A 57,039-nucleotide genomic window follows, 5' to 3' on the forward strand; every position below is an offset into this window, starting at 1 on the left:
AAAACCTATTTAGAGCAAGGCCCCTACGGCAGCATCAACCCCCTGTCGCTGCGGCGTATCCAGCAGGGAATTCAAATTGCCATTGGCATCTATCCTGTCGGCGCTATCATGGCCCCATGATCACCCTTCTCCACCTCTCCGACATCCACATGGGTAGCGGGTTTGCCCACGGTCGCCTCAACCCCGAAACCGGCCTCAACACCCGCCTAGAAGACTTCATTGCCGCTCTTACCCGCTGCATCGATCGCGCCTTAGCCGAGCCGGTCGATTTGGTGCTGTTTGGCGGCGATGCCTTTCCCGATGCCACGCCGCCGCCGCTAGTGCAGCAGGCCCTGGCCCGCCAGTTTTGTCGGCTGTCGGCGGCAGGCATCCCCACCGTGCTGCTGGTGGGCAACCATGACCAGCATGCCCAGGGCCTAGGCGGAGCCAGCCTGTCGATCTACAGAACCCTGGGTGTGCCGGATGTGGTGGTGGGCGATCGCCTCGAAACCCACCGCATCGACACTCGCAACGGCCCGGTGCAGGTGGTCACTCTGCCTTGGCTGACCAAATCGACCCTGCTGACCCGCCCCGAAACCGAGGGCTTCTCTATGGCCCAGGTCAACGAGCTACTGCTCGATCGCCTGCGGGTAGCCCTAGAGGGCGAAATTCGCCGCCTCGACCCCGATATTCCCGCTGTTTTGCTGGCCCACGCCATGGTCGATACCGCCACCTACGGGGCCGAGCGATTTTTGGCCACCGGGCGGGGCTTTAATATTCCCATGGCAATGCTGGCCCGCCCCTGCTTTGACTATGTGGCCCTGGGCCATGTGCATCGCTACCAGGTGCTTTGCGAACAGCCGCTAATGATTTACCCCGGCAGCATTGAGCGGGTTGACTTCAGCGAAGAAGCCGAAGAAAAAGGCTATTTATTGGTTCAGGTGAGTAAGGAAAACACCCAGGCCAAGTTTTGTCCCCTGCCCGTGCGCCCCTTCAAAACCATTCAGGTCAACCTCACCGAGGCCGAGCATCCCCAGGCTCGGCTGGAGCGGGCGATCGCCAAAGCGGACATCACCAATGCCGTCGTGCGCTGCCTCTACACCCTGCGAACCGACCAGGTTGACCAAGTCGACCAGTCTGCCCTAGAGACTATTCTGGCCAACGCCCACACCTACACCCTACAACCCGAGCTGAAGGCCCAAACCAACCGCAGCCGCCTGCCCGAACTAGGCACCGACAGCGCCCTTGACCCGTTATCAGCCCTAGGTACCTACCTGGCCAACCGCGACGACCTCAGCGACCTAGCCGAGGCCATGATGTCTGCCGCCGCTGCCTTAATAGCCGACGAAACTGAGGTTGACCTGCCCCCTGAGCCCGCCGACATAGACCTAGATGATTTGGATAGCCTAGTGCTTGAAGAAACCGCCCAGCAGCTGCGACTGCTCTAGCTATCGTCTTAACCGGCTGTAGAACCGCCCCTTGCAGTACCATTGAGCCCAGACCTTGAGCCTAGTGGAATTCTGTCTGCCCATGAACGAGGGCGAGTACCAACGCCGCATTAGCTACCGCTTGTTGCTGACGACCCTGTGGGCAACCCTGCTGCTGCTGGCGGTGCAAGCCATTGGTGGGTGGGCCAGCCAGTCGTTGACCCTGTTGGCCGAGTCGCTGCACACCCTGGTAGATGGGTTCAGCACCGTGCTCAGCCTGGTGGCAGTGACTTCGCCCCAGCGGCAGATGGGCCGTGAGGTGTGGGGTCATGGGCGCGCTGAGGTGGCAGGCACCCTAATCTTGTGCGCTTTTTTGGGGTTTACCGGGGTTAGTTTGCTGCTGATTGCCCTACGTCAGTTGCTTAGCGGCCTCACTGGAGGGGCAACCCCATTTCCCGTAGCGATTGACTCAGCTGTGCTGCGGTTTACGGCGGCGATGGTGATTCTCAATGTGGCCCTGGGCATCTACGCCAGCTATCAGGCCCGCAGCCTCAGTAGCCAAGCCCTCAAGCTCAACACGCGCCACTTTTTAGCCGATGCCTGGCTGAGCATTGTCATGGTCGGGGTGCTGTTGGCGATCTGGCAGGGCCAGCGATGGCTTGACCCGCTCTTTGCCCTGGTGCTGCTGCCCCTAGTGGGCCGCAGCCTGTGGCGAGTGCTGAATGAACAGCTGCCGATGCTGCTGCGCCCGACGGCGATCGCCCCCGAGGCCATCTCCCACATTGCCACCCAGGTAGAGGGTGTAACTCGCTGTACCCGCATTCGCTCGCGGGGCATGGTGGGTCGCCAGGTATGGATTGAGATTCATCTGGTGCTGCACCCCGAATTTGTGGAATCGGCAGAAATTATCGGCGAACAGATCGATGCCCAGCTTCGCCACCGCTATGGCCCCCTCCGTACCCAAGTCTGGGTCGAATCTGCCCGTCCCTACCAGGACGCATTTATGGAGCCAGGCATGCCAAATTACTTACCGCCCTCGTCAAACGGTGGCGGTAGTGACTGGGGTTAGAAGGTTTTAGATTAGCGATTTTTAGTTTTTGGTCAGATCGGCCCGACTTAATCAATGAACTAACCGGCTAACCCATCGCAAATCGATCACCTAAAGCCAAAATTCTCTTGCGCCTACAGGCCCGGATTTGGCCCACTCTGCATTGGCCCCAGGTAACGGGTCAGGTAGGGCGAAAACACCTCATAAATCAGCGTCAACGGCTTGCCCCGATGCCAAAACAGGTAGTGTCGGCCCCAGAACGGCCCAGCCTGACCAAAGGCTTCTTCCAGCGCTGGCGAATCGCCGTAGTAGAGGCCCTGAATGTCGCGGTAAAGCTCGGTGCGCAAGCGGGCTAGGCTAGCCCAGATGGGCAATGATTTGTTTTGCAGGTACTCATCGACATGGCTGGCCTCCCACCAAGAGGCGGCGTAGGCTAGCCGCTGGCCCGAGGCGGTGCGCAGCCACACCTGGCGACGCAGACGGGGGCCAGGCACCACGCGAATGATGTCTGGGGCACCGTCGAGATCCATGCCCACCGGGGTCATATCGATGACATCGACCTCGGTGCGATCGCGCGTCAACAGCTGCAAATGGCGAGTGGGCGAACCATCTCCCAAGAGTAAAATTTGCCAAGCGGGAGCAAGCTGGTCGTGGGGCAGACCTTTTTGCACAGTGGGCTGCCCGGCCTGCCAGCGGGGGGCAAGGGCGTGCCAGTCGCTGGGCACCGCCGGGTCAATGATGGGCTGTAGGGCAGAGGCCAAGGGTGTTACAAAAATTCATGTGTTAGTTCTATGCTATCGCGACAGCCCAACCCTTTCCAGCCGAATCTGAAGAATCGGCGCAAGCTACAGTGGGTCAGTTCAACACGATGTTCACTATTGGGGGAGTGCGCCACCATGGCGGAGGGAATCAAACTAGCGGTCAACGGTACTTTAATGCGGGGTTTGGCGCTGAACCCCAACCTGCTCAATGCCGGGGCCGAGTTTCTCTACGAAGCGGCCACTACTCCCTACTACCGCCTGTGGTCCATCGACGATGTTCACCCGGCTATGGTGCGGGTCAGTCAGGGGGGGATCGCCGTAGCGCTAGAGGTGTGGCAGGTGCCCCCCGATGGGTTGGTGCAGGTGCTGCTGCAAGAGCCGCCGGGGCTGAGCATTGGCAAAGTGCCTCTATCTACCGGCGAAACGGTGCTGGGCGTGCTGGGTGAACCCGTGCTGTGTGAAGGCCAGCGCGAGATTTCGACCTACGGCGGCTGGCGATCGTACTGTGCCGCACTAGAGCGAGAGGCAGTGCCCCATTCAAAGCTGTCTCAGTAGAGTGAACGGCTTTATTCTGAAAATACACGCCAAGTCAGGGAAAAATTTTGCTGATCTAACGTGCAACTGCAAGTTAATAGGCTAGCAGGATTCAACGTTGAATCCTGCTAGCCTATTAACTCAATGCTCACATTCAGCTTAGTCCCCGAGCTTGGGATTCGATTTGAACCCTACTCCACCGTCAGCAGAAAACGGCCGCGATCGCCTGCCTCGAAGCTGTTGACTATCACAGAGTAGGTGCCGTCGCTAGGTAGTGTAACCGCAAGTTCAGAATTGGTATTGTCGGGGCTGGCGTCGTCGTTTTCGGCGAGGCGGTTGCGACCTTCGTCGAGCAAAATCAGGTAGGTGTCGAAGTCAGGGCTCTCTAGCCGCAAGCGCACTCTCTGCCCCGCCCGACCTCTAAAGCTGAATTCTTGGTAGTAGGAGCCATCTTGCAGGGTGTCATCATCAGGCCCTAGATTGCCCTGCTGCCGCAGTAGCGCACCGCTTGGAGCAGTCTGGGTAGGGCCACCCTGACCACCGCCCGACTGACTGAGTTGAAGCTGGTAGCGGCCCGCCTCTCCCTGACCGTAGCTGTTGGCGAGAATAATGTAAGACCCGGTGTAGGGCAGCTGCACTGAGATCCGGGCGCTGAGATCGCCACCGCTGTCATCGTCTTGAACGGAAAAATCGTCGCGATCGGAGGCCAGCAAAATCAGGTAGGGGTCAACCTCCTGGCTGTTCATGGCGATAGTGACGGTTTGCCCCGCCTGCCCCTCAAACCGGTAGGGGTTGTAGAAGCTGCCGTCGGGCAGCACATTGCTGGTGTCGTTGAGCTGACCTTGCACCGTCGCGCCCAGGGCGATAGGGGCAGGTTCGCGGCTAGTGCGATCGGCGGGAGCTGAGGCCGTGGCCGTGCCCGATCGCACCGAGGCCAAAAACGTCTGCACCGCGTCGGTGGGGATGGCAAAGCCAATGCCCACGCTGCCGCCGTTGTCGCCAGTGGTAAAGATAGAGGTGTTGACGCCGATCACCTGCCCGGCGCTGTTGAGCAACGGGCCGCCTGAGTTACCAGGGTTGATGGCGGCATCGGTTTGAATCACGTTGCGATCGCGGTCAATGCGGCTGACAATGCCCACGGTGAGGGTGCCCTGCAAGCCAAAGGGGCTGCCGATAGCAAAGGCGCTCTGCCCCACCCGCACTGAGTTGGGGGGCGCTAGGGTTACCGTCGGCAGGTTTGTAGGGTTGCCCCGCAGACGCACTGCCGCTAGGTCTAGCCGGTCTTGGCCGTAGCCCACTACATCGCCTTGGAAGCTGCGGCCGTCAGACAAGCGCACCGTCACCACACGCTCAGTACCAACCACGTGGGCGTTGGTAAGAATTAGTCCACTGGCGTCGACAATGCTGCCGCTGCCGCCGCCGTCGCGGGTATCAATGGCCACCACAGCCGGGCTGACCTGATCGTATACCCGAATGGTGGTGGCTTCATCGACAGGTGACTGAGCCAGCGCTGGGGTAGCCCCTAACGGGGTCAAGCGGACAGGGGCGATCGCCGTGATCCCCGCCAGTAGTGCCCCTAGGGCTAACGAACCCGATGCCAATCGCTTCACTGCTGCCTGTGCCATATAGTCCCTAAATATCCTGTAAAAACGCACTACCGAGTCGGCATGAGGTAGTACCTGATACCTACTATTTACCTAGCCTTCCCCTACTTTCAGGATATATCTCTGGGTAGAGGCGCACCTGTCTCCTCAGCCACTTTCGCGGCAGGCACCGTCGCTCCCACTACCTGGTTGCGTCCTTGGGACTTGGCTTGATAGAGGGCGTCGTCAGCAGCCTTCAAGACATCCACAGCTTGCCAGCCGTGGCCAGGAAAGCTGGCTACCCCCAGCGAAGCTGACAGCGGATTGAGGATCAGGCCACTGTAGCTGATCTGGATCAGGCCTAGAGCCTGGCGAATTTCTTCAGCCCTTGCCATCGTGGCCTCGGGGGGTGACTCTGGCAGGATTAGAAGCATCTCTTCGCCCCCGTAGCGGCAGGCCACATCAGAACCGCGCACGCTATCGCGGAGGAGTTGCCCGACGGTTTCTAGGACGCGATCGCCCGCATCATGGCCGTAGGTATCGTTAAACTGCTTGAAATGGTCAATATCGAGCATAATTACGCCAATTGTGTGGCACTGACGCTGGGCTCGCTGTACTTCTCGGGTCAGGGTTTCTTCTAGGTAGCGGCGATTAAACAGTCCGGTCAGTGGGTCACGAATGCTCTGCTGCTGAAGAGTTTCGCGCAGGTGCAGGTTGGCCAGCGCCAGAGCGATCTGCTCAGCCACGGTGCGAGCCAACTGCTGCACTGGCTGAGATAGCTCGGAGGCACTGAGGTAAAACAGCCCTAGGGTTTGGCTCTGGGCTAGCAGCGGAATGCAGAGGGTAGTCAAGGCATGGGTGCTTTCGGCCTGGCCGCACCCCAGACTCAGGCAGTCGTGGTCAATCTGGTGCAGACGCTCCCTGCCCAAGATACAGCAGTCTGGAGGAATAAACTCGGTAGCTGATGCCCGCTGTGCCCCCCAGGTGGCAACCTGCTCAACGCAATAGTCGACGGCATTGGTCAACATGAAAATGCTGCCACTGCTGCCGGGAAACAGGGGTGCCACCAGGACACCTAAGGACTGGTAAGCGTCTTTGGCTGTCAGACAGGCCTGCAAAAAGTCGCTCATTTCACTCAACAGCCGCATTTGCTGGGTGTGCTGGTTGAGTTCGTCAACGCGGGTAGCCAGCTGCTGATTTACCTGCTGTAGGTCATGCTCTGACCGCTTGAGAGGAGTAATGTCGCTAAAGGTTACGGCAAAGCCATCGCCCAGCTGGACGGCCATGTTCTCAAACCAGCTGTGGATGCCGTCATGGTTGTAGTGAAACTGACGCCGCACCGGGTCACCCGACTCGGTAACTTGTACGTAGAGGTCAAACAACCCATCGGTTTTGTTGCCAGGCATTTCATCTAGCAGGCGCTTACCAATTAGGTATGCGGCGTTGCGTTTCGCCATTTTGCAGGCGGCAGGGTTGCTCAGTAACCACTCAAAATCCACAATGATGCCCGATTCATCGCGCACCGCTTTAAAGGCCATGATGCCGTCGAGAGAGCTATTAAGCACGCTGGATAGCTGCATTTTTGAGGTTTGCAGAGCGGCCTGAATAGTCACCATAGCAGTAACATCTAGATGACTGCCTACCACACGAATCACCTGCCCGGCAGTATTCTTTTGGCGAATGGCGCGGGAGAGAATGTGGACTGTAGAGCCATCTTTGTGATGAAACCGCTGGGTAATGGAGAACTGATCGCTGCGGCCACTGGTGTAGTCATCTACGAGCTGACGGACTGCCGCTCGGTCTTCAGCAAAAATTACTGATTCCCAGGCGGCAAAGCTGTTGGCTAGCTCGTGATCGGCGTAGCCCAACATCGCCTTCCACTGGGGCGAAAAGTAAATCTCTCCAGTGACCAGATTCCAATCCCAATAGCCTTCGGCAGAGGCTTGGAGCACTAGATCGAGCTGGTCTTTGGTGTTTTGCAGCTCTGTCTCAGCCTGTATGCGATCGCTGATGTCTCGGGCTGCACCATAAACAAGATGGCCTACAGGCACCGATCGCCACTCGATCCAGCGGTAAGAACCATTGCGGCAGCGATAGCGGTTGACAAAGTTAAGAATCTCCTGCTGCTGGGTCAGCGACGAGAGCGCTGCCAGGGTGGCGTCTATATCCTCGGGGTGCACATAGTCGATGTATCGGGTGCCCTGCATTTCCTGGGCTGAGTAGCCTAGGGTCCTTTGCCACTGGCCACTAAGGCGGTGGAAGTAACCGCTGGTATCGCCAATACAGAGCAGGTCAAGGGAAACTGAGAAGAATCGATCGAGCTCTTCGGCGGTGGTCTGGAGCTTCAGCTCGATCTGCTTGCGATCGCTAACATCGCGCACAATCACTAGGCACTGGTCTGTACCGCAGGGGGCTAAGCGCACTTCTTCGTGGCAAAGCTGGCCATGCTTTTCAAACTGGTGTTCCCAAGTTTGAAGCTCACCGGTGCTCAGCGCGCACTCGATCCGCTGGAGCTGATGATCGAATAACTTGGGGGGCAAGACCTCTGACAGATTGTTTTGCACTGGCAAAAAAGTACCCGCCGCCACATCGGCAGGGGGCAAAAAGCTAAAGCAGGTGCCATCGCGCCCTACGCGCAACAGCAGGTCGGGAATCGCTTCAACAATGGCCCGGTTGGTAGCCTCACTCTCGCGCAGAATGATCGTTAGCTGCTGCTGGTGGATTTCGGCCTGCTTGCGCTCGCTGATGTCTTTGTGGGTGCCGATTACCCGCAGGGGCTTGCCATCGGCATCCCGCTCCATCACCTTGCCGCGATCTAGGATCCACTTATAGCTGCCATCCTTGCAGCGGAGCCGGTACTCCTTTTGGTAGACGGGAGTCTCACCGTCAAAATGCTTTTCCAAGTCTGCATAGCACTGACCTTTGTCAGCAGGGTGCAAGCGGCTATTCCGTTCGTCCATGCTGCTGCCAATTTCATCGTCGGCATAGCCCAGCATTGCCTTCCATTGGTGGGAGAAAAATACTTCATTGGTCTGAGTGTTCCAGTCCCATAGCCCATCGCCAGAGCCTTCGATGGCAAACTGCCAGCGGGCTTCGCTATCTCGCAGGGCCGCTTCGGTTTGTTTTAGCTCGGTGATATCGACCCCAATGCCTCCTACCAAAGTGCTTGTGGCCCCAATCGCCTGCATGGGAAACTTCCGCACCAGGTAGGTGTGGATGGTGCCATCGGGTAGGGGGGCTTGTTCTATCGTTTCTAGAACTGTCTGGTGCTCCAGCACCCACTTGTTGTTTTGGAGGTAGTTTTGGGCCAAAGCGGCAGGAAATAGGGCTTCGACAGACTGGCCCACGGCCTCCTGCTCGGTTAGATCTACCATCGCCAGCCAATCTGGGTTGGCGTAGGTCATCATGCCCTGGGCATCGGTAATCCAGGCTAGAATCGGCGCATAGGTCACAAAATCCTGAAACGGATCAGATATTTGGGGCTGCAAACAATTGGAGATCGGCTGCGATTTGCCGTTGCCGTTATCCTGTGGCAAAACCTGGCATTGGTTGTGGCCTGCCTTCCGCAGAGTTGCTACCTGCCGTTGCAGGTCAGCGTTCTCTGTCTGTAGCTGCTGCACTAAGCGCCTTAGATCATCCACCTCAGCCATGGCGCATCCAGACCTCCACACCCTACTGCCTATAGGTTTGTATTCCCTACTTTGAAAGCCAAGATCGCCTTGACCAGTAAATTTCAGAAAAATCTTTGGCGACAATAACTGTCTCAACTTAGTAGCTAAGCTTCTCAATCGTAGTCTTTAGCAATACTGAAGTCTGTCTACCTCTGATTGGGCAGGGCAACCCTTGTTTACAACTAAGACGCTACATTCGTTGCATTAGAAATATTGAAATCAAACTTTGTATAAGCCTCGCTCCACTCTGCACGGCTATCTACGGCGAGGGTTCGAGCCTAGAATGCCTAAGGTTTTGTGTGGTAGGTTTGCGAGCAAATATTTGGTGAGGTTTTGATGGTTATGAATAGGCTAATAGCTAGCTTTTTGAGCGCAGTGCGCCAATCGTTGGGCAAACGTTTAGGCATCAGTATCTGTCTAGGCATCGCCCTAGTAACTGCTATAACCGTTTTGGGCTCAAGTCGGTTAGCTCCAGTACTCGCCACCGTGGCCGAAGCGCCCCGCCTGGTGCCCGCGATCTTAAACGGCAGCCCAGTCAGTGTGCTGTATGTGACTCGCAGCAGCGACACGGTGCTAGCGCGCTGCTACCCAGGGTTTGAGCCATCCCTGACTCTGCGGGCTATGGGTAGTAATGCTGAGCAGATGGAGGGGGTGCTGACCTGCGTCAGCCGTCAGTAGGGTCTGGCATGAAGAACGAAGAGTGAAGAATCGAACTAAAAACACCCTCTGAAGCTAGGCCTCGGAGGGTGTCTGTATCAGCTGGGTCAGGTAGAAGGGTGGTTCTACTGGCTTAAAGAAGGAGCCTTGAGTACCGGGAGGGCAGCGACGGGGGCCAGCCCTTCGGCACTGGCTTCGGTTGCCACAAATACTTGGCTAAGTCGAGCGGTGAGCTTTTGGGTGGTGGCGTCGTAGATTTGGGTCAGCATTTTAGGGTAAAACCCAAAGCCAATGATTGGCACCAACAGGCAGGCGATGATAAACACCTCGCGAGGCTCGGCATCAGCTAGCACCTCGTGCTCGACCAGTTCTTTGTTCTCAGGGCCGTAGAAAATCTCCCTCAGCATCGATAGCAGGTAGATGGGGGTGAGAATAACCCCGATCGCCATGAAGATGACCGTAATCAGCCTAAAGGTAAAGCTGTAGGCATCGCTGGTGGCAAAGCCCACAAACACCATCAGCTCAGCCACAAAACCGCTCATCCCTGGCAGGGCCAGCGAGGCCAGCGAGCAGGTAGTGAACATGGCGAAGATCTTGGGCATCTTTTTGCCCACGCCGCCCATCTCATCCAGGATGAGGGTGTGGGTGCGATCGTAGGTGGCTCCCACCAAGAAGAACAGGCTAGCCCCAATTAACCCATGGGAGACCATCTGAAGCACCGCGCCGCTCAGCCCCAGGTTGGTAAACGAAGCTATGCCAATCAGCACAAATCCCATGTGCGAGATCGACGAGTAGGCAATCTTGCGCTTGAGGTTGCGCTGGGCGAAGGAGGTCAGCGCCGCGTAAACGATGTTGACACAGCCCAGAATCACCAGAACTGGCGCGAAATAGGTGTGGGCGTCGGGCAGCATACCCAGATTCATGCGAATCAGCGCGTAGCCGCCCATCTTCAACAGAATGCCCGCCAGCAGCATGTGTACCGGTGCTGTGGCCTCACCATGGGCATCGGGCAGCCAGGTGTGCAATGGAATGATTGGCAGCTTGACCGCGTAGGCGATCAAAAACGCCCCGTAGAGCAAGAGCTGCATCCGTAAGGGATAGACTTTCTCGGCTAGGGCGGTCATATCGAAGGTGATGGTATCACCGTAGAAGGCCATGGCCAGCGCCGCCACCAAGATGAACAGCGACCCGCCAGCGGTATAGAGAATAAACTTGGTCGCGGCGTAGAGCCGCTTCTTGCCGCCCCAGATCGACAGCAGCAGGTATACCGGAATCAGCTCTAGCTCCCAGAAGAGAAAGAACAGCAGCATATCCTGCACGGCAAACACGCCGATCTGACCGCTATACATGGCCAGCAGCAGAAAGTAAAAGAACTTGGGCTTGAGTGTCACCGGCCAGGCCGCCAGAGCCGCCAGGGTGGTGATGAACCCGGTCAGCAGCACCAGAGGCATTGACAGACCGTCTACCCCTAAGGACCACTTCAGGTCGAGCTGGGGCACCCAGGTGTAGCTCTCCACCAGTTGTAGACCGGGCTGACTAAAGTCGTAGTTGAGGTAGAAGGCAGCCACAATCAACACAAAGTCGATCAGGCCCACCGACAGGGCATACCAGCGCACCGTCTTACCGTTGTCGTCGGGCAAAAACGGTATCGCTATACAAGCCACTAGCGGCAGCAGCGTAACGGTGGTCAACCAGGGAAAAGTCGCGAGGTCCATATCGTCGTTCTCGTCGCGTTCTGCTTAGGAGTGGATGAGTGGATGAGAAGGGGGATGGATGGGAAGGGGCATAGAGGCATGGGGTGGATAGGTAGAGCAGTTTAGAGAGTGTCGCGGTATCAAAACTCATCTACTCATCCACTCTCACACCCATCCATCCTCACATCCTTACGTCACGCCCGACAGCAGCACTAGCCCTAGCACTGCGCCAAATACGATTAGTGCGTAGAACTGAGCCCGTCCATTCTCCAGATACTTCAACCCTTCGCCCGTCACCAGGGTAACGAGGCCAGCCAGGTTGACGAGGCCATCAACAATGCGGATATCGACTTCGAGCACCTGCTTGGCCAGCTTGCGGCTGCCCTGGACAAAGACAACCTCGTAGATATCGTCGATGTACCACTTGTTGAGGGAGAGGTTGTAGAGGAAGGGGATTCTGGCGGCGATCGCCCTCGGATCAATCGCCTTCGTGCGATACATCAGCACGGAGATGATGATGCCGACCGTGGCGATCGCCACGGAACTCCCCGCCATCAAGGCAAACTCGTTCCAGTCAAAGGCCTCTGCCGTCTCTACAGCTTCGATCACTTCCCCGGGGGGATGGATGAATGCCTCAAAGTAGTTGGCAAAGGGAGTACCGACTAGACCCACCAATACTGAGGGCACGGCTAGCGCCACCAGCGGAAAGACCATCGACAGCGGCGACTCGTGGGGTTCGTGGGCGTGGTGCCCATGGTTATCGTGGTCGTCGTGGGCGGTATCTAGGGTCAGCTCCTGGGGGTTCATTGCGCCCGGCCCAAGGGACATGCCCATCTTCTGAAACTGGGCCCGCTTGAGGTCGCGGCGAATGCCTTCATCGTTGCCCCGAAAGCTGCCTTCAAAGGTGGAGAAGTACATGCGGAACATGTAGAAGGCGGTGATGCCTGCTGTCAGCCAGCCTACTGCCCAGAGGGCAGGGTTGACCGCAAAGGTGGCCCCAAGAATTTCATCCTTCGACCAGAAGCCGGCGAAGGGGGGAATGCCGGAGATAGCCAGCGTGCCGATTAAAAAGGTAATGGCCGTGACGGGCATGTACTTGCGCAGGCCGCCCATCAAGCGCATATCCTGGGCCAGCGCTGGGTCGTGGCCCACCACCGCTTCCATGCCGTGGATAACGGAGCCGGAGCCAAGAAACAGCATGGCCTTGAAGTAGGCGTGGGTCATCAGGTGAAATAGACCGGCGCTGTAGGCGCCAACGCCCATAGCCATGACCATGTAGCCCAGCTGCGACATGGTCGAAAAGGCCAGCCCTTTCTTGATGTCGTTTTGGGTGATGGCGATCGTGGCTCCCATGAAGGCGGTAAACGCTCCGGTGTAGGCAATTACCGTCATCACCGTGGGGATGTGCTCGAACACGGGGTACATGCGGGCTACCAGGAACACCCCGGCTGCCACCATGGTCGCCGCGTGAATCAGCGCTGAGATGGGGGTGGGGCCTTCCATGGCGTCGGGCAGCCACACGTGGAGGGGGAACTGGGCCGATTTGGCCACCGGACCCAGGAATACCAGAATGGCGAAGATAGCAGCGACGCTAGCGGGCAAACTGCCCACATTCACCATGTCGGTGAGTCGTTCGCCCATGATTTCGAAGTCGAAGCTGCCGGTGGCCCAAAACAGACCCAAGATGCCCAGCAGCAGGCCAAAGTCGCCCACTCGATTGGTGACAAAGGCCTTTTGACAGGCGTCGGCAGCGGGCTTGCGATCGTACCAAAAGCCAATCAGCAGGTACGAGCACATGCCCACCAGCTCCCAGAACACATAGACCTGGAGCAGGTTGGGGCTAATTACCAGGCCCAGCATTGAGGAACTAAACAGGCTCAGGTAGGCGTAGAACCGCACATAGCCCGCGTCGTGAGCCATGTAGCCATCGGTGTAGACCATCACCAGGAAGGCGACGGTGGTGACCACCACCAGCATCAACGCCACCAAGTGGTCGATGGTGTAGCCCATCTCGATGCGGAAGTCACCCGCCGCGGCCCATTCAAACATGGCCTGGTAGGGAGCGTGGCCCTGCCACTGACTCCAAAAAATTGCAAAGGAAAGCACCATCGCCGCCCCAATCAGGGAGACGATGAAGATTGCCACCGGCCGCCGCAGCTTGCTGGTGGCCTCGCCGTAGGAGATGAGCCCGGTGCCAACTATGGCAGCCCCGATGAGCGGCAGCACCGGGATCAGCCAGGCGTATTGATAAAGCGTGTCTACAGAATCCATCTTGACTGCCTACTCCAAGAGCTTGCGTGAGTTGGCAAAAAACCGCTTACATTCTGACATACCCTTTCCCAAGGAAAAGTCGGTTTCGCAGCAAAGTTGGAGGAGTTGGGGCGCGATCGCCGCCAGCTTGACCAACCTTAGAGCTTGCCTAAGCCGTAGCCAAAGGCTGCCAAACCCTTGCCCCAGAACCATTCTGGAGACCCATTGGCTTTAGGGCGGGTTTCTTAAGAAAGATATCTAATTCTGTGAGTGATTGCTGGCTGAGAGCAAAATCTCAGCCTTAAGCCATAATCAGGGCAACCGCTGTTCTCTATAAATAGTTCAATGGCTAGCCAACCAACGATTTACTTGAGTCAGCCTCTAAAGAAATAGATTTTTTGGAATGCTATGAAGCTCTGGCTGATCTGCTTTTTGATCTTGTTTTTTGGAGCCGAAGCGGTCCAGTGGTTTGTCCAACTGCCTTGGGTGAGTAGTGTTGAGCTATCGCTGCCGCTGACGGTTTTGGGAGGCATTGGACTGGCGATCGCATCCAACTATCGCAGCTGGCCCACCTTCGCTCCCCTGCCGACAAAGTCAGCGGAGCCCCCTTTGCCCAACCCTACCCCGCCCCCTACCTCCACTGTCACAGCCCCCGTCAATCCCAAGCTGAGCCGCAAGCCGGATACGATTTCCTTTGAAATCAAGAGATCCCCGACGAAAGGGTGATGGCGACAGGAAGGGAATGTTGAGGGCTGAATTCAAAACTCAACACTTAAAACTTTCTCCCCTACTCCATCACTCCCTACCTTCCCATATTCCGCTTCAGCTCCTCCAGCTCCTGCTCCGTCTCCCATCGCTGAAACGATTCCTCTACTGGATCCATTGTGTTACGGCCAAAGTCTTCAAAGGGGGGCTTGGCCCAGCCTGTATCCCAACTGGTGGTGGTGCGCTGAGCGGATCGTTGAGCTTGAGTTTCAGCGATTTTGGCTTTGAGTTCGCGGCGGCGATCGTGAATTTCTTTTTGCAGGTTGCGGGTTTGCTCAATCTGTTCCTTAACGCCTTTCATTTGGCCCCAGAGCTGGTTGCCCTGGCGCAGCAGGGCCGCCTCACGCTCTTGGGCGGCCTTAACCAGGTCAAGGCGGTTCGCGACCTGGGCGTTTTGAATGCGGCTATGCCAGCGCTGAATGTCCTGGGCTGTCGAGAGAATGCTGTCTTCGAGCTGCTTTTCGCGGCGCTTGAGGTCGCCCAGCAGGTGAATGGCGTCTTGCTCTTGGCCTCGCAATTGGTCTTCTAAGCCCCATAGCTCTAGGTGGGGGTTAGCTTTGAGAAACTCATCAAGTCGGGTTTCAAGAAACTTGCTCAGGTCTTCAAAGATGCCCATGGTGTAACTCCTGCCGCAACGCCTTGCCTTTCAGAATAGCGGGTTAGCGGTGCGGACGCTTCTCTAGGTAGGCATAGCAACCCGGCAAACATCCGAGTAGGGCCGTAGTCAATACGGTTAGCTAGGGTTACATTTCAAAAGACTTGTAAGTGCTCAGAAGGCTTGAATTGAAAAAACAACTATCTAAGTATTCTGGTAAAACGCTTTCAAAGTAAATATGAGTACGAAAAAGCTAAATATAACTAGTCGTTAGCAGTCTGTAGCTGAACTTTAACTGTCTTCAAATTCACCAAGGCACGTGAGCCTGATAATCATGCTGCCAGCAAGGTAAGATGCTCTGTGAACTCTAGGAAAGGTGACCATTTCACTTTCTTGTATTTGATGAAAGTATTTTCAGAGGCAAGATTTAAGATGGAATTGACTATGGCGCAGCAACTTCGATAGATATCAATTCTGCTGCTGAAGCTTCAGATGTAGTGACCATTCCCGAGCTTGTCATTATCCTAATTATTCTGCTTCTGATCGGAACTGTTGTTGTCCTCGTCAGCCGGCGATCGCGTATCTAGAGCTAAATTCTAAGATTTTGATTGTTGCAAAACCAAATAACATACATGCGCTAATCAACTTTATTCGACCGTTTTCAGAACCACTTAAGTTTTTTTGGCCGAACTAGATGAACAGTGAGCTCAGGATTAATAAAATCTATCAAATCAGCGTTAGCCTGGGAGATGTCGTAGCTATCCATGACGTCAACGCAAATCCTTCTTGAAAGAGTCGTCATAGTTTTTGGACTGCAAGAGAAGGCTTCTAGCAAAGGGGCGCGATCGCGGCTATTCACCTTTGCTTTATAGATTTTTGGGAGTTCGGCTCACAAACTTGGTAATTGGGCCAAAGTTCGCTGCCTTAGGCGGGCAAACTTGCTGTAGGTGAGACATACAGACGTGCAACCCCCATCGTCGTCTCAGGTTAAGGCTTCTCTGCTATCACGCGATCGCACAGCCACATCAGCGCCCCAGAGCTGCGATTGCGAGCGGCTAGAGTATGCCTATGGGCTAAACATCTACCCATCAGCGAGCATCTACTGGCTATGAACAAAACTGATCTCTCTCGCCGGCTTCCCATCAAAACCATCAATGCCGACATCGACTCCTTCTATAGCCTCGGCAGCGTGAGCGGCCCCATGCCTAACCGCACCGTCGCCGCTCCTGAAAGCATTGACGCGAATAGTGCAGCCATGGGCGCTAAGCAGCAGCGCGAAACCGAGATCGCTGCTCTGGTCGAAGTCGCCGCCGATGTTGCCCGTCAGACCAAGGTTGAGTTGTGTAATGCCGTCATGGCTATACAAGAGTCGTTGCGGGAGCAAACTGGCCACAACCCCCGCCAGCATAGGCCATAGGTATCCGGAAAAGTGGGATGCGCTAGCCTACTTAGGCCCAAGCAGTTGCTAGAAGCGCTGGCCAATGAAGATCGATCGCACCTCACCGTTGCGGCGAATTACCACTTCTTCGTTGGAGACCGACACCAGGCTCCAGCCGCTGCTGCCAATGCGCTCACCGATGTAGACCCGCTGGGAGACGCCGCTAATTTCAAACAGGGCGGCCGAGCGATCGCCCAGTTCTAAAATACCCACCAGGGCGTGAATTGGATTTGCCGCCACTGGAGCCTGAGAGGGCGCAGCGGGAGATACCGGAGACACCGGAGACGGCGCTCGCACCCCTGGCTGAGGTACCAGAACTGGCGCGCCTGGTGCGGGTCGCTGTTGAGCCGTTTGGTAGGGAATGTAAACCCGCTCGATGACGTTGACTGGGCCAGAGCCCAGGCTGCCTGCGGTGCCACCGGCCCCTAGGGGCGGCAGCATGGGTGGTGTGGGAACTGCGACCCCGCCAGGAGCTTGACCGACAACAATATTGGTGCCCACTTCGCCCCGCTCAACCTTGCCCGAAATCACTTCTAGCGATCGCTGCAAGTAGGCCAAAAATTCTTCGTCAGACTGCTGTGCCGCCGTTTCGACAGACGATCGGCCTAGGGAAAAGCGATTGCCCTGCTGACTAAACCACAGCAGCCCCCCTATGCCCAGCAGCGACAGGGCTGTGATGCTCAGCAACATGCGGTCAAACAGCTTGCCAAAACGAGTTTTGGTCGGGACTGCCGGGGAGGCAGCGTTCGCATTGTCGGCGCGGAAGACGTCAAGATCGGTGCCCAAGGGAGCCAGGGGCGCGTCTGCCGCTGGAGGATCTACGGGCTCGGCAGTAGTTTCGACAAATGGGGCGATCGCCGTTGAGGCTGGCTCTGGTGCCGCCTCTACCGATGCTAAGGCGTCTTCATCGCCGTCTAAAATTTTGTCAACGTCGTCAAACAGTTCGGTGATGAGGCTGTCAGCGTAGGTAGTCACCAGGGTGTCTGGATCGACTGGGGTCGGTTCCTCGGGCGGCAATGTGGCGGTGCTGCGAGATTCTTCCTGGCTCATAGGTCGATTTATCCTGGCGGTGGCAAAGGGAGAAACGGGCTGCCTGATGGTTATGTGGGAAGCTCAAACAGGCGTAGCTTAACGGCTTAAAGACGCTTCAGCTGACACTCCCCCGACGGTCTGATGAAGTTTACCCTAACTTGCCAAATCTTTCATCCACTTGAGAAGAAAGTTGGCGGGTGAGGAGTAAGGGGTAGGGGGTGAGAAGTGATAGGCTACTTCCGATTCCTCACGTTGCCTAGAACGGTTTTGCTGTGTGATTTTCTAGGTCAAACTCGTAGCGATCGCTAGAATTTATTGCCCCGTAGAGGTTAAACGACACAGTGGGCTCGTCGCCTAGGGGTTCCACACTATGAATGGCGTTGGCGGTGAGGGCCACAACATCGCCGGGGTTAAGAACTATTTCATCGACTAGCTCTAGCTGGTCGGGAGAATTGGATTGAGGGGCACGTCGCCAGAAGCGGTTGCGCTCTTGACCGCCCAGTAGCGCGACAATTCCCCAGGCTCCGTGGTTGTGAATGGTGGAGGCGTGCCCCGGCAGCCAGGCTACCATCTGCACCGTAATCGGGAACTGGTGCTCGCGGTAGAGAAAGTTGACGCTCCAGCCGGTTATGGGATCGGGGGTGTTGTACTCCATTTGCAGCCAGTAAGAGCTGACTAAGAGCTTGCGCACCAGGGGCGTAATCGCCTCTAGCCGACTGACGTCGTCGTGAAAGATGTCGAGAATGTCTTCTAGCTCGGTGAGAAACCGGTAGAGGCGATAGTAACGCCCTGGCTCTATCGTTTCGGGGTTGCCGAAGGATTTATAGGTGCCGTCATCGGCAACTAGCCAGTTGTGGTTGGCCATAGCTACTCAACGCGTAGGCGGCGAGTTTCAACGACCATGCCGTCTTCACGAATAACCACCGTCGATGCCCAGCGACTGTCGGGCTCGGCAGCGGCGGTGCCGACTTTGTAAAGCCCGCCAGAGCTAAGAATGTCAAAAACTACCGGGCGCGGCGCAAAAAAGTCTTCAGCGGTCACGCCTTCTTCGACGGCAACACCCATCAGCGATCGCCCTTCCAGCGGCTCCATCACAATCGTGTCAAAGCTGTAGGACTGGCTTGGGGTAAGGGTGGTGGGTAGCTGCACTTGCAGGGTAGGCGGGTTGTCGCCTGACACCAGGCGATTGGTCTCGCTCAGGATTTCTTGGTAAGCGATCTTTCCGTTTTCTAAGCGCTGGCGCGAAGTGGTATCGGCGGCGAGAGTGAGGGTGCGATCGGGGCGCGTTTGGGTGCCGGTGGCGGTGGTGCGGGTTTCGAGAGTGTAGCTACCGGGGCCATTGGCCTGCCAGCTTAGCAGCTCAATGTCGTAGGAGAGGTCGGGATATTGCTGCCAAAGGGTTTCGAGGGTTTGGCGCAGTTGGGCATAGTCAAAGCCGGTGTCGCTGTCAAAGCCCTCGCTGTAAAAGGCCATGACGGCATCGAGGTTGCGACTGCTTGCCGCCGCCTCCAGCTCGGTCAACAGTTGCTGCACCTCAGCAGGAGCCACCTGGGCTAAGACCGGCGTGTTCGCCTGGGTACCCGGAGCAAATGCCCCAGCGCCCCATAGCACCGCTGCCATCGACACGATTCCTAGACTCCATCGCCGCACTGCCGAGTTAGCCACGCTGAACCGCCTCATTAACCAAAAATACTCCGTCTACCTTATATCAGTTTCTTTACGACCGGCTACGGTAGCCCAGCCGTCCCCTCTAGTACCAGCCTGTTTCATCTAAAACTGGATCCGTTTCTGGCCAAAGAAAAGAAAACTCAGGGCATAGATTCTGGACAGGAGTTGGTATAGTCTAGAGGCGTTTTTAGCGTCGAGGGTGTTCCCTTGTCTACATCTACCCAAGCGGCATCTCCCCGGCTGCTGGTGGCCGCCAGCGGCACGGGTGGGCACCTGTTCCCGGCGATCGCCACCGCAGAAGCCTTGCGCCAAGAGGGCTACACCATCGAGTGGCTGGGGGTGCCCGATCGCCTCGAAACCACCTTAGTGCCCAAAAACTTTCCGCTCCATACAGTGCATATGGCGGGGTTTCAGGGCCGACCCGGTCTAGGCACGGTGAAGACAATAGGGCAGTTTGGCCAAGCAACAGTACAGGTGCGGCGACTGCTCAAACAGGGCAATTTTGACGGAGTGTTTACTACTGGGGGCTACATTGCTGCCCCGGCGATTATTGCGGCGCGATCGCTCGATCTACCTGCGGTTCTGCACGAATCTAACGCCCTACCGGGCAAAGTTACTCGCTGGTTGAGCCCTTGGTGCACTACTGTGGCTTTGGGGTTTGAGGCCGCCCGTACCTATTTGCCCAAAGCTAAAACCGTGGTGGTGGGCACTCCCGTGCGGGACGAGTTTCTCACCCCAGAGTCACCCGTTCTCACCGATCCTGCTATTCCCGATGGGGTGCCGCTGGTTGTGGTGGTAGGCGGTAGTCAAGGGGCTGTTGCCGTCAACCAACTCGTGCGAGCCGCCGCCCCAGCCTGGATAGAAGCGGGTGCGTGGATTGTGCACCAAACCGGCAGCAATGACCCCGAAGCCGACAGCTACAGCCACCCTCACTACATTCGCCGCCCCTTCTTTAGCGCCATGGCCGCCCTCATGCATCGGGCAACTCTGGCGATCGGGCGCTCTGGGGCGGGCACCCTTACGGAACTGGCTATTTCCCGCACTCCCTCGATTCTGATTCCCTACCCGTTTGCGGCAGAAGACCATCAGACGGTCAATGCCAAAGCTTTTGTCGATGCCCAGGCCGCTTTGATGTTGAACCAAGGCCAAATCGTCGCCTCAGAATTTCAGGCCCTGGTGCTTGATCTGCTGGCAGAGCCGCAACGGCTAGACTCGATGGCAGCAGCAGCAGGGAGATTGGCAGCTGCCGATAGCGCCACAAAGTTAGCCGATTTAATTCAGCAGGTTGTGCTGAACCGCTAGATCATTCATGCAGCCGCAGCAATTTATCTTGCCTGTTTCTAAACGTGTGCATGCTTGGGAGGGCGATCGCTCCCCCAAATTATGTGTAGATCTCACCATCCTGGACGCTGTTTAAGTTGAGGCTGTCTGCCTCTTCTAGCGCTGTTGATTGGCCTTGCAGGTGAGCTTCCAACAGCTTTAGGTTCCGCACGTTTGACTTATAGAAAGCGTCAAACAAATCCCCCACCAGCGGCACGGTCCCGACTACGGCTTCTAGGCCGATATTCAAGACCATCTGCGCCAAAATGCTTCTAGGCAAGCGAAAGCGGGCCGCCAGAACAATGACATAGGCCGACACTGCGGTAGCAATCAAATCACCTAGCCCAGGTACCAACCCAAGTACCGGATCCCAGCCTACTTTTATCCCCAAAACGGGGATTTTGAAGGCCGTGTCCATCAGTCGGCTGATGCGACGGATGCGGTTTAAGTTTCTGAGTTGGGCAGCGGTATCAACAATATTCATAGGCTAATACTGCCAGCTACGGCTGGTGGTTGTCTTACGTCGAAGGAAGGAAAAAAGCCCAGTAGATGCTTGGACCACATTTAGCTCTGGGAGCACACCTCAGATGATTTGCTTTTTAAGCAAACCTTCAAGCAAGAGATTCTTGATCTTTTTTGCTAGGCCAAGTCGAACCCTACGCCTTGGCCAGCTGAGGTCAGACTTTGCATCGAGCTATTTGCATCAAGCTACTTGGCTAGCTGGGTGGCCTCTGAATGAGCGGCGGTCCGAGCCGTTAGTGGCTGGAGGCTAAAGCCAACGACCTGATGCCCACGGCAGTAGAAACCTAGCTTGGGGCGTAGCTCAAAGGCAGGGGTAGTGTCCTTCTGCGCTTCGACTTCGGTGTAGAGCCAGTAGCCCTGAGCTCCGGCAACAAGCTGCACCGGAGTCTCTTTTGTGCGCGAAATCAGCACGTGAGTAGGAGTAAACGTCATTGCAGTCTCCTTGGGTGCAATCGACCCTGAGTGAGTAGTAACTCTATGTAACGCCCTCTCAGAAAAAGCTGCGAGTCGGAGAGCCGAATCTCGTCGGGGAGGATCTCCCCATCCGCCGCAAGGCAAAGCTTCTTAAGGTGCCCAACGGTGCCTGGTGAACACCACGAATCCTGAAAGGCGTACTAAATTGTTAAACAGGGGTTACAAAACTTCATCTGCCCCTGGTCGTACCCCTTTTCAGGTAGCTTTCATTTATGAAAGAATTCCACGCCAACCAAACCCTGCGCCTGCGGGTGCCCAACGAGGCGATTCCCATTGAGCACTACCTGCGGCAGCCCCAGCGCCTGGTGCAGGCGATTACCGACCCGCGCCGCATTGAGGTGCTGGGCGACGGCTTGTATCGGCTGAGCCTGCGACCCTTACAGTTCTTTGGCATCAGCATTGAGCCCACTGCCGACCTGCGGGTTTGGAGCCTGACCGACGGCACCCTGCGGCTAGAATCGGTGGCCTGCCGAGTCAAAGGCCCTGAGTATCTCAGCTTTGTGAATGACTCCTTTGGCATGGCCTTGCAGGGCACCCTCACGCCCTATCGCCAATCCAACTACACCGAACTCCAGGGCCAGGCCGACCTGCAAATTCATCTAGAACTGCCGCCCCCGATTCGCTTTTTGCCGGCCTCGGTGCTCGATCGCACCGGCAAGACCTTTTTGAGCGGCATTCTCGGTACCATCAAGCACCGCATTGAGCGACAGCTGGTGGAAGACTACCGTGCCTGGGTAGCCACAACCCACCGCCAGCCCCAGGGCAACGCTCAGGGAGCTATGCAGGGTCGCACGGTGCAGGGCTAGGGTGCAGGGTCAACTCAACGCGATCGCCCACTGCTAGCCCAAACTGCTGTTGGGCGCTGCCCCGGTTCACCGCCAGTTCCACAAAACCATGGCTGCCCACTAGCGCCAGCCCTTGCCCCGTAAGAACGTCCTCGTAGGTCTGGCTGCCTGGAAGCGTCCGCTCCCCTATCGTTACGCTCCAGTCGCTAACGGTGACTGTGCTGGCTAGGAGAGTTGTAGCGGCATTGCCGAAGTGATCGATGTACTGAACTGCGCCTGTCCATCCCTTGGCTGTGGCTATCGGAGCCTGCAAAGGGAGGTTGATAAGGGATTGAGGATCGATCCTGGCGCCCAGGTTATCTAGCGGCACGCCGTTGGCTAAATGAGCCGCTGCTGGGGCAAAGATGTCGCGCCCATGGAAGGTGGTGCTGGGGTGGGGCGATCGCCAGTAGTCCACATTCGTCAGCTCTACCGCCTTCACAATGCCTTGATTTCTCTGACAATTGCTCTGCCAAATGCCGCTGAGCACCCCATTGTCTGGTCCCACAAAAATACCTTGGGAAGTCCGCACCGCCACCGCCCGCCGCTGGGTGCCTACCCCCGGATCGACCACCACTAGGTAAACCGTGCCAGGCGGCATGTAGGGATAGGCGCTGAGCAGGGTGAACCGCGCCGCATAGAGATCCTGCGGCGGCAGAGCGTGGGAGAGATCGATGAGCTGGGCTGTGGGGGCTATTGTGGCGATGACGCCTTTCATCACGCCCACGTAGCTGTCTTGAAAGCCGAAATCGGTGAGTAAGGCGATGGGCATAGGATCACAGTGGCAGGATAGCTACCGGCTATCTTTGAAAGGCAACAGTTACGCTTTCGCTTCGTAGTCGCCCGATTTGCCGCCGGTTTTCTTCAGCAGGCGAATATTGCGGATCTCAATAGATTTTTCCAGCCCCTTGGCCATGTCGTAGAGGGTGAGGGCGGCAACGCTGGCGGCAGTGAGGGCCTCCATCTCGACCCCGGTTTCGGCCTTAATTTTGACCGTGGCCTGGATTTGGTAACCAGGCAGCGCTGCATCGGAGGTAATTTGCACCTCCACCTTCTGAATCGGCAGAGGGTGGCAGAGGGGAATTAGGTGGGCGGTCTGCTTGGCCGCCATAATGCCAGCGATGCGAGCAGTGGCCAGTACGTCGCCCTTGGGGGCGTTACCCGCCTCTATGGTGGCCAGAGTCTCGGGTTGCATGACAACGGTAGCGACGGCGACGGCCTCGCGCACTGTCTGAGCTTTAGCGGCCACATCCACCATGTGGGCCTGGCCCTGGGCATCGAGATGGGTGAGTGCCGCCGAAGCCAAAGGATTTTTTGTCATGGGTTTAAACTGCGCAAAAGAATATGCTAATATCGAAAGCCTGCACGAGGGCGTGTAGCTCAGTGGACTAGAGCACGTGGCTACGGACCACGGTGTCGGGGGTTCGAATCCCTCCTCGCCCGTTTTAACTGAACATCTAGAGCTTGTCACAATCAGATTGGTCAAGCTCTAGCTGTTTGAGCTTCAGGGTTTAAGGTGTCCGGTTCAAGGCAGGTCATCAACCTGAGGCTTTGAACCCCCACGATTTGTCCCCCTTGGCGACTATCAGACTACCCAGCGTTGCTGGAGCTGGGATTGGGTAGGTCGATCGCATAGATATCTCGGCCATGCCCTAGGGCAAACCTGAGGGAGTGGGCCAGATCTTTACTGTTGGCGGTAGCGAAAACCACCAGGCCCACCATCGTCATCACCCCAGATAGGCCAAAAATTCCTCTATAGCCAAGCTGGTCGGCGATAGTGCCAAAGATGGGGCCAGCTAGGGCAATACCCACGTCAAAGCCGACCATAGCTAGGCCAAAGGTGCGACCGCGATCGCTGGGGCTAGAGCGATCGCCCATCAGCGCTGCAATCATCGGAATTAAGGTGCCGCCTGCAAAACCTTGAACAAACCCTGCTAGCAAGAACATTGGCGCACTGCGGGCCAGCCAGAACATGGCCATGCCCAAACTATAGATCAGCAGGCTAGCGGTAATGAAGCGCCCCCGTCCGTAGCGATCGGAGGCCCGACCAGCAATGAGACGCGACATAAAGCTTGCCAGGGCTGAAGCGGTGTAGATTAGGCCCACATTCAAATTCAAGCCTGCTTCCCGCACGTAGAGAGGCACAAAGGTGCTCAGGGTGCCAAAGGCCAGCCCCACCAGCAGCAAAATGATTGCCGGGGTGCGCACTCGTCCGCTCCATAGCTGGCCCCAAAACTCCTGCGAGCCAGCATCTTCTACAGTGCTGGGCGGTTGGTAAGGCTCATGGAGCCGCGCCACCAAGACTAAACCGACTATGCCCAATAGCCCCATTACCAAAAATGCCGTGGTAAACCCCGTGGCCTCGTAGAGAAAGCCGCCAAGGGCAGGCCCCAGGGCCAGACCAATGGGGTTGACTAGGGTCATGTAGCCAATCAGCTCACCTCGGTTCGCTGGCGGGGCTAGATCTAGCACCAGGGCGCTGTAGGCCACCACAAAAGCGGCAATGCTCAACCCGTGGAAGGCGCGAATGCCCATCATGGCGAGAATCGAGCTATCTAGCGTGATGCTGTACCCCCCTAGCGACAACGGCACGATCGCACGGGGCAAAAACTGCACTAGCAGGTAGCCAAAGGGGGCGATCGCGATCGCCCCCAATCCTACTATCATCACCACCTTGCGGCCTTGCTCGTCGGCCAGGCGCGATAGGTAGGGCCGGGCCGCCAGCAACCCCACGGCAAAAGAGGCCATCACAATGCCAATCTGCTGGCCGCTGCCCCCCAGAGTTTCGATGAACAGGGGCAGGGTTGGCAGCAGGCCCGCCAACCCTGCCCAAAAACACAGCCCCGCCGCAAACAGCACCACCAGGTTGTTGCGCACTGCTGGACTAAACGTTGAGAAAATGGTCAAACCGTCGGTCTCCGAGTAGAGTGCTGGGTGCTCAGCAACGATCTTCGCCGCCTGGTCAGAACCACCGCGCCCTACTCTCCAATGTAAACAAATGTTGCAGCTATTGGCTATGGAACGTTCGGCCACCTTCGACCCCACGGGTCGCTACCGATACAGCCTCGGGCGGCGGTGGAGCGCGGGCCCCACCCTAGCCATCATCATGCTCAACCCCAGCCAGGCCGACGGTAGCGTAGACGACCCCACTATTCGTCGCTGCATTGGCTTAGCCCAAGGCTGGGGCTTTGGGGCGATCGCTGTAGTCAACCTATTCGCCTACCGCAGCCCTCACCCCAAGACCCTACGCCAAGCCAAGGATCCCATCGGCCCTGAGAACGATGCCGCTCTGAGCACAGCCGCGCATCAGGCCGACCAGATTTTGCTGGCCTGGGGAAACTGGGGGAACTGGTTAGGGCGCGATCGCACCGTCCTCACCCTGCTAACCCCCTTTCACCCTCAGTGCCGCTGCCTGGGCCACAACCGCACCGGCCAACCCCGCCATCCCCTCTACGTACCCCGTCTTACAGCCCTACAAGCCTGGGTGTCTCCACAGCCCGACGAACTCAAAACTGTCACGCCCCTTGATTTTTAGATTGGATGGATCACTAACCGAATCTACGCCACCCATCCACTCATCCACCCATCTACTCTCCTACCTCTGCCGCCCCGGCTCCTGATACACCCTGTAAGCCGCCACAATCCCCAGCAGAAAGCCAAACAAATGCCCCCACCAGGCCACCATCGGCTGAGTTGGGAACATGCCAAAAATAAAATAGCTGTAGTTAATCAGCACAAACATCGAAATCAGCAGCGGCACTACCCGACGCTCTAGCCAGCCAATGCAAAGCAGATAGCCAAATAGGGTATACACCACACCGCTCAACCCGTGCACGCTGCTGGGGCCGAGCAGCCAGGCCACCACGCCACCTCCGAGCCAGCCCACCAGCAGGGTAATCCAATAGTCGCGACGGCTTTTAGCCAAAATCAACCAGCTAAAAATGAGGAACCCAAAGGTGTTGCCAATCAGGTGGGCAAACCCTGAGTGAGAGATGGCCGACAAAAAAATGCCCGGTATGCCCTCAATGCTGCGGGGGTGCAGAGGCAGATTCCATCGACCGCCAAACACCACCTGATCAATCATCTCCTGCGCCCAGGGAATGGCCACAAGATACACCGGCAACAGCGCGTTGCCCTTTAGCCGTTGCATCCAAGGCTGGGGTGCTGGGGCTGGTTTGTCGGTGGAGTGTCGGGTAGCTGGAGGCGCAGCGGTGTTGAGTTCTGCCTCTAGCTTTTTGAGTTTGGCCTGTAGATCTGCGTCGTCCAAAGGGTTTGCCTGGCTGGATTTGGGACTATAGCCAGGGTAGCTTTTTCGTTTCCCCATTGCCCAGTGCCAGGGACCAAAGGCCAACAAGGGTCACAGCTTGGGCACAGCGACGGCGGTAAGCTGCTGATAGGGGTTATGCCCCAAAGGCTAAACCCTTATGGGCAAACAACGGGCCATGCTGGGATCGAACCAGCGACCGACCGCTTAGAAGGCGGTTGCTCTATCCGCTGAGCTAATGGCCCTAACGTAATCACTTTACATTTTATGGGGTATGGGTCGCTCTCAGGGCAGACTAGGGCGAATAGAATATTGAAAAAACAGCGGCAAATGCTGCCAGGGCGGTGAGTGCCGCTAAAATAAGTCACTCACTTTATAAAACTCACTGTTTTCGAGGGGTTGCCAAACTTTATCCCATCACGATGACGCAGTAATAAGGGTGCGGTTTACCGTTGCAGCCGCCGCCTACTGCAGGTATTCACCTCAGTTAGGAGTCAGCAGGCCATAACATGTTTATCCTCAAGCGGCAGGATGTTGACATCAAAACGATGCACCATCCTCAAAAAGATCAGCAAATTCCAATTTTGTCGTACCAGGGGCAAACCTTTCGGCTGCTGAGTGTGTTTACTGCCGCCCAGGAAGACGACGCTAGGGCACTGTGGCGCGACCTGACCGACAACCGGGGTAAGGCCTGCGTGCTGCTCGAAGAACCCGATCGCTTCAGCATCTGGGGCAAAATTCGCCTCGACCAGTTTGATGACGCTGGCCCTGATACAGGCACCCCGCCAGCGGAGGCCACCTACATCAAAGCCTGCCTGCTGATGCTCCAAGTGCTGTACATGGATGTGGAAGATCTGTTGGGGGCCAAGCAGGCGCGCCAATTTGAGGGTGACATTAGCAAGGTGTTTGCCGCCTGGAAGTTTCCCCAAGCGGTGACTCCCGATGCAGTCAAGAACTTGCTAACTGTAGACCCGTTGGCGATGCCGCAGTTGCCGCCCTGGCAAGATCACCATCTGCAACGTCTGTTAGAAGAAACCCACCGAATGGGCAAGGATTACTTTGGCAACGCCAATTTTGCCGATCGCGCCCTAGAGGCAGTCGAAGACCTAACCGCTAATGAACAGGCTCTGTTTCGGCGGTGGTTACAGCAGTCACCAGGGGGCAGGAGCTGGATTTAGGACGGGCAAGGCTTTCTGGCTGGGCAACGGGCAACCTGGCGAGAGTTTAAGAATTATTGCTCTGCACGACTAATTAGGACGATTCTGCCAGGCTGACGGCGCAAGGCAGTGGGGAGTCGGTACAATTCAGGCGTTGCGCCAGGTCCAGTTTAGGGTCAGGCGATCGCTGCGATGGTGAAGACCTACCCTTGGGGTCAGCCGCAGTTTTCTCGTTGGCATGGGTGCCGTTGAGTTCCGTTAGGAGTGAACCTTTGAGCAAGTCATCAACCCCGTCATCTGCTAGTGCCTCGTCTACCCCGCTGTTGGTGGGGGCCTGCATCGCTTGGGGCGTGGCTACCCTGCTGTTCTTTCTGCTATTTACCGCTCCGGAGGAAGATGGTGCCCAACCTGGTTGGTTTGTGCTGGGCATTAACTTGCTAGAAACCGGCGCGTTTTTTCTCGCCTCGCTGCTGTGCTTCCGCAACTGGCGCAGTACCCAAATTGTCAGTGGGCGCAACGTCTGGTTTTGGATTGGCCTAGGGCTGTTGTCCTACGTCTTTGGCAACATTTTCTTTTTCCTCTGGGGCAACGTTTGGGGTCTAGATCCGGCGGTGTCGCTGGGCGACTTTTTCTATATCTTTAGCTATATCTTTCTGGCCGCCGGCATGTTTAAGGCGGTGCTGCCCCGACGCTTAAACCTGGAGTTCTCTCAATGGTTGATTGTGGTCGGCATTGGGCTGGGCGGCATTCTGCTGACGATTTTTGTCAACCTGGCAGCGGCAGAGGCGGCAGTAGTGCCCCCAGCCCCAGCCCCAGCATTCTATTTGGCTCAGGAAGTACCTCCGGCCGCGCCTGAGGTGGTGCCCCCAGCGGTGCCAGAGCCTGTCACCGAAGCTTCATCGGCCCCCGGCTGGGTACTTCAGCTTGATGCGATCCTTGAACCCCTAGAGGCTGGGGTGGGCCTGTTGTATCAGATTGGCGACATTGTGCTGCTGATTATTGCCGGCACCCTGCTGGTGGCTTTTTGGGGTGGGCGCTACTCCCAGTCGTGGAAGCTGATTGCGATCGCCGCCTTCTGTCTTTACATCGCCGATACGTTTTATGCCTACGCCGTCAACACGGACACCTACGTAGAAGGCAGTCTGTGGGAAGTCTTCTGGACGTTTTCGGCGGTGTTTTTTGGCTTGGGAGCAGTAGTTGAGAACGCTGTTTCTGTGAATTCCCGGCGGAGCCCGCGACGGCGGCGGGGGTAAGGCGCTCTAGAATGTTAGATGGCATTGTTACGGAACCCATGGCATGGCACCCAAAAAGCTGACCGAGGCTGACAAGACTTCTATCTTGAGCCTGTATCGCCAGCCCCAAGAGACCACATCAACCCTAGCGGAACGCTACGGGGTAAGTAACAGCACCATTAGCAGATTGCTCAAAGCCAGTCTGCCTGAAGACGAGTACAGCATCTTAATTCAGCAAAAGCGAGGCACCACCGATAAGACAATCGTTGTAGACACCGCTGTGGCCGCAGTAGAGCCCACTGTTCCTGCTGTAGCTGAAGCAGAGCCTGCTGTAGTTGAGCCAGAGCCTGCTGTAGTTGAGCCAGAGCCTGCTGTAGTTGAAGCAGAGCCTGTTGCCGTAGACGCGAAGCCTTCCCCTAAGCCCAAAACCAAGCCTCGCAGCAAGAGAGCCGCTGAAGTGCTGCCCGAGGCGGCGCCGACTGAGCCCACAGCCCTGCCCATAGCTGAGCCGATCGCAGAAGAGGTAATCGCTAGCGAGGTTAAACCCCTGCGCAAGCGGCGATCGCGGGCGGTGGAAGAGCCCGTGGCAGAGGTCGTAGATGCACCTGCCGAAACGATGGCAGCTTTGCCCACAGTAGACCCTGAGCCCGCCCAGCTCTCGCTGCCAGATCCGGTTCCAGAAAAACCGGCCCGGCCCGTGCTGAAGTCAGCTCAGACTGTTCTCGCTGAGGCTCAAGCCGCCGCCCCCGAAATCGAACCGGCTGAAGTCTTTGACGTCGCCGAGGCCCTTGAGGACGACTGGGATGACGACACCGTTGGCCTAGACGACGACTACGATGACGACGATGACGATGATGACGACAACGTCTACCCCTGGGACAGCGGTAATGGCGCTGCCGCTAACCTCGAAACCCTAGAAATTTTTCCTCTCACGGCGGCGGCTCTGCCGCCCCTGTGCTACGTCGTTGTAGAGCGCACCTCGTCGGAGCTGGTCGTGTTGCCCCTACGTACCTTCGCGGAGCTGGGCCAAATTCCCGAAGAAGAAGGAGATGCCCGTACGTTACCGGTGTTTGAGAACCACAATGTGGCCCGTCGCTTCTCGCGCCGCAACCAGCGGGTGGTCAAAGTGCCCGATGGCAGTCTGCTGCAAACCACCAGTTCCTATCTGCAGGCGAAAGGCATCACCCGATTGTTTATTGATGGGCAGGTGTTTTCCCTAGATCAAAACTTCGTAGAGCCTGTCCTCCCCGTCGGAGACGATTGACCGATCCACAGGCTAGGCAACAGGCCGCTTAAAGGTTAGCGCTGACCCGGCGCATTTCCTGCAATCTCCCCATACACTGGGTCTACTGGCGTTTAACCCTGGGGAAACATGGATGTACTGCTGCACATTGCCATTGGCATTGGCCTCAGCACCGCCGCCGGGTTTAGAATTTTGGTGCCGTTTTTGGTGGCGGGGATAGCTTCCCAACAGGGCTATCTGGCCCTGTCCCCCAACATGGCTTGGATGGGAACAACCCCTGCTATTTTGGCCTTTGCCGCCGCTACGGCCCTAGAGGTGCTGATTTATTTTGTGCCAGTCGTCGATAATTTGATGGATGCGGTGGAGCTGCCAGCAGCGGCGATCGCAGGCACCATACTCACGGCTGCCGTCACAGGTGGCGACATGAACCCCTTTTTGCAGTGGAGCTTGGCCCTGATTGCCGGTGGCGGCGTGGCCAGCAGCACCCAGGCGTTTACGGGCTTAGCTCGGCTAGCTTCCACAGCGGCGGGTGGCCCGGTAGGCAACATCGCGGTTTCGACGACCGAGCTGGCCAGCTCGACTATCCTTTCGGTACTGGCGATCGCAGTGCCGATTCTGGTACTGCTGGTAGTAGGTGTGCTGCTGTACCTAGTGTTTCGACGGCGAGGCCGCAAACGACGGGTTTCCTAAACCCTTTGCCACTAGCTCAGCTACCCTGCCCAACCTTATCCCTATGGGAATCGTCTTGAGCTATGGCTAAAAAAAATACCATCACTCACGCTAAAAAAGCCTTTAAGCATCAATTCGACGCCATGGTGCCGTTGATTTTATCGGAATGGCCTCAACTAACTGAAGATAATCTGCTGGCCACCAAAGGTGACCTAGAGCTGGCCGTGGATTATATCAGCAGCGAAATGGATAATACCAAAACTCGCATTCGCCGCCATCTGAATGAGCTAGCTGACTTGGTCGAAGTGGATCCACCGGTTTTGAGCAATGTCTCTCGCAAGTCTTCCATCAATGGAATATCGTCTGCCCTAAAATCTACTGTCCTAGACGCTACTGAGCCCTTGGGGGTAAGTAAAACCAGCATTGACAATCTGCTCGATGACCTCGAATCGCGCACCGAAAACCTAATCCAAGAGCTGAAGGCTGAAATGCTCCCCGAGCTTGAGAAACGCGCTCGCAGCAACTTGGGGCAAAGCCTGCTAATCGCCCTGGGCCTTGGCTTTGTGTTGGGTCTGATCTTGGGAGGCAAGCGTGGCTAGCTCTGACTCCACCTTTGACCAAATCGAAGGTTACTTTCGACGACTGTGGCGTCTGATGACGGTGCTGATCGATACCCACCTCAACGTGGCGGTGCAAGAGGCTAACTACGAAAGCCGACGGTTGATCAGTGGGTTTATTCTGCTGGGCATCGGCATTGGTCTAGTTACCACAGCGGTTGTGCTCGGCGTTGTCGCCAGCGTGGCGTTTGCTCAATCTCTAGGGCTGAGCTGGCTTCAGGCAATCGGGGCCGTAGCTGGGGTCAATCTGCTGCTGGGACTGATATTTCTCACCCTGGGGCGGCTGCGGCTAAGCGGGCCGCTGATGATTCAGACCCAGGCTCGCCTCTCGCGATCGATCGCATTGCTAAAAGCCAAAGAGTAATTAGAGAAGTAAGCGGCCTGCAATAGAGAACTTTGCGACCAATGCCAGACATTACTCAGGCAAGACGCTTAGCTCTGCTTTATCATCTGCAGCAGCAGTCCCAATACCTGATCCATACTTCCCTGAAGGGATCTAATCTCCAGCTCGATGCGATCGAGCCGCTCTAGTACTTGGCTGCTGTGGTCAGAATTTGGAATCCAGGTTTCGCTGCTGCCAGAAATCTCGTTGACCTCATTCAGTTTTGCTGCCAAAGAATCCCAGCTATTCGCCTTGATATCGAAATGAGCCTTAGCGGCTTTGAGAGTCTTAAATTCCTGCTTTAGATCCGCAACTTCATAAGTAGTTGGAGCCTCGCTCTGATCCCTTTGACTCAAATCCTCTTCGACCATCTCCACTACCTCACCAATGAGCCGATCGTGGTTCTGGGCTATCTGGGCTGCCGCACCCAGTATCCGGGAGGTAGCTTTAATCTGCGTATCCGTTTCCTGCCGTAAGGTTTCGGCAATGTTGCGGAGGCGATCGCCCAGGGTCGCAGGTTGTGAAGCCGGAATTATTGAAGCTGAATCGTTGCTCATGGATTACCTGTTCTTTACTCCGCCAGGATTTCCCTAACAGCAGTCCATATCCGCTGAAACTTTTGCAGCATTCCTACTGGATTATTGGCCACCTCACCATCAACTGAATCTACTAACCTCTGAATTCGATCCATCCGGGATGCTACATCTTCCAAGCTCTGAATAGCTTGATCCTTTTTGGTCAGCGACTCGCGCAGGACGATCGCCATTTGGCCAATCTCTTCCTTCAACCGCTCGTTTTCCCGCTTGCGTCGGGTCTCCCATCCTTTAATTCCTGCCTTAGAACGCCGCTCAAATTTCAGCTCTTGCTCAACCTGCTTGTACAGCGCCAGGTAGTTCTGAGACTCTTGGTGAGCTTCGTTGTACTTGACCTCAAGCTCGCTACTTTTGGCTTTCTCCTCGGTATAAAGCGTCAGATACGAACTCGCCTGCTCTTGGGTTTCCCGAAAGAGAACAATCGTCGATTGCAGCTTTTCCCCTTGCTCTCGATAAAGCGTTTGGCTTTCCTCTAGCTGTCGCTCTTTCTCGACAACTTGATCCTTAGCCTCATCCCGTTGCGATCGCACGTTAATGAGAATCTGCCGAAGCTCGTTGTACGGTATCGGCTCAGCCCGCTTCGCCTGCGGGTGCTGAATCGCGTTGTCGTCGTTTGAATTACGTCTGTCGGCCCGTCGCATTCCCGGCATTTATAGACACCCTTCCCACGGCTGTATTAACCTCTTCCTGTTGAGAATGCCCCTGTCCGGAAGCTGAAGACCAAAACAGCAGCCCTAATCTTGCTGGGTTGAAAATTGGCGTGCTCCGATCGCCGCCAGCACCCCTGCCACCGCTAGCAGAATGGGGATTGAGTACCAGGGAAATTCGCCTAAGGGCTTGTAGGCGGCTGCCCGCAGGCCGATTGTTGTATAGGTAAGCGGTAGCAGGTAAACGATCGCCTTCAGCGCCATAGGCAGAGTGCCGGGGTCAAAGAACGTGCCGCCCAAAAACGACATCGGCACAATCAAAAAGTTGTTGAATAAGCCAACGCTTTCGAGGGATTTGACGTTGAGCCCGACAATGACTCCCAGACCGGCAAACACGGCGCAATTGAGCACCACCAGCAGCAAAAACAGGGGATTCACAAAGCTCCAGAACCGCCCAGTGAAGAGAATCGCTACCAGAATCACCGAGCCCGCCGTCATCAGCCCGCGCACGATGCCCGCCAGCATTTTGCCCAAGTGCAGCGCCAAGGGACGCACCGGGTAGAGCAGCATTTCCTCAAAAGTTTTGGTAAACAGGCGATCGCCGCAGATCGAAAACGTGGTGCCACCAAAGCTAATCACCATTGACGACAGCGCCACCATACCCGGCAAAATAAACTCTAGATAGTTCTCGCCTGCTGAGGGAGTAGTCACCTGGTCGATGGCGCTGCCCAGGCCCAAGCCAAAGGCCAGGATGTAGATCAGCGGTGACACCAGCCCCGATGCTGCCACCTGTGGGATGCGCACCCGCAAATCGAGCCAGTCGCCCCAGAACACGGTGAGCATATCAACCCAGAGGGTCCGTAGAGGCAGAGCCTCGACCTGACGCAGGCGAGGACGGGAAAGAATATTGGTCACGACATCATTTGCAACGCTTCTTAATAGTCTAAGGCGTAGGGGTATTCTCGCCAGATCGACCTGCTATTGGTCGCCAGGAGCTTTATGGTAAAAGGCCGCAATGTCGAATTAGACCCCCCTAGGGGTTAAAAAGCTCGTCTTCGTTGCCAACCCACCACTCTCCCAAGCCCATCAGCTCCTTGTGCAGCGCTTGAAGCTCCTCCATGTAGAGTTCAGGGGGAGTGGTGTCTTTGCGCTCTTCTAGCTTTTTCAAGCGCAGCAGCACTAGCAGCCAGGGTTTAGAGATGCCATCTCTAGCCTCGATAAATTGGGCAAGCTCGCGACTGTCCATGGTTAACCTGCGGCTGGGGGTATGAATTACTGTAACAGCGGTGCCAATGGTCTGCCTGACCCGCTCTACAGCCAAGGTTGTATACATCTATTGCGTTAGAGACACGAAAAGTTAGATAAGGTTGTGGGCTGATCCCCAGATTTTTAGCATGGAGATGTGCGGCGCGTTGGCGAAGCCTGATCTGGGCAAAATCGCCGGTCTCCAGCTACTTAGAAATTTCAGCAGTCCTTACGAGTGGAGCGTTTCGGTCGCACAGCCTTTGCGAGTACTTCTTTGAGGTGGCGACATGGTAGCTACGTCTGTAGTTCAGCATTCTTTGGTGCAGCGTGATCAACAGTTGGTGCTCTGGCTCGACCAGGTACGGCTAGAGGATGTGCACCTTGTGGGCGGCAAAAATGCCTCCCTTGGAGAAATGATTCAGCAGCTCACGCCCAAGGGCGTGAGAGTGCCAACGGGGTTTGCCACCACCTCCTACGCCTACCGCTACTTCATTGAGAAAACTGGGCTAGATGCTCAGCTGCGCCAGGTGCTAGGCGGTTTCGACGTGAACGATGTGAGCGAGCTGCGGCGACGGGGCAGAAAGGCGCGATCGCTGATTCTCAACGCCACCTTCCCCGACGACCTGAAGGCTGCCATTCTCACGGCTTACCACCAGATGTGTGAGGAGGCAGGGCAGAGCCTCTGCTTTGGTGATGAGTCCTGCCTGCAAGACCACGCCTACACTGAGGTTGATGTGGCTGTGCGCTCTAGCGCCACCGCCGAAGATTTGCCCGACGCCAGCTTTGCGGGCCAGCAAGAGACCTACCTGAACGTCTACGGTGACCAGGCAGTGCTAATTGCCTGCAAGAAATGCTACGCCTCGCTGTTTACCGATCGCGCCATTTCCTATCGCACCACCAAACACTTCGACCACTTCGATGTGGCCCTATCGGTGTGCATTCAGCGCATGGTGCGCTCCGATCTCGCCACCTCGGGGGTGATGTTCTCCATCGATACCGAGACCGGCTTCCAAAACGCGGTGCTGCTGACCGCCGCCTACGGCCTGGGCGAAAATGTGGTGCAGGGCACCGTCAACCCCGACGAATATGTGGTGTTTAAACCCACCCTCAAATCTGGCCACAAACCTATTCTCAGCAAGCGCTTGGGCACCAAAGCCCTGCGCATGGTCTATAACACTACCGGCACCGAGCTGACCAAAAACGAGCCGGTGCCCCTGGCCGACCAAGAGCGTTTTGCCATCGAAGAAGACGACATTCTTCAGCTCGCCCAGTGGGCCTGCACTATCGAAGAGCACTACAGCCAACTGCGCGGCGTCCACAGCCCCATGGATATTGAGTGGGCCAAGGATGGCCATACGGGGGAGCTGTTTATCGTGCAGGCCCGGCCTGAAACGGTGCAATCGCAGAAATCGCAGAATGAGCTGCGATCGTACATTCTCGACGTGCCCGAGGGTGCGGAGCCGGTGGCCCGTGGGCGCGCCGTAGGCGATCTGATTGGCCAGGGCGAGGCCTGCGTGATTTTAGAGGTGTCCCAAATTGCCGAGTTCCGCCCTGGGGAAGTGCTGGTCACGGCTCGCACCGACCCCGACTGGGAGCCGATTATGAAGCAGGCCAGTGCGATCGTCACTGACCAGGGCGGGCGTACCTGCCACGCCGCCATCATTGCGCGAGAGCTGGGTATTCCGGCGATCGTCGGCTGCGACAACGCCACTCAAATGCTCGAGATGGGTGACTTCGTCACTGTCTCCTGCGCCGAGGGCGAAGAAGGGGTGATCTACCGAGGCGAGCTGCCCTTTAGGGTCGAGACTACCAAGCTCGATAGCCTGCCCGAAACCCGCACCAAGATCATGATGAACGTAGGCAACCCCGAGAAGGCCTTTACCCTAGCCGCCCTGCCCAACGACGGTGTTGGCCTAGCTCGGCTGGAATTTATCATCGCCAACCACATTAAAGTGCACCCGCTGGCCCTGCTCAACTTTGACAGCCTCGCCAACGGCTCTGAAAAGCGTGAAATTCAGCAGTTGACGGCTCATTACGACCACAAACCCGATTACTTCACCGATAAGCTAGCCCAGGGTGTCGGTACCTTGGCTGCTGCCTTTTATCCCAAACCGGTGGTGGTGCGACTGTCCGACTTTAAGAGCAACGAGTACGCCCATCTGCTGGGTGGCAGCACCTTTGAACCTGACGAAGAAAACCCAATGCTGGGCTGGCGCGGTGCCTCTCGCTACTACGACGAGCGCTACCGTGACGGTTTTGCCCTTGAGTGCCAGGCCCTCAAGCGGGTGCGCGATGATATGGGCCTCACCAATGTGATTTTGATGGTACCCTTCTGCCGCACTCCCGAAGAGGGCCGCCGGGTGCTTGAGGAAATGGCCCGACACGGCCTAGTGCGTGGCGAAAATGATCTGAAGGTCTACGTGATGTGCGAACTGCCTAATAACGTAATCTTGGCTGACGAGTTCAGCCAGGTGTTCGATGGCTTTTCCATTGGCTCGAACGACCTCACGCAGCTTACCCTGGGGATCGATCGCGACTCGGCCCTGGTGGCCCATCTGTTCGACGAGCGCAGCACCGGGGTCAAGCGCATGGTGAAGATGGCGATTCAAACCGCTAAGGAGCACGGCCGCAAAATTGGCATTTGTGGTCAGGGCCCCAGCGACTACCCCGAGTTTGCCCGCTTCCTAGTAGAGCAGGGCATCGACTCCATCAGCCTCAACCCAGACACGGTGATCAAAACCCGCCTAGAGATCGCCGACATGGAGCAGCAAATAGGTTGAGAATGGCTACAGCTCCCAGGGATATTTCAAAACCTGGAAAGTTTGAGCCTAAAGGATTGCTTCACGGGTGTTCGTAGTTTTGTGGGATAGCCCTCTTGGTCGTTCGGTCAGGACAGGCAGGAGCCTATTCCACAAAACCTAACGGCATTTGGCTAATCCGCTGATGAAAATTTAGGCAAGACTCTGATCAGTCTCGAAGTCTTTGAGTCCTGTGGGGTCATCGCTCGGGTCGAACGGTTTAGAGAAGAGCGTACTTTTGTGTGATTGGCGGCGAATAATTCTAAGCAGCTTAAGCAGTTAAGGACTGTAGCTGCTATGTACGATCTTGGCTTTCGTGAAAAGACTCAGTCAGAGTCATTTGGAAAAATCTTAATCAATCATTTGTACGATTAATCCTGAGATAGAGCCTTCTAGAAAAAGTAACCCTTATGCTGTAAAGCAAAGAGTTTGAGCGATCGCTTGCTCTGCCAAATTGCAGGTCAAAACCGATTATTTTGTCATTGCTTCATCACTGCGATCGTAGTCATTCTCTCCTCTAGATTATGAGTAGGAACAAATGAATCAGGTTAAGCCAGTTATCGTTGTTCACGGTGGAGCTAAAACCATTTCAGAAGACAAACTGGAAGCAAATCACGCTGGGTGTCGAGCAGCAGTAGAGGCGGGGTGGAAGATACTTCGTAGCGGTGGTAGTGCAGCTGCAGCCGTTGAAGCTGCTATTCAGGTATTAGAGTCTGACCAAACATTCAATGCCGGCTTCGGTTCAACCATGAATAGTGAAGGCGAAGTCGAAGACGATGCCGCCATGATGGATGGAGCAACGTTAGATTGGGGAGCCGTTGCAGCCGTGCAGGGAGTTCGTCATCCCATCTCCGTTGCCCGCAAGATTATGGAAGACAAGCCTCGATTCCTAGTGGCTGAAAGTGGTGAACGATTTGCCCTCGAGCACGGGCTAGAGGTGTGTGATAAAGATGACCTGGTCAGCGAAGAACAGTATCAGGAATGGAAAGAAGAAGCTAACGTCTTAGATCGTCCAAATACTGTGGGCTGTGTGGCACTTGACAGCAGTGGCAATCTTGCTGCAGGTACTTCCACAGGTGGTACGACTGGCCAATCCCAAGGACGTGTGGGCGATTCTGCTTTAGTTGGCGCTGGTTTATATGCGGATAATCAACTGGGAGCTTGCTCAACTACTGGGGATGGCGAATCAATTATTCCGGTGGTACTTGCGAAGACGGCAATCGATGCCTTAGCTGAAGAAACTCATCCAGACCAAGCAGCCCAACACGCGATCAACACCCTCAAAGCTCGTGTAAAAGGTGAGGCAGGCTGTATCTTGCTTGATAGCCAGGGACGCATCGGGTGGGCATACAACTCAGACAATATGGCGGTTGCCTACATGACTGAAGCTTTGCAGCAGCCAGCCGTTTTTACCCAAAAGGAATAATTATTTGCGATCGCTTAAACTGCCATGTTTTCTCAAACTGACTTTGAATTCTTCCAAGGCAATTCTTTTTCTGATCTCTTCGCCCAGGATATTGAAAATGAATCCTATGCCCTGATCTTAAATTATCCCGCAACTGCAAAATGGGCAGCTTATCCTAACGTCCAGAAGTATTTTCTGCAAGACGGCAGCAGTGAAGCTACCAAAACGTCATTTGACAAAATTTGCCAAAAAGAACCTTGGAAAAATCTAGCTGTACTGGGAGACACGCTTCCTGGGGTAGTCATTAACCCACCGCAAAACCTCTTAGTGAGGTATTGGCAAGAGCATTTTGGCTTTGGCGATCGACAACTAGAGATGATGGATTGCTCAACATATTTAGATGACTTCAACCAGAGCAACCACCTCAGTCAAGCGATTACGCTTTTCCCGTTCGATCGATTACTGCCCGAGAAACATGCCGTCAACCCCGATACGCACTATCGTTTGTTGAGCAAAGCCACCCTCGCCAAGTTAGGAGTGCTCTGCCCAATTTACCAAACCTACGATTTAAGTCAGGTTGATCTAAATCAAATTCAACTTCCATCAGAGTACCCCTACCTAATTAAGACATCGCATGGTCTTTCGGGCGAGGGTACTTATATCATTCGCAGCAATAGCGATCTTAACTACTGCTTGGAAGAACTCAAGAAGTATATGAGGATCAATCTATTAGAAACCATTATTGTTTCAGAATTTGTTAAGCATGAAGTTGGTAACTATTGTGTGCAGCTCTATGTTAATAAAGCTGGAAAGATTACTCTAATTGGTGTGACACAGCAGCTAGTAAGTTCCGAAGGAAATTATTTAGGTGGGTTAGTCGATTACACAAATGATATGAGCAAATTCTTTCCAATGATTTCGGCGATCGGAGAGTATGCCTATCAGCAAGGATATTTCGGTATTATTGGTTTTGATGTTCTGGAAGATAGGGATGGAAAACTTTATGCGATCGACGCTAACTTTCGCATTAACGGTTCCACACCGCTTTGTCTTCAGCGCCATTTGTTGTTGAAGCATGGTAAAGCGATCGCAAAATATTCGAGCGATTATCGGATGGAAGGAACGCTTGATTCAATTTTGCTCACACTAAAGTCAGAGCTAGAGCGCAAAGATTTTCTTATCTTGTCGGCGCTAGAAAAGGTGAAGTATGGAAAAATCTATACCGAAATCTATGGCATTGCCACGGGAAAAAGCTTACAAGATATGCAACAGATAGAACAGAGCTTGCACAGCAAAGGCTTGCATTTGACGAGCTAATACACAGAGAGTACAGGGCGTGGTTGAGGTTGAGTGAGGTTTCAAAAACGCCCGTGTAGCTGACTGTTCGAGATTGATTTGATCACACCAGGCCTACGCTACCCCGGCAAACATGGCTTCGTAGGGCTGAGGATTGGCATTGTCTTGGGCAACAATTTCCACAATTTTGTTGCGTGACTGAGGCTGATACAGTGCTTCTACACAGACCTCAGCTACCTTTGACCGGGGCACGCTGCCCTCAGACAGCGTGTCTGCCGAGGCCATAACTAGGGGGCGGGTGTCGGTGTCGTCGTCCTTGAGGCCGCCGGGGCGAACGATGGTGTAGGTGAGACCGCTGGCCTGCAGGTAGGCCTCAGCCTGATGCTTCCAGTAAAGAATGAGAAAGAACAAATTGAGGGGGTGGAAGAAGCGGGAGGCGCAGAGCGACGACACCATGACAAAGTGCTCGATGCCGGTTTCTTTGGCCACATCGATCAGATTTTTGTTGCCTTCGTAGTCAACCTGGTAGGGGCCAGTAGGGTCAAAGCCGGGGCGAGCGCCGGTAGCAGATAGCAGTACGGTGCAGCCTGCGATCGCTTTGCGAATGCTCTCCTTATCGCTGACGCTGCCCTCCATCAGGGTGACCTCAATGGGTAGCTTGTCTCGGGCAGCGGCGGCATCGCGCACAAAGGCCACTACGGGCACGCCGCGACTCACGAGCTGGTTCACAATTTTTGAACCTGTGGCTCCAGTCGCCCCGGCAACAAATGCTTTCACAGCTACTTCCCCGATAGTTGTAGAACTGGCCCAATTTTACGAAAGGTGATGTGAAAAGAAACCAACCCTAGGGCTGGTTACATGAAACCGTGATAGGCGTGACAGTTCTGAGGGACACACTTGAGATACTAAAGCCTTACGATGGGTTAAGCCTGGGACGCAACCTTTGGCTCAATTACATTGTCTGATGTCGTTTAAGCAAGTGGTTGCACAGTGACTCTTGAATTTATGCCATCTGCCCAAAACTCCAACGCCTCGCCCTTGCCGGGGGATGAGGAGGTTGGCGTTGAGGAAGCGGTGGTCAACGACCAAATTTCCCCGACCACCGCTGACCATGCGGTCGGCCAAGCCCCCCATGCTCAGGTACCCCTAGACGGGGCTCTGCTGTTAGAGGGGTACTACGCTGGCAAAATGGACATGGCCGCCGATAGCGACACCGTTGGTCGCTACCTCAACAGCCACCGGGGGTGGTTTACCCGCTGCGCTCACCCAATGCAGGTAGAGGCGCTCTCAGACCACGGCTATGGACTGGTGGTAGGGCGCTTCTCGGTGCTGGGCTATGAAGTAGAGCCTAAAGTAGGTCTCTATTTGTCGCCCCTCGACCATCAGGTCTACCGCATTGATACGATTCCGGTGCCGGGGTACGTGCCTCCCGGCTACGACGTCGATTTTCATGCGGTGATGCGCTTGCAGGATGGCCCTAATGCCACCCCTCCCGCCACCAATCTCACTCAGGTTGATTGGGATCTGAGCCTAGCGGTCAAGATTCACATGCCACGCCTGCTCAACTCGGTGCCGCGATCGCTGCTTAAATCTTCGGGCGATCGCCTGCTTAACCAGGTGGTGCGCCAGGTCTCTAAGCGCCTCACCCGCAAGGTGCAAGACGACTTTCACCACAGCCACAACCTGCCCCTGCCCGAGAGCTACCGGGGCCACCACTTCTGGTCGAACTGGGGCCGGTAATCGGGCGGCGGTGTCTACGATGGCCGGGCCTAGGCTAGACCTGGGGATGGTTTAACCGGCAACACAAAGCGATCGCAGCCTAGGGGTCTCTTTTGAGCTGCGATCGCTGGAGAATTGATTGCTTATAACTTGCCTAGGTCACCCTGCGGACTAGGATCCGGCTGAGGCCTGAAGGTCAGTCAGCAGCCGCTGCACGATTTTCATGCCAGTAAAGGCTTGCCAGCTAAATAGCCCGACTAGCACCATGTTGAGGGTGATGTGGGTGAGACGAGCCGTCTCACTACCCTTCTGCATAAACGGCACTAGGGCGGCAGAGATAGCAATCAGGGTTGCCATACCCAGGCCTGCTAACAGGTGAGGCCCCACAAACAGCTTGCCGGCCTCTAAGTAGGTAGCCCCCATGCCACCCACGGTGCCCATCACCATCCAGGCCAGCAGCAGAGAGCCGACCTTGTGGTGCTTGAGGGCAAACTTGCCTTTGATCAACTCTTTGCGGGTTTCGGCATCGCCCAGGCGGGTGCGACGCGACTGAACTCCCAGGTAAAGGGCGTAGAGGGTAATCGCCAGCAGCAGCCACATGGTTATGGGGTGAACAAAGTTGAGCCAGGGTTGAATCGTGTCTAAGGTCATGGGCTCCGCCGTTACATTTATTTAACAAAATTATAGGAGCACAGATTCTGGCTTGGCAAAGCATTGGCTCAGAATAAGTCCAGAATAAATAGGTGTCAGGCAGGAACCGGGTTGCAGGGATAGCGCCATGCAGGCACAGCCCTGGGTCTTGTCCTACCCATCACGCAGGGAGCATGGCCCCACTTGTTGTAGAGAAATCAGCTTTAGGGAGATGTCATGGGGCGATCGCAGCGGTTTGTGACGGCATTACTGGCCAGTTTTTTAGGGGCAGTGCTGCTGAGCCAGGGGATTCCAGGGTTTGCGGCAGAGCCTACCCGAGCGGCGGCGCCAGCGGCAACGGTGTTGGCCAACGCCGAGGATGCGCTGCCTGTGGATCCGGTCGCACGGCCCGAAAATACGCTGCCTACTCCATTTCCAGAGCAGCCCGACGGCACTCTAAAGCTGCCGCCTAAGGAACCCGATATTCCCGAGATTCCTGGGGCTGGCTCTGAGGCTATCCCAGCGGCCACAGATATTGATGCCGATTCAACCGTGGGCCGGGCGCTGCTGCTGTCTGGCCTTTCGCCCGAGGTGGCCAAGCGCAGCGAGATCTTGATCGAGGCCGATCGCCTCTACCAGGCCGGCAATCTCGCCGATGCTGAACTCCTCTACCGGGCGGCCAAAGACCCAGAATGGCTGGCAGAACCAGGGTCAGAGCTGGCGATCGCCCCCCTCACCGACCCCGCTGAGCTACCTCCGGCTGGGCAGGTCTACTGGCGCGAGGCCCAAGCCGGGGCCGAGTCCGAATTCCCCAATCGAGTGCTGGTGCCCTTAGAACTGCTGGTGAAAAACTACCCCGAGTTTTTGCCGGGTCAGGCCCTCTACGCCAGCTACCTCGTGCAAAACGACCGGGCCGACGAGGCGGCTCGGGTGCTGGATGAGGCGATCGCTCGCTATCCCTACAATCCCGAGTTGCTCAAGGCTCAGGCCGAGGTGCAGATGGCCCGCGAACAGTGGATTGAAGCTGCCATTACCGCCAACCAGTTCGCTGTTCTCAACCCCGAGCACCCCGAAGCCGAAGCCATGAGCACCCTGGCCCGGCAGAACCTCGATCGCTTTCGCGGCGAGACGAACCAAACCCTGACCCGCAATTTGATATCAAATATTGTCACTGGGGCGGCCGGATACATTCTCACCGGAGGGCTGCTGGGGCCATTTAGCGCGCTCAATTCTGGCATTTTGCTCATGCAGGGCGAAAGCGGTTTGGGCAATCAGGTGGCCGAGCAGGTGAAGCGACAGCTGCCCATTGTCGATGATCCTGAGATTCGCGCCTACGTGAATGACATGGGCCAGCGGCTAGCCGCCCTGGCCGGCCGCGACGAGTTTGACTATACGTTTGAGGTCATCATGGATGACAGCCTCAACGCCTTTGCCCTGCCCGGCGGCAAAATTTTCTTGAATGCTGGAGCGATCACCAAAAGCCACTCCGAAGCCGAACTGGCTGGTTTGGTCGGCCATGAACTGGCCCACGCGGTGCTTTCCCACAGTTTTCAGATGGTGACCCAGGGCAACCTTACCGCTAGCCTAGCCTCGTTTATTCCCATTCCTGAGGTGGCCAACATCGCTGCTGGGCTGGTGGTGTCGAGCTACTCCCGCGACATGGAGCGCCAGTCAGACATTTTGGGTACTAAGCTGCTAGCCACCAGCCGCTACGCCGCTGACGGGCTGCACAATCTGATGATTACCCTCGAAAACGAGTTCGGCAACCAGGGCGTGACCTGGTTTGCCTCGCACCCCAATCCAGGCGATCGCGTCAGCTATCTCAAGCAGCTGATCGACCAAGGCGGCTTCGACCGCTACACCTACGAAGGGGTCGAAACTCACCTCAAGATGCGCTACAAGATGAACCAGCTAATCACTCAATACAAGCTGGAACAAGGCATTCCAGAAGATGAACCAATTCAGGGCAGGCGTCGCTAAGCCACGCGTTCCTAGGGAATAGCGCCCTTATTGCCGGTGTTGGGTATTGGTTGACGGCAAAGACAACTGAGCTATTCAACCCAGCGCAGTACCGCATCATCGCTCTCGAAGAAGTTCACCCCACGATCGCCGCCAATAGCAGCACTACCCCCACCCCAAAGCACCCCACCATCGACCAGAAAGCGATTTTGGCACTTTGATCAACGCTCTTAGTAATGGCCTCGTGGGATTTCAGCGTGATGATGTAGGGTTGGTAGTCCTGGGCGGGTTTTTCAATGACGATGGTGCCGGTGCGATCGCTCGCCATCCCCACCACTAGCAGAGGGCGATCGAGCGGCAAAACGGTCTCTCGATAGCGGTAGCCCAAGGTGCGGCGGGGGCCGCTGATACTGTCTTCCCCCAGCGCTAGCGAAAACGGGCCAAAGGAGAGCATGCCCCCCGCCGGGTTGCCCGGCCGAAATTCGTCTAGCACTTCCACTGGCTCGATCTTGGCCTCTTCAGGATCCACTCGCACCTGCCCCGATGGATCTACCAGGTCGAAGGGAATGCGCTGACTGTGCTCGCTGATGGTTTCTGAGCCCCGCTGAGTGCTGGTAGTGACTTTGCCGTCACTGTCTTTCTGGCGCACGGTTTCTTCGTACTCGCGCACTACGGTGCTGCTGTAGCACACGCAGGGAACTGCCTTAAATTCTGAGGTGAGGGGTGTAGTCGTTTTGATGGTGCCCCACAGCCACACATAGTCGCGCCAGTCGCCGCCGCCAATTTCTTTTGAGACGGCAGTAGCCGCGGCCTCTAGGTCGGTTGCCTGACAGGCACGAGCCAGTTTGAGCTGGCGACAGCGGCCCTGCTGACGTTTTTGCACCCACCCGAGAACGGCCCCAGCGATAATGAAGATAATGCCTGCGATCGCCATACTGCTCTCCCGTCAATGACTGTCAGCTCTGGCTATCAGCTTGCCCAGACGCCGCGCCAGAAACCCTGCCCCTTAACGAATTTGCACGAAAGGCTTTCCCGCTGGCGTTATTTACCGAAAGGTTTTGTTGCAAAACTTAAAGCGTTGCCGACTGTCCTGAAAGCCCTGATACACTGACATTTAGCGATTCGTTGGACAGTCTCTGCTCTCAGGATGTGATTAGTCCAGAGCATCTAGAGTTTCAACGACTGCTTCCCCTAGCATCGCTGCCGGGAGATAGACCGGCCCACGTTCACCGCGCCATTGAAGGACTCATGGTAGATTCCCTTAAAAAGCCTGAATTTCAAGAGATTCGCCCAGGGGTAAAGTCTCCCGCCAAAGACACCATTCTCACCCCTCGGTTTTACACCACCGACTTTGACGAGATGGCCGCCATGGACATCTCGGTCAACGAAGACGAGCTACTCGCCATCCTCGAAGAGTTTCGGGCTGACTACAACCGCCACCACTTCGTGCGCAGTGATGTCTTTGACAAGTCCTGGGACTCGATCAGTGGCGAGACCCGGCAAATGTTTGTGGAATTTCTAGAGCGCTCCTGCACCGCTGAATTCTCGGGCTTTTTGCTCTATAAAGAACTGGGCCGCCGCCTCAAGGGCAAAAACCCTGTGCTGGCTGAGTGCTTTGAGCTGATGTCGCGCGATGAAGCGCGCCACGCGGGCTTTCTCAACAAGGCCATGTCTGACTTCAACCTACAGTTAGACCTGGGCTTTTTGACCAAGAGCAAAGACTACACCTTCTTTAAGCCCAAGTTCATCTTCTACGCCACCTACCTATCCGAGAAGATTGGCTACTGGCGCTATATCACCATCTTCCGCCACCTCGAGTCTCACCCTGAGAACGAGATTTACCCCATCTTCCGCTTTTTTGAGAACTGGTGCCAAGACGAAAACCGCCACGGCGACTTCTTCTCGGCCCTGATGAAGGCTCAGCCCGAAATCCTCAACGACTGGAAGGCCAAGCTGTGGTGCCGCTTCTTCCTGCTGTCGGTGTTTGCCACCATGTACCTCAACGACCTTCAGCGCAGCGGCTTCTACGCTTCCCTAGGTCTCAATGCTCGCGATTACGACATTGAGGTAATTGAGAAGACCAACGAAACCGCTGGGCGCGTCTTCCCGGTGACGCTAAACGTCAACCACCCCAGCTTCTTCAAGCGGTTGGATGTGGCAGCGGCAGCGAACGACAAACTGGCTAAGGTTTCGGCCTCTAACCAGCCCAAGCCTGTGCAGCTGCTGCAAAAGCTACCCCACATTGCCACCATTGGTTGGCAGCTGGTGCAGCTTTACTTCCTCAAGCCCATTGACACCATTGCCGTCCGCGGTCAGGTGCGCTAGAGGACACTCGCCATTTACCGGAACGCTATCCTCGTTTCCCCCAGCGGTTTTGCTCTTTGAGTGAGGCCGCTTTTTTTGCCTGTCCACCGGGTAGCAGTGTAGCTGGACGAAGGCGGTAAGATGCATAGGATTTATTGTGTGAGCTAGGAGCCGCCAAGTGGTGTCAACAACAATTCGACTGTTGCAACTGGGGGGCTGTCTAGCAGTGCTTGGGGTTGGGCAGAGCGCCATGGCCCTTGAGGAGCGAGCCAATGTCGCTGAAGAGGTCGCGCCCGCAACGCCTAGCCTTGAAACTCCCTACAACTCGACAGCCTCTGGCTTGGCCATCTGCCCTGAAACCGTCGAGTTTGTAGAATCTTGTACGGTTTCCTTTGAGGCAACGCTGCCAACGGTTAGTGCTATCCCAGAGACTCTAGCCCTTGAGCCCGAGGTAGCGGCCCCTCCCCTTGACCTCGACCCGGCTGTGATTGAAGGCAGCCCGACGCTCCAGCGCTGGCTGGAGGATGTGCCCGATGTGGCCAACGAGATTCGTCATCGGCCCAGCTTTCGCACTAGACTGCGGGTCGGCTACGCCCAGTTTCCCTCTACTGGCCAGGTTGGCGGCTTTGGGGTAGCGGTAGAAGATGTTTTTGTGCCGGGCACAGGCCTCGCCGCCAGTGTTGACTACAGCCGCAGCTGGAATAGCCAGCGCGAATCTTACGGGGGTGAGGCGCGTTATTATCTGCTGCCTCTAGGTGGCTATTTCAACCTTGCGCCTACGGTGGGCTATCGCTCCCTCAGCACCCCGGCCTACCAAACCGATGGGCTCGATGTGGGCCTGCGCCTGATGCTGGTGCCGTCGCGGGGCGGTGGGGCCGACTTGGCCCTGAGCCAGCGATGGGTGGCACCCGGCACCGGGGAGGAAGTGGGAATTACGAGCCTGGCGATCGGCTATGCCGTGACCCGTCAGCTAAGGCTAGGCACTGATTTTCAGCGGCAAAACTCCCGTTTTGGCCAAGACAGCCGCGTGGGAGTTTCTTTAGAACTGCTGCTGTAGTCATTGTCGTTTCAGGGCGATATTTCTGATTGCCTACAAAGCTCTAAAGTGCGCTGGTTTAAAGCAAAAAAAGGTGGAGAGCGATCGCTCTCCACCTTTTAGCTAGCCGAAGCAAGGCTGTGGGCTAGGGCAGGGTGCCCGGTTAGTTCGAGCCCGGTTCAGAGAACTCGGCATCGATCACATCATCGCCACCGGAGCTATCGCCAGGGGTAGCGTCGGGGCCAGGGGTTGCGCCAGCCGCATCGCCACCGGCCTGTTGATATAGGTTGGTGCTGATGCCATAGAGGGTCTGTTGCAGTTCGCCCGTAAGGGTTTTGATGGTGTCAAAGTCCTCGGCTTCAATGGCGGTTCTAAGCGCCTTGATCTGCTCCTCGGCTTTTTCCTTATCAGCGGCGGGCACTTTGTCACCCATATCAGCCAGCTGCTTCTCAGCCTGGTAGGAGAGTGAGTCAGCCTGGTTCTTGAGGTCGATGCGCTCGCGGCGCTCTTTGTCAGCGGCGGAGTTGGCTTCGGCATCCTTGACCATGCGCTCGATCTCAGACTCATCCAGCCTTGAGGCACCCGAGATGGTGATGGTCTGCTCTTTGCCGGTGCCCTTGTCTTTGGCGGTGACATTGAGAATGCCGTTGGCGTCAATGTCAAAGATCACCTCGATCTGGGGCACGCCACGGGGCGCAGGGGGAATGCCAGAGAGCTGGAAGGTACCCAGGCTCTTGTTGTCATTCGCCATTTCGCGCTCGCCCTGGAGCACCTTGATCTCCACGTTGGTTTGCCCATCTTGGGCGGTGGAGAACACCTCCGACTTCTTGGTGGGAATGGTGGTGTTGCGGGGGATGAGTTTGGTCATCACACCGCCTAGGGTTTCCACACCGAGAGACAGGGGAGTGACGTCGAGCAGCAGGATGTCTTTGACTTCCCCAGCCAGCACGCCACCTTGAATAGCAGCACCTACGGCCACGACCTCGTCAGGGTTGACGGTTTCGTTGGGCTCTTTGTCGAGGGTGCGCTTGACTACGTCCTTGATGGCAGGAATGCGGGTGGAACCGCCCACCAGCACCACTTCGTCAATGGCGGTCTTGGCAATCTTGGCATCCTTAAGAGCCTGCTCGACGGGGATGCGGCAGCGATCGATCAGATCGGCGCACAGCTCCTCGAACTTGGCTCGGGTGAGGGTCATTTCCAGGTGCTTGGGGCCATCCTGGGTCGCGGTGATAAAGGGCAGGTTGATTTCGGCTTGAGTTACACTCGACAGCTCAATTTTGGCTTTTTCAGCGGCCTCAGTCAGGCGCTGCAGGGCCTGCTTGTCTTTGCGCAGCTCGATGCCTTCCATCTTTTGGAACTCACCGGCTAGGTAGTCAACAATCTTCTTGTCGAAGTCGTCGCCGCCCAGGTGGGTGTCGCCAGATGTAGCCAGTACTTCAAACACGCCGTCGCCCACTTCGAGAATGGAGACGTCGAAGGTACCACCGCCAAGGTCAAAGACCAGGATGGTTTCGTTGCTCTTGCGATCGAGACCGTAGGCCAGCGAAGCGGCGGTCGGCTCGTTGATGATGCGCAGCACCTCTAGACCGGCGATTTTACCGGCGTCTTTGGTGGCCTGGCGCTGAGAGTCGTTGAAGTAGGCCGGCACGGTGATCACGGCCTGGGTGACTTTTTCACCCAAATACTTACCGGCATCGTCGGCCAGTTTGCGCAGAATTTGAGCCGAAATTTCTTCGGGTGAAAATTGCTGGCCTGCTTGGGGGCAGTCAATTTTGACGTTGTTGCCTACGTTCATGACTTTGTAAGCGACTTCGGTTGACTCGGTGGTGACTTCGTCAAAGCGACGACCGATGAAGCGCTTGACCGAGTAAAAGGTGTTCTCGGTGTTCATGACCGCTTGGCGCTTGGCGATTTGGCCAACGAGGCGATCGCCGTTCTTAGCGTAGGCGACGACCGAGGGGGTAGTGCGAAAGCCTTCGGCGTTAGCGATAACAGTGGGCTTTCCCCCTTCCATGACGGCAACCACAGAGTTAGTGGTGCCTAGGTCGATTCCAACTACTTTACCCATATTGTCTTTGCTCCGGCTTGACAGCTATATCATCTATAGTGCTTGCTCAAGCCATTTCTCTGAAGGAGGGGATACCGAACCGTGGAAGGCGGGGTGTGGGGCGGGGAGGCGAGGGAGATGGGGAGATTCCCAAAATGCTATGAATGGGAAGCGCCAGTCTTTGGAGGACCCGAACAGCATCTTTAGTGGCAGGTTCTCGAAGATGGACTTTGAGCGCTGCCGGGTGCCCATGTCTACGGCACAGCCTTGCTCTTAATTCATTTCAAATAGCGATCGCCCTCGGGAGTGAGGCGCAGATTGACCACAGCCCGCTCATACACCACAATCAACCCCTGTGCTGCCAGTCTCTCTAGCAATCGCTGGCGATCGCCCACCGACACCCGCCGATGAATCTGTCCGGGGCGAATTCTGCCGCCCAAGCCCGATCGCAGAATCAGCAGCTCGTCGGGGGTGACGGGCCATACCGACAGATCGAGCTTGAGCAGAGTTTTGCTGGTGAGGGTGAGGCCAAATTGGGCGATGTCGTGGTCGTAGGTCAGCCAGCCCCTGGCCTGAAGCTGTTGACAGGCTTTGACCCGCTGGCGCATAGAACTTTTTCTCTCGACGGGCAGCGCGGTGAGGGCATCGCAGGTGCCGCCAGCGGCCTTGAGCTGGCTCAGGATAGCTAACTCAAGAGGATTTGGAGCCAGAGGGGTAGTCTGGGTTGCGCTCATGGGGACTGAAAATGATGCTGTCGTCCTGAAACGATTGGCGTGGGGTGAAGTGTAATGGAAGGGGGCGGGGCGATCGCGCTTGGGGCTAGTCTCTGGCTATCGCACTAGTTCATAGCAACTAGTTTTATCATGCCGCTTGCATCTTAACCACCGTGACCGCTGCTGTGTCTTTGAATTCTCAAACCTACCTGGGGCACAACCAGGAAGCCTATCAGGAGCTGCGACTGGCTCTGCAACTCAACCTGCGGCGGCAATTGCTGATTGCGGTGTGCGATGACCTAGCTCTGCAAGAGCAGCTGGCCCAGCGCCTGGAGGCTAACTTTAGTCCCCTGCCCGAGACAGTGCCCTTAGCAGCGGAGGTACGGGCGCGTCAATTCACGCTGGTGACCCTGCGGCTGAGCGGCGATCGCCCTGACCTGGTGCGCGAGGTCTTGCTGTGGCTGAAGCAGCAGCGTCGGCTCCAGAGCAGCTCGCCGACCACACCCGTGTTTCAAATTGTGGGCATCGACCAGCTCACCCGCCAGTCGCCTACGGTGCAAAACCGGTTTTTGGCTTCGCTGATTCGGGTCGATGCGCTGCTGACCCAGCTCGACTGTCGGTTGGTGGTGTGGGTGCCGCGCCCCTGGTTGGGCAAAATTCGTCAGTCGGTGCCTGGGTTTTGGCGATCGCGCAGCGGTCTGTTTGAGTTCATGGGTGAACCCGGTGCGTCCCCCTCGGCTCCGGCCGAGCCAGCGGTGCCGCCAGCGCCAACAAGCCCCTCGGCTAATCTCCCCGATCTCTGGCGGGTGCTGCGGGATGATCTTTCGACCTTTGAGCAGCCTGCGCCTGCGTCAACGGATCGTACTTCCAAGGATGCAGCGGTGGCACAGCGAGAGGTGCCGCCGACCGTAGAGCTGCCAATTCTGCTCAGCTCAGATTCTCAGGCTGCACCCAACAAGGCTCATGATCTGCCGCAGAATCCTCAGAACTACACTGTTGTAGAGCAAGGAACGTTTTCAAGCATCGTCATGCCGCCGGTGGGCTCAACGGCGGCAGAGACCCTGGCGGCCTTACAGCGGGCTGAACCTATGCTGCCAACCGTTGAGCCGGTTCCTGTCCCTGTATCCAGCCCAACATCGCTGCACCCTACAGGAGATCTACAGCTCCCCCCCGATCTGGCCCAAGATGTGGAGCTGGCGAATCTATGGCGCTACATTCAGGGATTGGTTGAGCAGCAGGCGGGGCCGCTGACCTTAGCGCGGACGTATCTAGCTCTAGGCCAGATGGGGCGCGATCGCCTCTCGGTCGAAGCCCCCGCCGCCAGCGTGCTGGACTTTGCGACGGCGGTGTACGACCGGGCGATCGCCGGTTTGCCCGAGGGCAGCACTGACTGGTGCGACGCCCTCAACGACCTAGCCAGCCTCTACTGGCTCCAAGGACAGCAGGAGAGCACTCCTGACCCCGCGCCTTGGCTGCGCCGCAGCGTCAGCACCTACGAAAAAGCCCTCCAGGGCGGCGCCAAAGCGATCCCCGCCGACACCTTGGGGCGCATCTACGGCAACCTGGGCACTGTCTATGGGCTACTGGCGAACCTGGACGATCCAGCCCCCTGTCTAGAAAAGGCGGTGGCGGCGTATCAGCAGGCTTTAGTACACAGCCCGGCGGCGCGATCGCCCATCGACTACGCCAATCTGCAAAACAGCTTGGGGGCGATTCACTGGCGGCTGTCCCAATGTGAGCAGCCTCAGCACCATCTGGCCCAGGCCATTGCCGCCTACGGTGAAGCTCTGGCCCACCGCACTGCCCAAGATGCGCCGCTGGAATATGCCATGGTGCAAAACAACCTGGGCATTGCCTACTGGAGTTTGGCCCAGCACCAACAGCCGGTATTTTTGCTCGAACGGGCGATCGCCGCCTACCAGGCCGCCCTCAAACATCGCACCGTGGCCGTTTCCCCGGCTGGTTGTGCGGCCACCGCCAATAACTTGGGCACTGCCTACTGGGATCTGGCTCAGCAGGCGGCTGTGGCAGGCGAACGGCGCATTGCTACCCTGCAACAAGCCGTTGCCGCCTACGAAACCGCTCTGGCCGCCGCCCAAATTGCCCTGCAAGAAACACCACCCCCTGCCCTTGGGTTTGACCTGTGGGCCACCTGTCACAGCGCCGGCGTGGTTCACGATCAGCTGGCTCAGGCGCTGCCAGAAACTCAGGCTGAAGCCCGTCAGCATCATCTAGAAACGGCCCTCAGCCAATACCTGCTGACCTACCAAGGCTGGTACGACAATCCCCAGCAAATGGAGGTGCTGATCACAGCCTTGGTCTACAACGCCCACCTCAACTTTGAAATCTTCGGCATCCCCGGTCAGCAGGCGGTGCTCTCTAAGCTGCCGGGGGAGCTGTTGGCTCAGGTGTTGCGGCGGCTGTAGGAGTAGGGATGGGTGGGTGAGTAGATGGGTGGATGGGGACAAATTCTAAGATCCAAAGCTAAGAGCCAGAATCGTTAAGAACCGTCGCACCCGCCTTCTCAAGGGCAAACCCTTGCAGGACAATGAAAGGCGTACTTAACGGTTTGCAACATCCCGCTAGAGCAAGGCTCCTGCTGGGCTGAAGGAATAACTATGGCCTACTACTGGTTCAAAGCGTTTCACATTGTCGGCGTGGTGGTGTGGTTCGCCGGGTTGTTTTACCTGGTGCGCCTGTTTATTTACCACGTCGAAGCCGAGGCCGAGCCAGAACCGGCCCGCAGCATTCTCAAGAACCAGTACACCATTATGGAAAAGCGCCTCTACGGCATCATTACCACTCCCGGCATGGTGGTGGCGGTCGCTATGGCTGTGGGGTTACTGGTGCTCATGCCTGAATACCTCAAGGATGGCTGGATGCACGCCAAGCTGGGGCTGGTGGCGGTGCTGCTGGCCTATCACCACTACTGCGCTCGGTTGATGCGGCAGCTGCACCGGGGTGAATGTAAGTGGTCGGGGCAACAGCTGCGGGCGCTCAACGAAGCTCCCACTCTGCTGCTGGTAGCGATCGTCATGCTGGTGATCTTTAAGAACAACTTCCCCACGGGGGCGACCACCTGGCTGATGGTGGGGCTGGTAGTGTTTATGGCGGCCACGATTCAGCTGTACGCCCGCAAACGACGGCTAGATAAGGAGAAAGCCGCCCTCGATGCGATCCCTGAGCCCCAGGCTTTGCAGAACTCCTGAGATAGTGCCCCTTACTTGAGCAGACGAATTTTGGCTGACAGACCACAGAAGGAGTAATGAGCGAAGAAGCAATGAGCTCAGATAAACGCTGGTTGGTACGGAGGATACTCGTTAGCTGCGGGTTCGAAGAAGCAATGAGCCCAAATGAGCGCTGGACGATATCGAGGGTATTCGCTATCTGCGGGTTCTTATGTTTGCTGGGGGGAGGCTTATTACTGACATTGGTGCCCCAAAGCATTGCCAATCAGGCCCAGGAAGTGGCTCGGTTGCCCGTAGCGACCGCTGATACCCTCAACGAGCGGGGAACCAGGGCGCTGATAGAAGGCCGTGTAAGCGATCGCATGGGCTTCAGCGATCGTCCACCCCTGGTTGCCTATGACTTATACGAGGGGGAGACCAGTCATATCTACGTTCCTACCCTTTGGGTGCAAATTCCAGGGAAAGAAGTGAAAGTGACGGAGGGGTATCGAATACGATCTACGCTTTCTTATGTAGGAGGCATCTTTCCTAGTGTAGACGGCGTCTATCACAGTAGCTTTCAAGTTAACGATCCCGTTGTGGTGTTGGGAACCTTGAGCGTAGCTGGCGATCGTCCCGTGGTCAGCGAGGCAGAGATCGCGTTTGGGACTAAAGAGGCTTATCTGGTAACAGTAGAACATGAGAGACAAGAGGCCCGCTGGGTGGGCCTGCTTTTTCTTGTTGGGGGCAGCTTGCAAACCCTAGTGGCAGGGGGGACGGCTTACGGCTGGCGCGGCGGCACAAACCTCTCCGGCGTTCCATAGAAGAGCCATGAGCACCTGGGAGCGCTGGCTGTTACCGGGCATATTGGCCGCCGTGGGCGTTCCCTTTTTAATTACCGGGGGAGTGCTTTGGGCCGTGGTGCCTAGGGCGGTTGCCAATCATGCTAAGGAGGTGGCGCGGCTGCCCGTAGCCACGGCGACTACCCTCAACGAACGCGGTGCGCCGGTGGTCATAGAGGGCCAGGTGAGCGATCGCAACCCCATCAGCGATCGCCCGCCCCTGGTGGCCTACAACGAGTACCATCGGGTGCGCCGCGACGACGAGTGGAAATGGGAGTATGAGCGCAGCTATAACCCCACGCTCGTGGTTCAGATTCCGGGAAAAGAGGTGGAGATCGAGGCCGGCTATAGTCTGCAATCGACGACTTCTCAGGTGCAAGAAGGGCGCAATCGCAGTTACGAAGGCTTTGAGGTCAACGATCCGGTTTTGGTGTTGGGCACCTTGAGCGTCGCGGGCGATCGCCCCGTAGTCGCCGAAGCCAAGATTGGGCATGAGACCAAAGCGGCCTACCTGGCATCCCTAGAGCAAGACCAGGCAACCGCTCGCTGGTTGGGTCTGCTGTTTTTAGTTTTGGGCAGTCTGCTGACCGTGGGGGCCGGGCTGGCCGTTTACTTGATCTGGCGTAGGATTGGCCGCGATCGTTAGGGCACTGCCTCAAGCTTGGATCTACTCAGTTCGTCTAATCGCCAACCTCGGCAATAAACTACACCAAATTTTCATACGTGAAACTTTGGAGAAATGCCACATTAGGCGTGGACACTCGACCCGAGGCTACACTGATGCACAATCTGGAAATGCGGCGACCCTTGAGTGTCGGCCCCGAACCGTTGCATTTGCGCCCCGGCACTCGTCGGCTCAACCTGGCGGCAGGGCTCACGACCTTTCCAGAAGAGATTCTTGAGCTGGCAGACAGCCTTGAAGTGCTCGACCTGTCGAACAATGCCCTAACTACACTGCCCGACAGCTTTGCCCAGCTGCGCAATCTGCGAGTGGCATTCTTTAGCAACAATGCCTTTGAGGTGTTGCCTGAGGTGCTGGCCCACTGCCCCAAGCTGTCGATGATTGGGTTTAAGTCCAACCAAATCACCACCGTGCCCGCTGGGGCGCTACCCCAAGCCACCCGCTGGCTGATCTTGACCGACAACCGCATCGAGTCGCTGCCCGAGTCCATTGGCCAGCTCACTAAGCTGCAGAAACTGATGCTGGCCGGCAACCAGCTGCGGGCTTTGCCAGAGAGTTTAGCCAACTGTCAAAATTTGGAGCTAGTGCGCCTCGCCGCCAACCAGCTTGAGGCCTTGCCTCCTCAGCTGCTCACTCTACCCCGCCTGAGCTGGCTCGCCTACGCTGGCAACCCTTTCTGCCAAAGCTGGGGCAGTGAACCCCTGCCATTGCCCCAAATCGCTTGGGACGACCTGACGGTGGGCGATGTTCTCGGGGAGGGAGCCTCCGGCGTAATTTCGCGCGGCACCTGGCGACAGGGTCAGGATGAAATGCCCGTTGCCCTCAAGCTGTTTAAAGGCGCGATCACCAGCGATGGTTTGCCCGAAGACGAAATGCGGGCCTGCTTGGCGGCGGGGGCACACCCCAACTTGGTTGCTCCCCTAGGGCAAATTGTCGCCCATCCCGAGCAGAACCATGGACTAGTGCTGCCGCTGGTTGACCCCAGCTACCAGGTGATGGGCGGGCCTCCTAGCCTAGAGAGCTGTACCCGCGATACCTATCCTCCAGAGGCCACTTTTTCCTTGGAGGCGGCTATGAGCATTGCCACTGGGGTAGCCGCTGCCGCTGCTCACCTGCATCGGCGCGGCATTCTCCACGGCGATCTGTATCCTCACAACACTTTAGTTACCGAGGAGGGAGACGCTCGCTTGAGCGACTTTGGGGCGGCCAGCTTCTACGACCGGGCGGGGCAGGCCGCTCCGGCTCTAGAGCGTTTAGAGGTACGGGCCTTTGGCTGCTTGCTGGAGGATTTGCTCGATCGCTGTCCCGACTCTTCTGAGATAACGTTGCGACTGCGCCAACTACAGTTTGCCTGCATGCAGGCTGAGGTGCTGGCTCGTCCAGCCTTTGAGGACGTGCTGGATGCGCTGGTGGCTTTGGCTTCCTAAGGCCTGTCTGTGGCGGGGACTCGGCCTGTTAATGGGCGCGGTCAATGCCCTGGCCTAACCTTGAACTGGGTAAAAGACGGTTGCAGATTCAGTAGACAGGTGTATCCGAGGATAGCAAGCCAATTTAAAAAATTGGGTATTCTCAAGGCGCGGGCAGTTGGAGCAGCAACCCCAGGCAACGCATGGCTCATTGGCCAGTCTGGGCACAGGGTTTGAGTGCATTGCAAGCATAGGTATAGCTTTTGAACAACGCCAATGTTGCTGGCCATCGCCAGTCTGCCACTGACCCAACGGCTCAGGTATTTTTGGCCTACGCGGCCGAAGACGGTTGCCGCGCCCCTGGGGAAGCGATCGCTGGTCCTGGTGGAGCCGAGGTGGTAGGGGAATTGCGCCAGCTGCTGACCCAGACTCAGATTACTTACCGGCAATGCCCCTGTCCCTGGCCTGCTGACGCTGACCCTGAGGCGATCATCTCGCGGGCGGCCGAGGCCTGCGACAACTATGTGCTGGTGCTGTCGCCCTACACCCTGGCTGATGTTTTTTGTCTCCAGGGGCTGCTGTTTGCCCTCAGCCTGAACAAACGCATTGTGCCGGTGCTGATTGAAACTGTCTCTGCTCATCACTTGCCTGAGCCCTTGCAAACCCTTGAGACTGTCGACCTCCGGGACAGGTCGTTGCCCCTGACGCAGACCGACGGGGGGCGTCAGCTCTTGCAGATTC

At 56.6% G+C, this 57,039-nt stretch carries 53 protein-coding genes and 2 tRNA genes (2 of these 55 running past the window's edge); 30 read left to right on the forward strand and 25 right to left on the reverse strand.

The window, feature by feature from the left end; genetic code table 11:
- From H6F59_RS04705 to H6F59_RS04715, 3 genes are all read left to right on the forward strand, one after another.
- Positions 1–120, forward strand: partial view of a type II toxin-antitoxin system PemK/MazF family toxin gene (locus H6F59_RS04705; RefSeq protein ID WP_190695795.1) — the final stretch only. It extends 255 nt beyond the left edge of the window; only the last 120 of its 375 coding nucleotides appear in the window; the start codon falls outside the window, past its left edge; it ends in the stop codon at positions 118–120.
- On the forward strand, positions 117–1,427 hold the full coding sequence (gene sbcD, locus H6F59_RS04710; protein WP_190695798.1) for an exonuclease subunit SbcD: 1,311 nt from the start codon (positions 117–119) through the stop codon (positions 1,425–1,427). Before H6F59_RS04705 ends, sbcD begins: the two co-directional genes overlap by 4 nt.
- Before the next feature lie 82 nt (positions 1,428–1,509).
- Complete coding sequence (locus tag H6F59_RS04715) at positions 1,510–2,475, forward strand: cation diffusion facilitator family transporter (protein ID WP_190697168.1); 966 nt, start codon at positions 1,510–1,512, stop codon at positions 2,473–2,475.
- Between the two features lie 113 nt (positions 2,476–2,588).
- Here the strand turns inward: H6F59_RS04715 and H6F59_RS04720 are convergent, their stop codons facing one another.
- Entirely contained in the window at positions 2,589–3,215 is a 627-nt protein-coding gene (locus H6F59_RS04720; protein WP_190695801.1) for a chorismate lyase, read from the reverse strand.
- Positions 3,216–3,350: 135 nt separating this feature from the next.
- Between H6F59_RS04720 and H6F59_RS04725 the strand changes: the two genes are divergently transcribed.
- Positions 3,351–3,770, forward strand: a complete 420-nt coding sequence (locus H6F59_RS04725) for a glutamyl-tRNA amidotransferase (protein ID WP_190695803.1) — start codon at positions 3,351–3,353, stop codon at positions 3,768–3,770.
- Between the two features lie 170 nt (positions 3,771–3,940).
- On the opposite strand, the gene H6F59_RS04730 is transcribed toward H6F59_RS04725, so the two are convergent.
- A complete protein-coding gene (locus H6F59_RS04730; RefSeq protein ID WP_190695806.1) occupies positions 3,941–5,374 on the reverse strand; it encodes a trypsin-like peptidase domain-containing protein in 1,434 nt (477 codons plus the stop codon).
- Between the two features lie 89 nt (positions 5,375–5,463).
- A complete protein-coding gene (locus H6F59_RS04735) occupies positions 5,464–8,982 on the reverse strand; it encodes a PAS domain S-box protein (protein WP_190695808.1) in 3,519 nt (1,172 codons plus the stop codon).
- Between the two features lie 363 nt (positions 8,983–9,345).
- Between H6F59_RS04735 and H6F59_RS04740 the strand changes: the two genes are divergently transcribed.
- A complete protein-coding gene (locus H6F59_RS04740) occupies positions 9,346–9,681 on the forward strand; it encodes a hypothetical protein (protein ID WP_190695811.1) in 336 nt (111 codons plus the stop codon).
- 104 nt (positions 9,682–9,785) lie between these two features.
- Here the strand turns inward: H6F59_RS04740 and H6F59_RS04745 are convergent, their stop codons facing one another.
- Together H6F59_RS04745 and H6F59_RS04750 are read right to left on the reverse strand one after the other, a co-directional pair.
- Positions 9,786–11,375 carry an NAD(P)H-quinone oxidoreductase subunit 4 gene (locus H6F59_RS04745; protein ID WP_190695813.1) on the reverse strand — a complete coding sequence of 530 codons (1,590 nt, stop codon included), beginning with the start codon at positions 11,373–11,375 and terminating at the stop codon, positions 9,786–9,788.
- Positions 11,376–11,543: 168 nt separating this feature from the next.
- Positions 11,544–13,625, reverse strand: a complete 2,082-nt coding sequence (locus H6F59_RS04750) for an NAD(P)H-quinone oxidoreductase subunit 5 (RefSeq protein WP_190695816.1) — start codon at positions 13,623–13,625, stop codon at positions 11,544–11,546.
- Between the two features lie 387 nt (positions 13,626–14,012).
- Here H6F59_RS04750 and H6F59_RS04755 point away from each other — a divergent pair, with 387 nt between their 5' ends.
- A complete protein-coding gene (locus H6F59_RS04755; protein WP_190695819.1) occupies positions 14,013–14,330 on the forward strand; it encodes a hypothetical protein in 318 nt (105 codons plus the stop codon).
- 76 nt (positions 14,331–14,406) lie between these two features.
- On the opposite strand, the gene H6F59_RS04760 is transcribed toward H6F59_RS04755, so the two are convergent.
- Positions 14,407–14,985 (reverse strand): TIGR04376 family protein, encoded by a 579-nt coding sequence (locus tag H6F59_RS04760; protein ID WP_190695823.1) that lies wholly within the window; start codon positions 14,983–14,985, stop codon positions 14,407–14,409.
- Positions 14,986–16,072: 1,087 nt separating this feature from the next.
- Here H6F59_RS04760 and H6F59_RS04765 point away from each other — a divergent pair.
- Positions 16,073–16,381 (forward strand): hypothetical protein, encoded by a 309-nt coding sequence (locus H6F59_RS04765; RefSeq protein WP_190695826.1) that lies wholly within the window; start codon positions 16,073–16,075, stop codon positions 16,379–16,381.
- A 48-nt stretch (positions 16,382–16,429) separates the two neighbouring features.
- On the opposite strand, the gene H6F59_RS25990 is transcribed toward H6F59_RS04765, so the two are convergent.
- The 3 genes from H6F59_RS25990 to H6F59_RS04780 all read right to left on the reverse strand — a co-directional run bounded on the left by H6F59_RS25990 (position 16,430) and on the right by H6F59_RS04780 (position 19,099).
- Positions 16,430–17,452 carry a hypothetical protein gene (locus H6F59_RS25990; RefSeq protein WP_199325607.1) on the reverse strand — a complete coding sequence of 341 codons (1,023 nt, stop codon included), beginning with the start codon at positions 17,450–17,452 and terminating at the stop codon, positions 16,430–16,432.
- A 238-nt stretch (positions 17,453–17,690) separates the two neighbouring features.
- Positions 17,691–18,299: a cupin gene (locus H6F59_RS04775; RefSeq protein WP_190695830.1), complete on the reverse strand. Its 609-nt coding sequence runs from the start codon at positions 18,297–18,299 to the stop codon at positions 17,691–17,693.
- A gap of 2 nt (positions 18,300–18,301) precedes the next feature.
- Positions 18,302–19,099 carry a nuclear transport factor 2 family protein gene (locus tag H6F59_RS04780; RefSeq protein WP_190695833.1) on the reverse strand — a complete coding sequence of 266 codons (798 nt, stop codon included), beginning with the start codon at positions 19,097–19,099 and terminating at the stop codon, positions 18,302–18,304.
- 210 nt (positions 19,100–19,309) lie between these two features.
- Between H6F59_RS04780 and murG the strand changes: the two genes are divergently transcribed.
- Positions 19,310–20,404 (forward strand): undecaprenyldiphospho-muramoylpentapeptide beta-N-acetylglucosaminyltransferase, encoded by a 1,095-nt coding sequence (gene murG, locus H6F59_RS04785; protein WP_190695836.1) that lies wholly within the window; start codon positions 19,310–19,312, stop codon positions 20,402–20,404.
- A 79-nt stretch (positions 20,405–20,483) separates the two neighbouring features.
- Here the strand turns inward: murG and H6F59_RS04790 are convergent, their stop codons facing one another.
- A complete protein-coding gene (locus H6F59_RS04790; protein ID WP_190695840.1) occupies positions 20,484–20,906 on the reverse strand; it encodes a DUF4112 domain-containing protein in 423 nt (140 codons plus the stop codon).
- A 224-nt stretch (positions 20,907–21,130) separates the two neighbouring features.
- Complete coding sequence (locus H6F59_RS04795) at positions 21,131–21,376, reverse strand: hypothetical protein (protein WP_190695842.1); 246 nt, start codon at positions 21,374–21,376, stop codon at positions 21,131–21,133.
- Between the two features lie 254 nt (positions 21,377–21,630).
- Between H6F59_RS04795 and H6F59_RS04800 the strand changes: the two genes are divergently transcribed.
- The gene (locus H6F59_RS04800; RefSeq protein ID WP_190695844.1) at positions 21,631–22,224 is read left to right on the forward strand and encodes a DUF1997 domain-containing protein; all 594 of its coding nucleotides are present in this window, start codon (positions 21,631–21,633) and stop codon (positions 22,222–22,224) included.
- On the opposite strand, the gene H6F59_RS04805 is transcribed toward H6F59_RS04800, so the two are convergent.
- On the reverse strand, positions 22,196–23,014 hold the full coding sequence (locus H6F59_RS04805; RefSeq protein WP_190695846.1) for an S-adenosyl-l-methionine hydroxide adenosyltransferase family protein: 819 nt from the start codon (positions 23,012–23,014) through the stop codon (positions 22,196–22,198). The two genes, H6F59_RS04800 and H6F59_RS04805, sit on opposite strands and share 29 nt — an antisense overlap.
- Positions 23,015–23,062: 48 nt before the next feature.
- Positions 23,063–23,563 carry a cyclic pyranopterin monophosphate synthase MoaC gene (gene moaC / locus H6F59_RS04810; RefSeq protein WP_190695849.1) on the reverse strand — a complete coding sequence of 167 codons (501 nt, stop codon included), beginning with the start codon at positions 23,561–23,563 and terminating at the stop codon, positions 23,063–23,065.
- A 48-nt stretch (positions 23,564–23,611) separates the two neighbouring features.
- On the opposite strand from moaC, the gene H6F59_RS04815 reads away from it, so the two are divergent.
- A tRNA-Arg gene (locus tag H6F59_RS04815) sits at positions 23,612–23,685 on the forward strand.
- A gap of 147 nt (positions 23,686–23,832) precedes the next feature.
- Here the strand turns inward: H6F59_RS04815 and H6F59_RS04820 are convergent.
- Positions 23,833–25,149 carry an MFS transporter gene (locus H6F59_RS04820; RefSeq protein WP_190695851.1) on the reverse strand — a complete coding sequence of 439 codons (1,317 nt, stop codon included), beginning with the start codon at positions 25,147–25,149 and terminating at the stop codon, positions 23,833–23,835.
- Between the two features lie 109 nt (positions 25,150–25,258).
- On the opposite strand from H6F59_RS04820, the gene H6F59_RS04825 reads away from it, so the two are divergent.
- Positions 25,259–25,777, forward strand: coding sequence for a DUF1643 domain-containing protein (locus H6F59_RS04825; RefSeq protein ID WP_242021271.1), 519 nt, complete (start codon positions 25,259–25,261; stop codon positions 25,775–25,777).
- A 60-nt stretch (positions 25,778–25,837) separates the two neighbouring features.
- Here H6F59_RS04825 and H6F59_RS04830 read toward each other — a convergent pair whose 3' ends face one another.
- Both H6F59_RS04830 and H6F59_RS04835 read right to left on the reverse strand, forming a co-directional pair.
- Entirely contained in the window at positions 25,838–26,509 is a 672-nt protein-coding gene (locus tag H6F59_RS04830) for a rhomboid family intramembrane serine protease (protein ID WP_190695870.1), read from the reverse strand.
- 169 nt (positions 26,510–26,678) lie between these two features.
- A tRNA-Arg gene (locus tag H6F59_RS04835) sits at positions 26,679–26,751 on the reverse strand.
- 264 nt (positions 26,752–27,015) lie between these two features.
- Between H6F59_RS04835 and H6F59_RS04840 the strand changes: the two genes are divergently transcribed.
- From H6F59_RS04840 to H6F59_RS04865, 6 genes are all read left to right on the forward strand, one after another.
- A complete protein-coding gene (locus H6F59_RS04840) occupies positions 27,016–27,684 on the forward strand; it encodes an Npun_F0813 family protein (RefSeq protein ID WP_190695873.1) in 669 nt (222 codons plus the stop codon).
- A gap of 251 nt (positions 27,685–27,935) precedes the next feature.
- On the forward strand, positions 27,936–28,916 hold the full coding sequence (locus H6F59_RS04845; protein ID WP_190695876.1) for a hypothetical protein: 981 nt from the start codon (positions 27,936–27,938) through the stop codon (positions 28,914–28,916).
- A gap of 43 nt (positions 28,917–28,959) precedes the next feature.
- On the forward strand, positions 28,960–30,159 hold the full coding sequence (locus tag H6F59_RS04850) for a hypothetical protein (protein WP_190695879.1): 1,200 nt from the start codon (positions 28,960–28,962) through the stop codon (positions 30,157–30,159).
- 108 nt (positions 30,160–30,267) lie between these two features.
- Complete coding sequence (locus H6F59_RS04855; protein WP_190695883.1) at positions 30,268–30,828, forward strand: DUF4126 domain-containing protein; 561 nt, start codon at positions 30,268–30,270, stop codon at positions 30,826–30,828.
- A gap of 62 nt (positions 30,829–30,890) precedes the next feature.
- Positions 30,891–31,406, forward strand: coding sequence for a hypothetical protein (locus H6F59_RS04860; RefSeq protein ID WP_190695887.1), 516 nt, complete (start codon positions 30,891–30,893; stop codon positions 31,404–31,406).
- A complete protein-coding gene (locus H6F59_RS04865; RefSeq protein ID WP_190695890.1) occupies positions 31,399–31,788 on the forward strand; it encodes a phage holin family protein in 390 nt (129 codons plus the stop codon). Before H6F59_RS04860 ends, H6F59_RS04865 begins: the two co-directional genes overlap by 8 nt.
- A gap of 68 nt (positions 31,789–31,856) precedes the next feature.
- On the opposite strand, the gene H6F59_RS04870 is transcribed toward H6F59_RS04865, so the two are convergent.
- From H6F59_RS04870 to H6F59_RS04885, 4 genes are all read right to left on the reverse strand, one after another.
- Positions 31,857–32,363 carry a hypothetical protein gene (locus tag H6F59_RS04870; RefSeq protein ID WP_190695892.1) on the reverse strand — a complete coding sequence of 169 codons (507 nt, stop codon included), beginning with the start codon at positions 32,361–32,363 and terminating at the stop codon, positions 31,857–31,859.
- Positions 32,364–32,377: 14 nt separating this feature from the next.
- On the reverse strand, positions 32,378–33,049 hold the full coding sequence (locus H6F59_RS04875) for a hypothetical protein (RefSeq protein ID WP_242021272.1): 672 nt from the start codon (positions 33,047–33,049) through the stop codon (positions 32,378–32,380).
- 84 nt (positions 33,050–33,133) lie between these two features.
- Positions 33,134–33,889, reverse strand: a complete 756-nt coding sequence (locus H6F59_RS04880) for an ABC transporter permease (protein WP_199325644.1) — start codon at positions 33,887–33,889, stop codon at positions 33,134–33,136.
- Between the two features lie 190 nt (positions 33,890–34,079).
- Positions 34,080–34,292: a hypothetical protein gene (locus H6F59_RS04885; RefSeq protein WP_190522262.1), complete on the reverse strand. Its 213-nt coding sequence runs from the start codon at positions 34,290–34,292 to the stop codon at positions 34,080–34,082.
- 286 nt (positions 34,293–34,578) lie between these two features.
- Between H6F59_RS04885 and ppsA the strand changes: the two genes are divergently transcribed.
- The 3 genes from ppsA to H6F59_RS04900 all read left to right on the forward strand — a co-directional run bounded on the left by ppsA (position 34,579) and on the right by H6F59_RS04900 (position 39,811).
- A complete protein-coding gene (gene ppsA / locus H6F59_RS04890) occupies positions 34,579–37,071 on the forward strand; it encodes a phosphoenolpyruvate synthase (protein WP_190695895.1) in 2,493 nt (830 codons plus the stop codon).
- A gap of 556 nt (positions 37,072–37,627) precedes the next feature.
- The gene (locus tag H6F59_RS04895; protein ID WP_190695898.1) at positions 37,628–38,515 is read left to right on the forward strand and encodes an isoaspartyl peptidase/L-asparaginase family protein; all 888 of its coding nucleotides are present in this window, start codon (positions 37,628–37,630) and stop codon (positions 38,513–38,515) included.
- Positions 38,516–38,539: 24 nt separating this feature from the next.
- The gene (locus tag H6F59_RS04900; protein WP_190695901.1) at positions 38,540–39,811 is read left to right on the forward strand and encodes an ATP-grasp domain-containing protein; all 1,272 of its coding nucleotides are present in this window, start codon (positions 38,540–38,542) and stop codon (positions 39,809–39,811) included.
- Positions 39,812–39,904: 93 nt separating this feature from the next.
- Here H6F59_RS04900 and H6F59_RS04905 read toward each other — a convergent pair whose 3' ends face one another.
- Positions 39,905–40,567: an NAD(P)H-binding protein gene (locus tag H6F59_RS04905; RefSeq protein ID WP_190695903.1), complete on the reverse strand. Its 663-nt coding sequence runs from the start codon at positions 40,565–40,567 to the stop codon at positions 39,905–39,907.
- 228 nt (positions 40,568–40,795) lie between these two features.
- Between H6F59_RS04905 and H6F59_RS04910 the strand changes: the two genes are divergently transcribed.
- Complete coding sequence (locus H6F59_RS04910; RefSeq protein WP_190522055.1) at positions 40,796–41,530, forward strand: DUF1997 domain-containing protein; 735 nt, start codon at positions 40,796–40,798, stop codon at positions 41,528–41,530.
- Between the two features lie 150 nt (positions 41,531–41,680).
- Here H6F59_RS04910 and H6F59_RS04915 read toward each other — a convergent pair whose 3' ends face one another.
- Positions 41,681–42,160: a DUF4079 domain-containing protein gene (locus H6F59_RS04915; protein ID WP_190695907.1), complete on the reverse strand. Its 480-nt coding sequence runs from the start codon at positions 42,158–42,160 to the stop codon at positions 41,681–41,683.
- 216 nt (positions 42,161–42,376) lie between these two features.
- Here H6F59_RS04915 and H6F59_RS04920 point away from each other — a divergent pair, with 216 nt between their 5' ends.
- Positions 42,377–44,119, forward strand: a complete 1,743-nt coding sequence (locus H6F59_RS04920; RefSeq protein ID WP_190695910.1) for a M48 family metalloprotease — start codon at positions 42,377–42,379, stop codon at positions 44,117–44,119.
- 115 nt (positions 44,120–44,234) lie between these two features.
- Here H6F59_RS04920 and H6F59_RS04925 read toward each other — a convergent pair whose 3' ends face one another.
- Complete coding sequence (locus H6F59_RS04925; protein ID WP_190695913.1) at positions 44,235–45,032, reverse strand: E3 ubiquitin ligase family protein; 798 nt, start codon at positions 45,030–45,032, stop codon at positions 44,235–44,237.
- A gap of 314 nt (positions 45,033–45,346) precedes the next feature.
- On the opposite strand from H6F59_RS04925, the gene acsF reads away from it, so the two are divergent.
- A complete protein-coding gene (gene acsF, locus H6F59_RS04930) occupies positions 45,347–46,423 on the forward strand; it encodes a magnesium-protoporphyrin IX monomethyl ester (oxidative) cyclase (RefSeq protein ID WP_190522265.1) in 1,077 nt (358 codons plus the stop codon).
- A gap of 157 nt (positions 46,424–46,580) precedes the next feature.
- Complete coding sequence (locus H6F59_RS04935) at positions 46,581–47,459, forward strand: hypothetical protein (protein ID WP_313887115.1); 879 nt, start codon at positions 46,581–46,583, stop codon at positions 47,457–47,459.
- Between the two features lie 142 nt (positions 47,460–47,601).
- On the opposite strand, the gene dnaK is transcribed toward H6F59_RS04935, so the two are convergent.
- The gene (dnaK, locus tag H6F59_RS04940; RefSeq protein ID WP_190695916.1) at positions 47,602–49,509 is read right to left on the reverse strand and encodes a molecular chaperone DnaK; all 1,908 of its coding nucleotides are present in this window, start codon (positions 49,507–49,509) and stop codon (positions 47,602–47,604) included.
- Between the two features lie 257 nt (positions 49,510–49,766).
- Positions 49,767–50,222 carry a hypothetical protein gene (locus tag H6F59_RS04945; RefSeq protein ID WP_190695920.1) on the reverse strand — a complete coding sequence of 152 codons (456 nt, stop codon included), beginning with the start codon at positions 50,220–50,222 and terminating at the stop codon, positions 49,767–49,769.
- A gap of 170 nt (positions 50,223–50,392) precedes the next feature.
- Here H6F59_RS04945 and H6F59_RS04950 point away from each other — a divergent pair, with 170 nt between their 5' ends.
- From H6F59_RS04950 to H6F59_RS04975, 6 genes are all read left to right on the forward strand, one after another.
- On the forward strand, positions 50,393–52,627 hold the full coding sequence (locus H6F59_RS04950; RefSeq protein ID WP_206755193.1) for a tetratricopeptide repeat protein: 2,235 nt from the start codon (positions 50,393–50,395) through the stop codon (positions 52,625–52,627).
- Positions 52,628–52,819: 192 nt separating this feature from the next.
- Entirely contained in the window at positions 52,820–53,410 is a 591-nt protein-coding gene (gene hemJ, locus H6F59_RS04955; protein WP_190522069.1) for a protoporphyrinogen oxidase HemJ, read from the forward strand.
- Positions 53,411–53,634: 224 nt separating this feature from the next.
- Positions 53,635–54,192 carry a hypothetical protein gene (locus tag H6F59_RS04960; RefSeq protein WP_190695926.1) on the forward strand — a complete coding sequence of 186 codons (558 nt, stop codon included), beginning with the start codon at positions 53,635–53,637 and terminating at the stop codon, positions 54,190–54,192.
- A gap of 7 nt (positions 54,193–54,199) precedes the next feature.
- Entirely contained in the window at positions 54,200–54,856 is a 657-nt protein-coding gene (locus H6F59_RS04965) for a hypothetical protein (RefSeq protein ID WP_190695930.1), read from the forward strand.
- 107 nt (positions 54,857–54,963) lie between these two features.
- Positions 54,964–56,319, forward strand: coding sequence for a leucine-rich repeat-containing protein kinase family protein (locus tag H6F59_RS04970; RefSeq protein WP_313887116.1), 1,356 nt, complete (start codon positions 54,964–54,966; stop codon positions 56,317–56,319).
- Positions 56,320–56,561: 242 nt separating this feature from the next.
- Positions 56,562–57,039, forward strand: the 5' portion of a protein-coding gene (locus H6F59_RS04975) for a toll/interleukin-1 receptor domain-containing protein (protein WP_190695933.1). It continues 266 nt past the right edge of the window; the window shows 478 of its 744 coding nt (coding positions 1–478); the start codon lies at positions 56,562–56,564; the stop codon falls past the right edge of the window.

Source organism: Nodosilinea sp. FACHB-141, from assembly GCF_014696135.1.
Lineage (GTDB): Bacteria > Cyanobacteriota > Cyanobacteriia > Phormidesmidales > Phormidesmidaceae > Nodosilinea.

Bases quoted from the DNA above. Each gene is read 5' to 3' on its own strand.
- sbcD (WP_190695798.1), top strand. From the start codon at position 117: ATGATCACCCTTCTCCACCTCTCCGACATCCACATGGGTAGCGGGTTT.
- H6F59_RS04715 (WP_190697168.1), top strand. From the start codon at position 1,510: ATGAACGAGGGCGAGTACCAACGCCGCATTAGCTACCGCTTGTTGCTG.
- H6F59_RS04725 (WP_190695803.1), top strand. From the start codon at position 3,351: ATGGCGGAGGGAATCAAACTAGCGGTCAACGGTACTTTAATGCGGGGT.
- H6F59_RS04730 (WP_190695806.1), bottom strand. From the start codon at position 5,374: ATGGCACAGGCAGCAGTGAAGCGATTGGCATCGGGTTCGTTAGCCCTA.
- H6F59_RS04735 (WP_190695808.1), bottom strand. From the start codon at position 8,982: ATGGCTGAGGTGGATGATCTAAGGCGCTTAGTGCAGCAGCTACAGACA.
- H6F59_RS04740 (WP_190695811.1), top strand. From the start codon at position 9,346: ATGAATAGGCTAATAGCTAGCTTTTTGAGCGCAGTGCGCCAATCGTTG.
- H6F59_RS04745 (WP_190695813.1), bottom strand. From the start codon at position 11,375: ATGGACCTCGCGACTTTTCCCTGGTTGACCACCGTTACGCTGCTGCCG.
- H6F59_RS04750 (WP_190695816.1), bottom strand. From the start codon at position 13,625: ATGGATTCTGTAGACACGCTTTATCAATACGCCTGGCTGATCCCGGTG.
- H6F59_RS04755 (WP_190695819.1), top strand. From the start codon at position 14,013: ATGAAGCTCTGGCTGATCTGCTTTTTGATCTTGTTTTTTGGAGCCGAA.
- H6F59_RS04760 (WP_190695823.1), bottom strand. From the start codon at position 14,985: ATGGGCATCTTTGAAGACCTGAGCAAGTTTCTTGAAACCCGACTTGAT.
- H6F59_RS04765 (WP_190695826.1), top strand. From the start codon at position 16,073: ATGAACAAAACTGATCTCTCTCGCCGGCTTCCCATCAAAACCATCAAT.
- H6F59_RS25990 (WP_199325607.1), bottom strand. From the start codon at position 17,452: ATGAGCCAGGAAGAATCTCGCAGCACCGCCACATTGCCGCCCGAGGAA.
- H6F59_RS04775 (WP_190695830.1), bottom strand. From the start codon at position 18,299: ATGGCCAACCACAACTGGCTAGTTGCCGATGACGGCACCTATAAATCC.
- H6F59_RS04790 (WP_190695840.1), bottom strand. From the start codon at position 20,906: ATGAATATTGTTGATACCGCTGCCCAACTCAGAAACTTAAACCGCATC.
- H6F59_RS04795 (WP_190695842.1), bottom strand. From the start codon at position 21,376: ATGACGTTTACTCCTACTCACGTGCTGATTTCGCGCACAAAAGAGACT.
- H6F59_RS04800 (WP_190695844.1), top strand. From the start codon at position 21,631: ATGAAAGAATTCCACGCCAACCAAACCCTGCGCCTGCGGGTGCCCAAC.
- H6F59_RS04805 (WP_190695846.1), bottom strand. From the start codon at position 23,014: ATGCCCATCGCCTTACTCACCGATTTCGGCTTTCAAGACAGCTACGTG.
- moaC (WP_190695849.1), bottom strand. From the start codon at position 23,563: ATGACAAAAAATCCTTTGGCTTCGGCGGCACTCACCCATCTCGATGCC.
- H6F59_RS04825 (WP_242021271.1), top strand. From the start codon at position 25,259: ATGGAACGTTCGGCCACCTTCGACCCCACGGGTCGCTACCGATACAGC.
- H6F59_RS04840 (WP_190695873.1), top strand. From the start codon at position 27,016: ATGTTTATCCTCAAGCGGCAGGATGTTGACATCAAAACGATGCACCAT.
- H6F59_RS04850 (WP_190695879.1), top strand. From the start codon at position 28,960: ATGGCACCCAAAAAGCTGACCGAGGCTGACAAGACTTCTATCTTGAGC.
- H6F59_RS04855 (WP_190695883.1), top strand. From the start codon at position 30,268: ATGGATGTACTGCTGCACATTGCCATTGGCATTGGCCTCAGCACCGCC.
- H6F59_RS04860 (WP_190695887.1), top strand. From the start codon at position 30,891: ATGGCTAAAAAAAATACCATCACTCACGCTAAAAAAGCCTTTAAGCAT.
- H6F59_RS04870 (WP_190695892.1), bottom strand. From the start codon at position 32,363: ATGAGCAACGATTCAGCTTCAATAATTCCGGCTTCACAACCTGCGACC.
- H6F59_RS04875 (WP_242021272.1), bottom strand. From the start codon at position 33,049: ATGCCGGGAATGCGACGGGCCGACAGACGTAATTCAAACGACGACAAC.
- H6F59_RS04880 (WP_199325644.1), bottom strand. From the start codon at position 33,889: ATGCTCACCGTGTTCTGGGGCGACTGGCTCGATTTGCGGGTGCGCATC.
- H6F59_RS04885 (WP_190522262.1), bottom strand. From the start codon at position 34,292: ATGGACAGTCGCGAGCTTGCCCAATTTATCGAGGCTAGAGATGGCATC.
- ppsA (WP_190695895.1), top strand. From the start codon at position 34,579: ATGGTAGCTACGTCTGTAGTTCAGCATTCTTTGGTGCAGCGTGATCAA.
- H6F59_RS04895 (WP_190695898.1), top strand. From the start codon at position 37,628: ATGAATCAGGTTAAGCCAGTTATCGTTGTTCACGGTGGAGCTAAAACC.
- H6F59_RS04900 (WP_190695901.1), top strand. From the start codon at position 38,540: ATGTTTTCTCAAACTGACTTTGAATTCTTCCAAGGCAATTCTTTTTCT.
- H6F59_RS04910 (WP_190522055.1), top strand. From the start codon at position 40,796: ATGCCATCTGCCCAAAACTCCAACGCCTCGCCCTTGCCGGGGGATGAG.
- H6F59_RS04915 (WP_190695907.1), bottom strand. From the start codon at position 42,160: ATGACCTTAGACACGATTCAACCCTGGCTCAACTTTGTTCACCCCATA.
- H6F59_RS04920 (WP_190695910.1), top strand. From the start codon at position 42,377: ATGGGGCGATCGCAGCGGTTTGTGACGGCATTACTGGCCAGTTTTTTA.
- H6F59_RS04925 (WP_190695913.1), bottom strand. From the start codon at position 45,032: ATGGCGATCGCAGGCATTATCTTCATTATCGCTGGGGCCGTTCTCGGG.
- acsF (WP_190522265.1), top strand. From the start codon at position 45,347: ATGGTAGATTCCCTTAAAAAGCCTGAATTTCAAGAGATTCGCCCAGGG.
- dnaK (WP_190695916.1), bottom strand. From the start codon at position 49,509: ATGGGTAAAGTAGTTGGAATCGACCTAGGCACCACTAACTCTGTGGTT.
- H6F59_RS04945 (WP_190695920.1), bottom strand. From the start codon at position 50,222: ATGAGCGCAACCCAGACTACCCCTCTGGCTCCAAATCCTCTTGAGTTA.
- hemJ (WP_190522069.1), top strand. From the start codon at position 52,820: ATGGCCTACTACTGGTTCAAAGCGTTTCACATTGTCGGCGTGGTGGTG.
- H6F59_RS04965 (WP_190695930.1), top strand. From the start codon at position 54,200: ATGAGCACCTGGGAGCGCTGGCTGTTACCGGGCATATTGGCCGCCGTG.